Source organism: Carnobacterium pleistocenium FTR1, assembly GCF_000744285.1.
Lineage (GTDB): Bacteria > Bacillota > Bacilli > Lactobacillales > Carnobacteriaceae > Carnobacterium_B > Carnobacterium_B pleistocenium.
The window spans coordinates 2477843-2535513 of the sequence record NZ_JQLQ01000002.1 but is presented as its reverse complement, the minus strand read 5'-3'; the positions used below and the strand labels follow the sequence as shown (position 1 = coordinate 2535513).

Below are 57671 nucleotides of genomic sequence, written 5' to 3'. Positions count from 1 at the left end.
ACGATAAATTGTATCTTGAATTTGGTGGAAAACTTATTGGAGATAAGCATGCTAAGCGTGTATTGCCAGGATTTGATGAGAATGCCAAAATCAAATTATTGCAAAAACTAAAAGATCAGGCTGAAATCATTATTTGTGTGTACGCTGGAGATATCGAACGCAATAAAATTCGCGGCGATTATGGTATTACTTACGATATGGATGTTTTAAGATTGATTGATGAACTAAGAGGATATGGTCTAGAAGTAAACAGTGTAGTAATCACTCGCTATAATGGCCAGCCTTCTACAAACCTCTTTATTAATAAGCTAGAAAGAAGAGACATTAAAGTATTTACGCATGCTGCAATTGAGGGATATCCATCAGCTATCGATACGATTGTAAGTGAAGAAGGATTTGCAAAAAATGACTATATTCCAACAACGAAACCAATTGTTGTTGTCACAGCGCCAGGTCCTGGAAGTGGGAAATTGGCAACATGTTTGAATCAACTTTATCATGAGCGCCACCAAGGGAAAACAGCTGGGTATTCAAAATTTGAAACTTTTCCAGTTTGGAATGTGCCATTAAAACACCCACTTAATATTGCTTATGAAGCAGCCACGGTAGATTTAAAAGATGTGAATATGATTGATAATTTCCACTTTGAAAAATACAATCAAGTCGCAATCAATTACAATCGTGATCTTGAAACATTCCCAGTGATTAAAAAAATCATTGAAAAAATTACTGGAAAAGAATCTGTCTATCAATCTCCAACAGATATGGGAGTTAACCGTGTAGGATTTGGTATTATTGATGATGAAGTTATCAAAGAAGCCTCTAAGCAAGAAATCATCCGCAGAAGCTTTTTGACGGAGTGTGATTTTAAAAAAGGGCTGATTGATGAAGAAATTCTAAATCACATGAAATTGATCATGGAAGAAGTCGAACTAAAAAAAGAAGATAGAGTGCCAGTCGCTCCAGCTCGTAAATACGCTGAGCACATAAGAGAACATTCAGAAGTGACTGATATGCCAGCAGTTATTGCGTTTGAATTGCCTGATGGTCAACTTGTAACGGGTAGAACAACTGCTCTAATGGATTCTTGTTCTGCAGCTATTTTAAATTCAATTAAGGTTTTGGCTCATATTTCAGATGAAATTCATTTATTATCTCCAAATATTCTAGAAACGATCCAAAAACTTAAAGTGAAGGATCTTCATAGTAAAATGGCAGCGTTGAATGCAAATGAAGTTCTGATTGCCCTTGCGATAAGCGCAGTCACTAACCCAACAGCTCAATTAGCCTACAATAAATTATCGGAGTTACAAGATGTTCAAGCACACTCAACGGTGATGTTGAATAAAGATGATGAACAAACGCTTCGTAAATTAGGATTAGATATCACATGTGATCCATTTTACCCATCAGAAAATTTGTATTACATTTAAAGATAAAAAGGGTGTTGAGATGAAAATCTCAGCGCCCTTTTTTGATTTGAAATTGTCAATTAGGTCTGTTTTCTGACACCGTATAAAAAAATAAATTGAAACGTACACCTGCTTTTTCTTATCTAAGGAATCAATTGGTAGCAAATATTTTATAGTAGCTAAACGAGTGCAGTAGATGAGATAAGGAATAGTTAGAATGTAAGCGATGTTCATACTTGTTGCGATGGATGACCAAATTCTATATAATTAAATTAAGATAACAAGGAAATGAGTTTTCGATGTGTTTTTTTATTGTAAAAATAAAAAAAGAAATGAGGGTGAAAATGGAGTGGGATAAGGAACTACACGTTTTAGAACCTAAATTTGCACCTTTTATTGAAAGTGGAATCTATATTCATGATGAAACGCAAAAATTAGTTGGTAAAAATGAAGAAGAGTTATTTCCTGCTGCGAGCATCATCAAGCTCCCAATCTATCTTTATTATTACGAGCAAGCCATTCAAGGAAACGTTAATCTGATGCACAAAATGAACGTTTCAAAGACAAGCCGTGCAAATGGATCTGGAGTCTTACATATTCTGACTTCTATTGAGGAATGGAGTATTGAAGAACTTCTACAATTGATGATTGCCGTTTCTGATAATGAGGCTACAAACCAGTTGATTCAGTATGCAGGTTTAGAAAATTTACAGGCATGGATAAAAACAAAAAAATGGCATGAAAGAGTAGCCTTAAGGCGATACTTGATGGATTATGAATCGGGCTTAGTTAACGAAATCTCGCCACGAGGAGCGGTTGAGATTTTAAAAGACATCATTGAGCTGGGAAACACCTATCCAACAGTAAAAAATCAAATAGAAAAGCCTTTTTTACTGCAACAGTTTCGAACGGGACTGCCAGGTTATTTGGATGAAAGAACGATTCCTGATTTAGAAATGCTAAATAAAACTGGTGAAGATAATAGAATCCGGCACGATGTTGCATTGTTTAGATATAAAGAGCGAATTGTCTTTATTGCTACATTAAATAAAGATGTGAAGGAAGAAGCGAAGGCAATAGAATGGATGGAAGAGATGGGGAAATTAGCATTTGAATTTTTAACAGATATGGACTGATCATCATTTTTATTTCTGATTAAAGTTAAAAAATTGATGATAAAAGGAGCACAGCTAAATGAAAAATATGGTCAATACCACAACAACTTTTCTATGGTCAAAAAATGAAAACCATCCTATCCAGGAGAAACTGTTAGCACAAAATAGAAAAGAAAATTTCTATGTTTTATCAGATGAAGAAGCACTAAAACTCTACGAGGATCGTTTAGTGGATTCTGAACTGCTTTACGGTGACGTTGTTGAAGTACTTGAAATTGTAGGAGAATATGCCAGAGTAACGGTTCCGAAACAAGCTTATAAAAATGATTCTAGTGGATATCCGGGCTGGGTAATAGCTAAAGACCTTATCGCTATTCCAGCTGACTGGTCAGAAACATTAAAACAGCTTGCGGTTAGTCAACCAACGGCAAAAATTAGTTTCATAGATGAGACAAAAATTTCTCTAGTTGTTTCTATTGGTACCATCTTAGCTGTATTAGAAGATATGTCTGAACAATATAAAGTGCTCACACCAGAGGGAATTGGCTTCATAGCCAAAAGAGACGCACGTATAATTGGGGACTTACCAGAAGACGCTGTTGAGCAAATGATCGATAACGCAAAATCTTTCTTAGATTTAAGATACGTGTGGGCAGGAACAAGTGCAGCCGGATTTGATTGTTCTGGATTTGTTTATACATTGTTTCGGACATTTGGTATTTGGTTGAGCCGAGATGCTCAAGAGCAAGTATTTGAAGGGGAAGTCCACACTTATAACGAAGCAATTCCAGGAGATTTATTGTTTTTTGCTTATCAAGAAGGCAATGGAGCAGTTCACCATGTAGGATTATATTTAGGGAATGATCAAATGATCCATTCACAAACTCCTGGATCAAAAGTAATGATCACTAAACTTGAAGGAACAAACTATCAAAAAGAGTTATGTGCTGTGAGGCGTTTTTTTTAAAAGAAATAAAAATGAGAGGGTGAAAAAAATGAAAAATCAGATAAAAGGGTTGGGTATACTTAGTTTGGCGGTGTTATTAACAGCATGTGGAAGTGGGGATTCTGAAGGATCTACAACTGTAAGTTCTTCTGCTGATGGTGAAAATAATTTAGCGGATACGCAAGAATTACGCTTAACAGCTTCCTCTGAAATTCCTTCTATGGATACAGCTTTAGCAACTGATTTAACGAGTTTTACTGTTATGAATAATGTTTTTGAAGGATTGTATGTTTTAGGACCAGATTCTGAGCCCGTTCTAGGTGTGGCAGCCAAAGAACCTACAATCAGTGAAGATGGGAAAACGTATACTTTTGAGATCCGTGAAGATGCCGTTTGGTCTAATGGAGAAGCTGTTACAGCAGATGATTTTGTCTATGCCTGGCAAAAAGTTGTGGCACCTGAAACAGCAAGTGGATACGCATATATGTTTGACGGATTAATTCAAAATGCTACAGAAATTATTAATGATGAATTGGATCCAACCGAGTTAGGTATTAAAGCCGTTAATGATAACACTCTAGAAATCACATTGATGCAACCGACACCTTATTTTGATCAGTTATTGACCTTGCCGTTTTTCTTTCCTCAAAATAAAGCTTTTGCCCAAGAACAAGGTGATGAGTATGGAAGTACAAATGAGAATTTAATTTATAATGGTCCTTTTGTATTAGAAGGATGGGATCAAGCAAGTAGCGTGGGATGGACATTTGAAAAAAATGAAGAGTATTGGGATGCTGAATCAGTTATTTTAGATACGATAACGGTTGATGTAATCAAAGAAGTTACTACCGAGTTAAATTTGTATGAAAATAATGATACAGATATTGCCTTCTTATCAGGAAGTTCTGTCTCTCAATACACCGAAGATCCTAATTTTCATTCATCATTAAATGCGACAACGTTTTATATTGAAATGAATAACTTGAATAACGATGAGACAACGGAACTAAGTAACAAAAATATTCGCTTAGCTATTGCCTCTGCTATTGATAAAGAAGGCTATACGAAGAGTGTCTTACAAGATGGATCAGAGCCTATTGATGGATTTGTTCCAGCTGGGTTAGCAAGTAATCCAACAACAGATGCAGATTATCGGGAAGATGCAGGGAATGTATTGCCTTATGACTTAGAAAAAGCTGAAGAATCTTGGGAAACGGGACTATCAGAATTAGGTACAGATAGTATTGAATTAGAATTAATTACCTCAGACACAGAAGATTCAAAACGATTGGCAGAATATTTGCAGGATCAATTGCAAAATAATCTACCGGGTTTGACAGTCAAGTTGAGAAGTATGCCATTTAGTATGAAATTGGAAACCGTACGTGAAGGAACCTATGATATGGCTGTTAATTCATGGATTGCTGACTTTGCAGATCCAATCAATTATGTAGAACGTTTTGACACAGACATCAACCGAATGAATTATTCGAACCCAGATGTAGATGCTTTAGTGGATAAAGCAAAGGCAACTTATGATGATGATGAAGCACGTTGGGAAAAACTAGTAGAAATTGAAAATGTGGCTTTAGGTGAGGATGCAGCTTTGGCACCTTTATACCAATCAGCAGATTCTTATTTACTGAATCCGAATGTTAAAGATTATTATAAACGTGTTTTTGGTCCTGATAGTTACAAATGGACATGGATAGCAGAAGAATAAGTAGCGAATAAAAAATGGGAATTAGAGGATAGAAATATCTTTTAATTTTCATTTTTTTTAAAATAATAGAAGGGTATTCAAAAAAATAATACTCAAATAATTTTCTCATAGCTTCTTTTAAATAACAATAAACTGTTAAAAATAGTAGATTATTAACAAACATAAATGAGGTAATAAGTAGCTTAAAAAAACACATAAAGAAAGCGTTTGCAAATATTTCTTGATATGGATGGTAAACACTTTACAACAAGTTTTTTTAGCTGTACATTAAGGGAACAACGCTTGAAAGCGTATTATATTATGGGAGGGAACAAAATGACAAAAGAATATATTATGTCGATTGATCAAGGCACTACTAGTTCTAGAGCAATAATATTTGATAAAGCAGGAAATCCTAAATGGAGTTCTCAAAAAGAATTCACACAATATTTTCCTCAGCCAGGTTGGGTAGAACATGATGCCAACGAAATTTGGATTTCGGTTTTATCTGTTATTGCAGGAGCTTTAATCGAATCAGGATTAAAACCAACTGATATTGATAGTATTGGGATCACCAACCAACGTGAAACAACTGTTGTTTGGGATAAAGAAACGGGTAGACCAATTCATCGTGCAATTGTATGGCAATCAAAACAAACGAATGATATTTCAGATCAACTTAAACAAGATGGACATACAAAATTAATTAAAGATAAAACAGGTCTAGTTATCGATTCATATTTCTCAGCAACTAAAGTCAAATATATTTTAGATCATGTTGAAGGTTCAAGAGAACGTGCTAAAAAAGGCGAATTACTATTTGGAACAATTGATACTTGGTTAGTTTGGAAATTAACAGATGGAAAAGCGCATGTTACAGACTATTCAAATGCAAGTCGGACAATGTTGTTCAATATTTATGATCTTAAATGGGATAAAGATATTCTCGCATTATTAGATATTCCCAAAGAGATGTTGCCGGAAGTTAGATCTTCTTCTGAAATTTATGGAAAAACAAGCCCAGAGCATTTTTACGGTGGACAAATCCCAATAGCTGGTATGGCTGGGGATCAACAAGCAGCTTTATTTGGTCAAGTAGGATACGAAAAGGGTATGGTTAAAAATACTTATGGTACGGGTGCATTTATTATTATGAATACCGGAAAAGAACCAATCAAGTCAGATAATGGTTTACTTACATCCATTGCTTACGGTATCAACGGTGAAATCACGTACGCTTTGGAAGGAAGTATTTTTGTTGCTGGATCAGCACTTCAATGGCTAAGAGATGGTATGAGAATGTTTAGAAGTGCTCCTGAATCAGAAAAATATGCTAAAAGAGTAGACTCAACAGAAAATGTTTATGTAGTACCGGCATTTACAGGTTTAGGTGCGCCATATTGGGATCAAGATGCTCGTGGAGCTGTTTTTGGCATAACACGTGGGACAACTAAAGAACATTTTATCAGAGCAACGCTTGAGTCTTTAGCTTACCAAACAAAAGATGTTGTAGATACAATGAATAAAGATTCTGGAATCCCAATTAAAACATTACGTGTTGATGGAGGAGCATCGAAAAATGACTTCTTGATGCAATTTCAATCAGATATTTTGGATACTAAAATCGAACGTTCTAAGATCAGTGAAACAACAGCGTTAGGAGCTGCTTATCTTGCTGGATTAGCAACAGGATTTTGGAAAAACCAAGATGAAATCAAAAAATATTGGGAAAAAGATGCTACTTTTGAACCAAATATGGAAGAAGAAGAACGTGAAGACTTGTATGCCGGCTGGCAATCAGCTGTAGAAGCTACAAGGGTTTTCAAACATAGACCTAAAAGAAAAAACAAATAATTCGAAGTACGTTCGAACATGTAGAGAAAACAAAAGAGTCTATTCCGTTTTGATGGAGGTGCTGACCCCTAAAAGTTAGAGTTTTTAATATGCAGCTGATTGGCTGGTTTGAGTTCGGTATTCGACCGGACTTAAGCCAGCCAATTTTGCTTTTGATCGAACATGATTATACCATTCGATATATTCTTCAATTCTTGATTTCAATTCCTCATAACTGACTAATTTCTCCCCATGATACATTTCTTGTTTTAGGATGCCGAAGAAATTTTCCATTGTCGCATTATCTGCACAAGTCGCCTTGCGAGACATACTCTGAAAAACGTTGTTTTTCTTTAGTGTTTTGATCCAATGATTATGCTGATACTGCCAACCTTGATCAGAATGAAGAGTGGTACGAACCGTGGCGTGTTCTTTAAGGATGCCGACGGCTTCTTCCAAAGGTTTCATCACCAAGTCCAGGATAGGTCGTTTATTTATTCCATAAGCTATTACTTCACTATTACATAGATCTAGAATAGGACTAAGGTAGAGCTTTTCTTCGCCTGTACATTTAAACTCTGTCACGTCGGTGACGAGCTTCTGTAAAGTGATGGATGTAGAGAAGCGTCTATTTAACTTATTCTTGGCAATAGTGCCTACTTTTCCTTTATAAGAGTTATATTTCCGGGATTTCCGCATAAATTTAACACATTTCAAACCCATTTCTTTCATGAGACGATAAACTTTCTTGTGGTTGACACCACTATAACCTAGTTTCTTCAGTTCATTTGTAATGCGTTTGTACCCAAATCGCTCTTTGAACTGAAAGAAAAGTTGTTCAATCTGTTCTTTTAGTCGCTGATTACTATCTATTTTTTTTAATTGCTTTACGTAATAGTGATAGGTTGACTCTGGAATACCCACCACCAGAAGGATATCTTTTAGTTTGAATCCTTCTTCTTTAAGTTCGTCTGCCACTGCTGCTTGTGCTTTTCGAGAAAGACATCGGGATTCTTCTGAAAAGCTTTCAACTTTTTTAAATAGGCATTCTCCAATTTCAGTAGTTCAATTTCTCGTTCTAATTCTTGTCTAGAAAGATCTGCTGATGTGGCTGGTTTCAGTTGCTGTTTTTTTGATTTTTTAGTCATTGAAGGACGCCCCTTTGGGTGTGGTTTTAGGCCTTCAATTCCCTTGCCTTGGAAAGTTTGATTCCAATTTGCGATGAGGGAAGGATTATTCATGCCGAAGGTAATGGCTGTATCTGAATAAGAAGTGCCTGTCTGTTTTATAAAGTGTATTACATCCACCTTAAATTGAACAGAGTAAGTTGCTTTCGTCTGTTTCCTTTTTAAACCGTCCAAACCAAATTCTCGGTATGCCTTTACTCAATTATTAAGTGGAGTTGTAGAGGAAAGAGCATATTTCTTCGCTAGTAATTGAAAGCCCAAAGGGCCATTTAGATACTCTTGAACAACTTGTAACTTAAATTCTTCACTATATTTTGTCATAAAAATAACCCCCAAAAGTTTAGATTTTACTCTAACTTTTGGGGGTCACTACCGGAATAGACTCTTTTGTTTTGAAAGTAGAAGTTTCAATCGAAATCTATTGAAGAATGATCTTCCACAGTCAATTTACTTTCTTGGCGTAAATGTATTTTTTTCATAACGAACCTTGCAGGTGGTTGAGCAATTAAAAGTTCGCAAAATAAAGCAATAGAAAAATTTCTAGGCCAATGTGATAATGCCTCGAATGAAGCTAGGTTGAAACCTTTACCAATCATAGTGCCAATTACTGTCATAGTCAGAGACATACCAAGTACAGTAAAAAGAATATTAAATAATATTTTTGCATTAAATCCATCAGTATCATTAGAAAAAATGTGAACTAATTTTTCAGAAATCCGCCCAAAAACGAGTACTTCTAATAACATGGCAATAATCAAAATGATTGGGAAAGACTTAAGGATAATCATAAGTACTTGTGTATCAAGCTTTCCAAATTCTAGACTAATGTTTACTGTACTCATAATCAGGACAGTTATTGAACAAATAATGATACCGTATAACATTCCTTCTTTGCCGTTTTGAGGCAATCTGTTTTCTTTAACTTCTTTGATAGTAAAAACTCCTTTTCTGGTTTCTAAAATCAAGTATACATAAATCAAGTAAGATGTGTAAGAGAAATTTTTATGAGAATTACATGAAAATAATAAATAGATAATCTTCTAAGTTAGAATGAAAAAAATCACTCTCAATTATAGAGAGTGATTTCTAAATTATAATAATTTTATTTTATTTTTAATGTCTTTAATTGCTCTTCAATAGCTTCGATGGGTGCTTCTGCCTGTAATAAAGCTGCTGCAGTATAAGCACTTTCAATAAAGGCAGTATCGTATAAATGAACCGTTTTATCAGAAGTTTCAGTAGCTAGTTCCAGATTCATTTTAGCACTACCTAAATCATAAAAAGCAAGAACAGTTTCTTCTTCGAACGAAGATAAGGCTTCTTCAATTTTATCAAAACTTGTTCCAATTCCACCCTCGGGCGTACCGCCAGCACTTTTTACTGTGACATCTTTCGCTACTTCGCTGATTAATTTAGCCAAGCCGTCAGCAATTTCGGTTACGTGAGAAACAAGCAACACACCATATTTTTTATTCATCATAGACACCTGCTTCTATCATTGTTTTGAATAAATAGCTGCTAGACATAGCACCTGGATCAATGTGACCGATAGAACGTTCGCCTAAATAAGAAGCACGTCCTTTAGTTGCTTTCATGTTTTTAGTTTTTTCAAGAGACTCATCAATCAACGCAACAGTTAACTTGCGAGCTTTAACGGCATCGACAACAGGGATCCATTCATCGACCATTGTTTTTTCACCTGCTACAGCCTTGCCACGCTTTTGAATGCCTTCTAGTCCAGCTTCTAAAACTAGTGCTAAGTCATCACTGTCTTTGCTAGCCTTAGCCATGCTAATGAAAGCAGAACCGAGAAGAGGGCCAGAAGCGCCACCAACTTTACTGACCAAAGTCATTCCAGTTAGTTTTAGAAGATCGGTTAATGTTTCAGGATTTTTCTTTTGTAATTCCTCAGTTAATGCGTTAGCTCCTCTAGCAAGGTTATTCCCATGATCTCCATCACCAATTGCGGTATCTAATTCGCTAAGATAAGCTTTATTTTCTAAAAGTTGTTCAATAAAAAGTTCGAGCCATTTTTTTACTGTATCTTGAGTCAACATAATAGTCAATCATCCTTTCTTTACCAAGCAATAGTTATGACAGGTGTATTTAAGTACTCTAACCAGCTAGAGTCTTCTAGTTTAACCAAAGTAAGAGATAGGCCTTCCATATCAATCGAAGTCATGTAGTCGCCAACTTTTCTAAAGGCTAACGTTATCCCTTCATCTGCCAACAATTGCTTCACATCATTCATAAAAATAAATTGTTCCATCAACGGAGTACCGCCCATGCCGTTAACTAAAATGGCAAAAGAGTCTCCTTTTTTCCATTGGAATTCTTTTTTTAATTTAGTCACAAGTTCTTGAGCTAAGGCAGCAGACGGTTGAAGTTTTTCTCTACGGTAACCTGGTTCGCCGTGAATACCTACGCCAAACTCGATTTCGTCCGCTTCTAATTCAAAACCTGGTTTGCCAACTTCTGGTACTGTTGCAGGATTTAAAGCAACACCTAAGGATTTTACAGCTGGGATGAGTTTGTCTGCTAATGTTTTGATTTCTTTTAAAGATAAGCCTTTTTCAGCAGCAGCACCTAATATCTTGTGGACTAAAACGGTTCCTGCTATACCGCGTTTTCCAGCAGTATATGTGCTATCTTCAACGGCAATATCATCATCTACTATGACATAGTCAACTTCAATATCTTCCATTTCGGCTAATTCTTTTGCCATGTCAAAATTCATAACATCGCCAGAGTAATTTTTTATAATTAAAAATACACCTTTTCCTTCATCACTAGCTTTAATACCTTCTAGAATTTGGTCAGGAGTAGGTGATGTAAATACTTCACCACATACAGCGGCTGAAAGCATCCCTTTTCCAACAAAACCGGCATGAGCTGGTTCGTGTCCGCTTCCGCCGCCGCTGACTAAACCAACTTTTCCAGAATGCTCAACTTTACGATGAATAACAGACGTCTCGGGTAATCGTTCAACTAAATCTTCATATGCAAAGACTAAACCGTTTAACATTTCATCTAAGATATTCGATGGATCATTGATGATTTTTTTCATTTTTCCAGACCCCCTGAGTGATTTTTAATTGAGTACAATACTATTGTAACCGTTTTTTATATAAAGAACAAATACAACAGGTTATTGAGTTGAAATAAGTAAGCTAGGGAATAAAAAATTCTTTTTCTGAAAAATTGAAGGAGTGAAGCTGCTACATATTTATACTTTAGCGATTTAAAAATAAAAAAATAAAGGTCGGTTGCTTGTTGGTTTGGTATACTGTAAGTATGAAAGATAGATATGAATAAAATCAGTTTAAATGATAGTTTGAAGGCGAGAGGAGAGCGGACGATGAACAATCAAATACAGTTGTATTCACTTGTGAAAAAGCTTTATCAAGCTAACTTTTGGGAAGATTATTGGGATAATGATATCATTGGTATACAGTTACCCAATCGTGAAGATCCAATTTTTATTTCAATTTTAGGGAAAGCAGAACAAAACGTTGGAATCTTAATTTATCGTAATCTAGAAGAACTTTCTTATTTTTTTGAAACCAGTAAACGAGCCGAGTCTCGCGAATTTAGTTCAGTAATGGAGATGCTTCAAACCCAGAAATGTATTTCTTTAAAATTTGAAGACCGTCAAGAGATTCCAAAGGAAGAGTATAGGAAAATAAAAGCTAGTGGCATAACGTTTAGGGGTAAAAAAGCTTGGCCGGTATTTACAGATTATAAACCAGGCTATTATCCTTTTACGATAGCTGAGGATGAGGTGCCTTTTCTGGTAGATGTTTTTGAAAAGTTGCTAGAAACAGCAAATGATTTTCGCAACTCTTTACAATTATATGAAAAAGAGCAAGCAATTTATAAAATTTTAATGCGTACGTATAAAAAAGATGGCTTATATGAAGATGGTCTTTATGTGGTGCCCGAAACTATTTTAGAAGGCATATTAGATGATGAGACAGACTATGCCCCTATCAAACTAACAGAATTTGAGATGAAGCGAGCACGTGGTCAAAAAATGAAAAATACCGTTTGGGAATTAGACATCGATTTTGTTGAAGTACCTGTTGTTCCAGAAGGTGGGGGACGCCCTATGTTTCCTAGTCTATTAATTGTTGCAGATACTAAAGATGGAGAAATTATCTGTAGTGAATTTATTGAACCAAGAGATGTTGAAAAAATCCAACGTATTGTGATTCAGCTTATATTGGCACAAAATGGAAGACCGCCAAAGATCGTGATAGATGCTGATCGCCATTTTAAAATTGCTGCTTATTTAGAAAAAATGCTAACAACCTTAGATATAGAATTGGTCTCGATTCAAAAGCTTCCTTTGTTATCTGTTGTTAAAGAAGATATGTTAGAATATTTTAAAGATTAATTTTAACAAAGCACGCTACAAAATGGAGGTATAGATTGAAAACATTAGTGATTATATCTCATCCCGAGATAATGGAATCCGGAAGTCAGCAATATTTGTTGAGCTCTATTCCTGAAAACAAGGACATAACCGTCCATCATTTGGAATCTATCTACCCTGATTTCAATATAGACGTAAAAAAGGAACAAAATTTATTAAAGGAATATGATCGAATCGTTTTTCAGTTCCCATTTTATTGGTATAGTGCTCCTGCATTATTAAAAAAATGGCAAGACGATGTACTGGCAGATGGTTTTGCATATGGTAAAAAAGGAAAAGCACTCGTAGGAAAAGAATTTGGGTTAGTGATAAGTATAGGTGTAAGAAAAGAAGAATACCAACCTGGAGGACGTGAAGGATTCAGCATCGATGAACTGATGAAACCTTTTCAAGCGATGGCTCTTAAGACAGGCATGGAGTTTCTTAAAATGCTTCCTATTTTTCAATTTAGTTATTTAACGGAAAATCAAAAAATGAATTTATTGATACGTTACCAACAGTATTTAACTCGTGAAAAAGAGGATAGTTTAGCAGTTCGAGAAAAGTGGTTTATTGAAGAACTAAAATCGACAGATTCAAGTAAACTAAATGATGGAAATCAGTTTGTACTAAATCAAGCAATTGAATTTATTGAAGAAAATCGTGATACGATCGATGAATTGAAAATCGTTTTGGATCAGATGAATTAGGTTAGTTAAAGGTGGTAATAAAGTGGAACAAAAAGAATGGTTGCTACAAGAACTAGAACGATTAAGACAAGCTAGTCGTGATTATAAACAAAAAGCATTATTAGCTGCAGTGAAAGAGTTAATTAACGAGCAAATTGAACGAATTAGACAAATGGAAGGCGAATTGGATGGTACCTTATGGAGTCCACGCAATTGGAGTGAGTAAAAGTATTACCAAAAAAAGGCAGCTGTGTTAGGAGGGGCTCTATTGAAGTAGATTTATTTTTAAACGTCTACTCTGAAGTGAGCACTTCGTAAATAGAGCTGTCTTTCTATTTAATAGGAATTAAGGTATCGATTTTTGAGTCAAAACAGGTATAATGGGAGAAAAAAAGAGGAGTAATGAATTTGAAAAAAGAAAGTGCAGCAGACTATGACATTAAAATGGAAAATGTCCGTTATTCTGCTCCTCAACGGTATTATGGGACAAGAATTTTATTTGTCATTAAAGGATCAGCAACTATTTCATTTGGTGGACGTAATTATAAAATGGAAGAAAGTGATCTTTTAGTTGTAAATCGGACAAATAATTATTCTGTAATAGGAAGTGAAGATAATTGCATTATTTCACTTAGTATTTCTAGTCATTTTTTTGTGACCCATTATAAAGAATACTTTCAATATGATTTTGGCTGCTTTTCAGAAGAGCTTGATCCTGGCAGAGAAGGCATACTTGCTCAATTAAGACATTTAGTAGCTGAAATCATGATTGCCGATTCGAGGAAAGAAGAAGGAAATACATTAGAAATTCGAAGTAATTTGTACCAAATCATGTTAATGATGACTCGTTTTTTCAAAAAAGAAGCGCGACATTGGAAAGGTATAGACACGAGCGATGAACGAATTGAACGCATCATCCAGTTGATCGAACAACGCTATGAAGAACCGCTGACTTTGTCCGAGCTAGCAGAATATGAAAGTTTGTCTTCTTCTTATTTATCTCGTTATTTCAAGCAAATGACAGGTATGGGCTTTTTAAATTATTTAAATCGGGTCCGTATAAAGCATAGCTTAGATGATTTATTGTATACATCAGATAATCTATTTCAAATAGCGATGAAAAATGGATTTTCAACTGCTAAGAACTATACAGTTGTTTTTAAAACGGTTTATCAACAAACTCCTGCTCAGTATCGGAAAGAACATCAACATGAACAATTAGAACAACATGAAGCATTGATAAATAAAGTTGAAGCCAAAACAGTTCTTGATTCTCCTGCTATTTTAGATCGGTTAGCTAGTTATTTAGATGTAGGTGTCGATCAGAGCTACTCTATCGATGAGGAACATCTTGAAGAACGTAGGATCATTTTGAACAGCAATGAAAAAGAAGAATTAAAACGTGAAAAACATATCGTATTTATTGGTGAACTAAAAGAATTATTAAATGAGAATGTAAAAAAACAGTTGATTTTAGCTAAACAACAATTACGTGTGGACTTTGTAGGGATTCAAAAATTTTTTGAAGAAATAGTACCGGTAAAAGAGTCTGAGCTAACAGAAATATCGGTTAGTTCGCCTATATATGCCAATTCTGATATTGTTTTACAGTTTTTAAAAGAGCAAGGAATTTATTTGTTTTTAAAGTTAGAATACGAGCAAATTAGTCAGAATGAAGACTATTACATTAAAAAAATTGATCAATTTATTCAGCATGCGCTTCAAGTCTTTGGGCGTGATTTTGTAGAAAAATGGCAAATTTTATTTTATAGTAAAGAAGATGCGACTGTTACATCAACCGAATTGGAACGAATCTACCTAAAAGTTTGGCAAGTGATTAAACACAAGTCAGAAAAAATGAAAGTAGGAACCTTTTTTCCATTCGATGAAAAACACGAACAGCTTCCAGAAAATCAACAATGGCAAATTACACATGCTAATAAAATCGAATTTATAGGTTATGAAACAGATCAAAATGAAATAATCAATTTTAATGATATTAATGTGGAAGAATTCGCTAAAAGTCATCGCTATATTAGAGATAAAACAAAAAAAATCAAACTTTTTTTGCAACAGCATCAAATGGAAAGACCAATGTTTCTAATTAATTGGAATATTTTAACCGGTAATACTCGTTATATAAACGGAACTTTCTTTAGAGGAGCTTTGATTTTGAAAAAGGTTCTGGAATTAGAAGGTGAAATAGAAGGTATAGGATTTTGGATCAACAACGAAATTCATGAGCGCGTGCAAGGTTGCTCGAATAATTTAGTTGATAATTTAGAATTATTTCATTTCTTTAATGAAAAACACCCCACTTTTTATACTATGCGGTTCAAGGAACGGTTACGAGGGAATGTTACAGCCCGAGGGACCGACTACATCATGACTGAAAATGAAGATGGTTATCAGCTAATTATTTTTAATGAGCGACAATTCAGCCCACGTTACTCAATAGATGAATTATTTGTAAAAAATAGAAGTAAAGAATTGCATATCTATTTAACAGGGATAAAACCAGGTAATTATCAAATTCGCACATTAAAATTTGATCGTGATAATGGAGGATTGTATCCTAAGTGGTGGAATTTAAATAGTAAATACGGTATTGACCACGAATTGATGGATCATATCGTTCAATCGATCAGCCCGTCGCTGGATATTAAAGATGAGTATTTAAATGAAGAGTGGTCTTTTTACGCTTTATTAAATACGAATGCAATTCACCTTATCGAATTTCGCAGGGCAATCGATTAAACAAACGAGATACTTTACAAAAAGTAAACCTATAGCTATACTGTATTCTGATAGGGGGTAGACTATGAAAAAAGTATTAATTACTGGTATCAAAGGCTATCAAAAAGCCATTTCACCTTTATTTCAGCCAAGTTGCCGCTATTACCCAACTTGCTCACATTATGGCATTGAAGCTATTGAGAAACATGGTGCGATTAAAGGGACCATTATGGGCACAGCTCGTATTTTAAGGTGTCATCCTTTTATTAAGGGAGGATTTGACCCTGTTCCAAGTACGTTTACGCTAAGAAGGAATAGAGAAATTAAAACAGTAAAAAATGATGAAATAAGCTGAACCCTCTTTTGAGGTGTCAGCTTATTTGTTTTATCGTTTTAAGGTGATGAAAAAGATAAAGCGATTTCTTTTTTTGAGATTTCATAAAAAAGGATAAACATCTTTGACAAACCGGTTAATATAGTGTAAATTGTCTTAGGGACGAAATATCAATAAATGAACAAGTAATATTGTTCGTGTTATTGATCGTTGCTAAAAAAACAAGCAACAGCCTAAAAATTAGAGCTATGAAAGAAAGAGGTTAAGGAAAAGATGAAAGTTTTTGATTATGAAGATATCCAACTTATCCCCAACAAAAGTATAGTAAAAAGTAGAACTGAATGTGATACAACGATCGAATTTGGCGGCAGAAGATTTAATTTACCGGTAGTACCGGCTAATATGCAAACAGTTATAGACGAAACATTAGCTATATGGTTAGCAGAAAACAATTTTTTCTATGTTATGCACCGTTTTGATGAAGAAGATAGAATGCCTTTTGTTCAACGGATGCAAGAAAAAGAGCTATTTTCTTCTATTAGTGTAGGTGTGAAAGATTCAGAATATACATTTATTGAAACACTAGCGAAAGAAAAATTAGTACCAGAATACATCACAATCGATATTGCTCACGGGCACTCAGATTTAGTGATCAATATGATTCACCACATCAAGAAATTTTTACCTGGAACATTTTTGATTGCAGGTAACGTTGGGACTCCTGAAGCTGTTCGTGAGTTAGAAAACGCTGGGGCAGATGCAACTAAAGTGGGTATTGGACCAGGAAAAGTATGTATCACAAAATTAAAAACAGGTTTTGGTACTGGGGGATGGCAATTAGCGGCTCTGCGTATATGTGCTAAAGCTGCAAGAAAACCATTGATTGCAGATGGTGGAGTACGTGATCATGGCGATATTGCTAAATCGATTCGTTTTGGAGCATCTATGGTTATGATGGGTTCTCTATTCTCAGGACATGATCAATCTCCAGGAGAAACAATTGAAAAAGACGGTAAGATGTATAAAGAATATTTTGGTAGTGCATCAGAATTCCAAAAAGGTGAACATAAAAATGTAGAAGGCAAGAAAATTCTTGTGGAATACAAAGGTGATATCGCTGAAACATTATTGGAAATGAAACAAGATTTACAATCTTCAATTTCATATGCTGGTGGAAACGATGTAGAATCTCTTCGCAAAGTAGATTATGTGATTGTTAAAAATTCGATTTTTAATGGAGATCGCTAAACAGTCGCTCTACGTCAAATGGTGTAGATGCAGTTGTTTTTTCGATAATTCAGTTGGAAAAATGAGGTGTAATAAAACTTCATCAATTGACGAAGCATTAAAAAATTTTAAGACTAAGACTTTGTAACAAAACAAAAAACTTCAAGATTTCTCTATATGAGAGAGCTTGAAGTTTTTTGTTTTGTCTATTTTTATACCATTCCTGGTTTTAAGATAACTTTTATATTTTGGTCTGCTTTCTTATCAAAAATATCATAAGCTTTTGCAGCTTGCTCCAAAGGCATAGTATGCGTAATAATATCTGTCGGATCAAAAACATTTTTTTCAATCATGTCATATAATTTTGGCATAAGGTGAATAACAGGGGCTTGACCTGTTTTTAAAGTAATATCTCGATTGAAAAAGTCATTTAAAGGAAAACTAGCAGATGGCGTCATATAAACTCCAGTGATTTGAACTGTACCAAATTTTTTGACACTTTCTGAAGCCGTAACAAGCGGGCTGATTGTTCCACTTTGAACACTTAAAAGAGTCTTAGCTTTTTCACGTGCAGGCATTACACCATCCATCCCAACGCAGTCAATGACCACATCTGCTCCGCCGTTAGTTGTGTCGTAAAGAAATTTCCCAACTTCAGTAACATCTTTAAAATTGACCGTTTCAACATTATTAGTATTGCGGGCATGTTCTAAACGATGCTTCACATTATCAACTGCGATAACTCGTTTAGCACCTTTCATTTTGGCAAATTTTTGAGCAAATAGTCCAACGGGGCCAGATCCGAGGATAATAACTGTATCGCCTTCTTTAACACCGCTATTTTCTACACTCCAGTAAGCAGTAGGTACGATATCGGATAAGAAAAGAACTTTCTCATCTGGTAAATTATTTTCTGGAACAATAAAAGAGGTGAAGTCAGCAAAAGGGACACGCAGGAACTCAGCTTGACCTCCGGGATAGTTTCCATGCATTTTACCAAAGCCAAATAAACCACCATTATCAAAAGCAGGATTAGGATTAGAATTATCGCACTGACTTTCCATCTCATGTGTACAGAAATGGCATTCACCACATCCGATATTAAATGGAATAACGACACGATCGCCTTTTTTGACTTTTTTAACAGCAGGACCAACTTCTTCAACAATCCCCATAGGTTCATGACCGACGACATAATCTTCTTCCATTACAGGTTTCCCATTATGATACAAGTGTAAATCAGATCCACAAATAGCTGTTGCTGTAATTCGGACAATCATATCAGTAGGTTCTTGAATCGTTGGATCTGGAACATTTCGAACTTCCATCTTTTCATTTCCTTGCCAAGTTACTGCACGCATAAAAGCACCCCTTTAATTTGTATTTTAACAATCAAAGTTTAGCATCATACTAAAAGATAGTAAAATATTACCGCTTATTAAATCCAACAAAAAAGAAAACCTTTATCCTAATAAAATAGGATAAAAGCTTTCTTTTTTTTTAAACTAATTTAATTAGAAAATATTTTTTCTTCCCTTTTCGAATAAGGATAAAGCGTTCATCAAAAGAATTTTCAGGTGTAACAATGGCTTCGACATCTGTAACTTTTTCGCCGTTCATTGATAAGGCTCCGTTTTTGATATCTTCACGAGCTTGACGTCTAGAAGGTTCTATACCAACTATATCAACTAACCATTCAACAATATTCCATTCTTCTTTTGGAGCTTCGAAAGTTGGCATATTCTTGAAGCCTTCTTCAATTTGATCAGCTGTTAACTCTTTTACATTACCGGAAAAAAGAGCTGCAGTGATTTTTTCAGCATCCATCAAAGCTTGTTCGCCATGAACAAATAGAGTCATTTCTCTGGCCAAAGTTTTTTGTGCTGCGCGTTTGTGCGGTTCAACTGCTACCATTTCAGCCAAAGCGTCAATTTCTTCTTTTGTTAAAAAAGTAAAATACTTCAAGTATTTTACAACATCACGGTCATCCTGATTCAACCAAAACTGATAAAATTCATAAGGAGTGGTCTTTTTTGAATCTAACCAAATAGCTCCACCAGCAGTTTTCCCAAATTTAGTTCCGTCCGCTTTTAACATTAAGGGAATGGTCAACCCATAAGCTTCAGCTTCAGAACCTTCTTGTTTACGGATGTATTCTAAACCAGCAGTGATATTTCCCCATTGGTCTGCACCACCAATTTGTAATTGAACATCTTCATTTTGATACAAATGTAAAAAATCGATGGATTGCAGAATTTGATAAGTGAATTCAGTAAATGAAATACCGGTTTCCAAACGACTGGCAACGATATCTTTTGCCAACATGGTATTGACGTTAAAACTCTTGCCAATATTACGTAAGAAATCCAATAAAGAGAGTTCTTTTGTCCAATCCAAATTGTTTACCATACGGATAGAGGCTTCATCTTTCCCAGCATCAAATAGCTTTTCCATTTGGTAAGTTAATTTATTGACATTATTTTGAACTTGTTCGCTAGTCTGTAAAACACGCTCTTCTGATTTTCCGCTTGGATCGCCGATTGAACCCGTCGCTCCACCAATAACGATGACTGGAAGGTGGCCAGCTAATTGGAATCTTTTCAAAATCATAAAAGGAATCAGATGACCAATATGCATGCTGTCACCAGTTGGATCAACTCCGCAGTATAACCCTACCTTTTTTTGGTTAATTAATTTTTTTAAACCGACTTCGTCTGTTTGTTGATTAATGGCATCGCGCCATTCTAATTCATCAATAATATTCATTCTTCTCGCTCCTTTATTATAGGTATTTTATGCATAAAAAAAGCCCGATAAAAAAGATTTAACTCTTTTTTATCGGGACGAAGTTTTCCGTGTTACCACCCAAATTGCAGTCTGTTTTTAATGCAAAACAAGCCTACCACTCATTCACTGTAACGTAGCAATACGCTTGAGGTTAATCAAGTTACTCCGGAGTGTAATTCACAAAATGGTTTGTACCTATTTTCATCATCCATAGGCTTTCTATTAAACAGGGACCCATTGTTACTCTGCTCTTTCAACGTAAATTGTTATGAGATTAATATTAGTATAGATGAAGTGAAGACAATTTGTCAATCTTGTTTTTTAGAATTTATTTCTTAAAAGTAGTTTTGGGCTATTGCTATTTTTCCGAAAAATGATATTATATTAGGTATAAAGCTAATTTAACTTTCTTTTCGGACTTTTTTAAGATCGAAAAGGCATTTAAATCTGAACAGGCGGTAAACCTTAGAGGTTTGTGCAGCCGGACCACCAGATAGATGTGTGGTAGCAGAGTAGTGCAAAAAGGCACACCTGTGGGACAGTAACATTGTCCTACAAGTGTGCCTTTTTTTTGTATTTTTATATAAAGGAGGCAAGATTCCAGTCAGTTGTTTAACAAATAGTATCTATGAACTGAATTGTTTTTTTAGAGAAATAACATTCGGTGAAGGTTAAAAATTGAAGAATGGAGGTCTCAGACAGTATCATATAGGTAAGATTAATTTCGTCTTACCTTAAAAGAAATTTTATGTCAGGTATTTGACTAGAGTATGTTTTAAAACTATCTTGTTAAAAGCAAGTAGCGGTAACAAGCGCTAGTTCGAGTAACTGAGACCCGATATGCATATGAGTAGCGGAAACGAGCGCTAGTTCGAGTAACTGAGACCCGATATGCATATGAGTAGCGGTAACAAGCGCTAGTTCGAGTAACTGAGACCCAATATGCATATGAGTAGCGGAAACGAGGGTTAGTTCGAGTGGCTCAAAATAGTGGATTGTTTTATTTGATTCCTTGACTCATTAAGCCGTTCTTGTTGTTCAATTCTAATTTAATCATCCCTATTTTTCTCAATTAGCTCAAAAATCAGAAGAATAATTAGCTTTAAAACGCACCCTAATTTAGCAACACTTAAAATGATAGTTATTTTCAGTAGTAGGTTAGAAAAATTACTTTTAGAAAGGAAAGATAAAGATGGTAAAATTTTTAGTCAAGACACGAGTAGGGCAATTTTTAATCATGGGTATTTTCTTTACGATTATCGGATTTATATTAGATCCTTTTGGAGGACTCTACAGCCAATTTTCATTTTACTTGGCCATTTTATTTTTAGGTTTTTTTGCCGCAAAAAAAGCCATAGTGGAAACGATCTACTCTCACTCACCCAATGTTGATTTACTGATGATTTTAGCGGCATTGGGAGCTTGCGTGATCAATTATGAGTCAGAAGGAGCGGTCTTATTATTGATTTTTGCCGGATCAGAAGCCCTAGAAGCTTATGCTACCAATAAATCAAATAGTGCTATTTCCGAATTAATGGCCCATGTCCCGTCCGTAGCCCAAGTATTAAAAGAGAATGGAGAAGTTGTTGAAGTACCGACAGAGGTCTTACAAGTTGGGGATATTGTGGTCGTTTCAAAAGGAGCTCAACTACCAATAGATGGATATGCTGACCGAAAAACACAAATCAATGAAGCTGCCCTAACCGGTGAATCTTTGCCTGCTGAAAAGGAAGAAGGAGATGAAGTTTTTTCAGGAACCTTCAATGAAGGCAACTCGTTCCATCTTAAAGTGAATAAAACGAGCGATCAAACGGTCTTTTCGAATATTATTCGGATGGTAGAAGAAGCACAAAATAGACCGTCAAAAATTTCGAAATTCATTGACCGGATTGAGTCAAGATACGTAATAGCGGTTCTAATTGCTGTACCGCTCTTCATAATGACACTATACTATTTCAACGACCTTACTTTCCAAGAAGCCTTTTATCGGGGGATGGTTTTATTAACTGTTGCTAGTCCTTGTGCTTTGGTCGCCTCTGCTACACCAGCAACACTCAGTGCTATCAGTAATGGAGCAAAAAATGGTGTACTGGTAAAAGGTGGTGCAGCCATGGAAGCTTTGAATACAATGGATATTTTGTACAGCGACAAAACAGGTACGCTAACTTTTGGTGACTTTCAAGTTCTGGATCATAAAGTGCAGGAGGATATTATTAGTGAAGTGGTTTATATGGAACAACAATCTAATCATCCAATAGCAAACGCAATTGTTAAAGCGTTTGAAGACGTAGATTTTGGGGGAGTCGACTTTTCAGAACCCGTTGAGGAAGTCGCTGGTTCAGGCGTTAGAAAAGGCGATATCAAAGTAGGAAAGCCAGGTGCTTTCGAAGGGTACCTCGATAAAAAGAATTATCTTAATAAAATAGCCGAGGGAAATACGACTATTTTTGTTGCAAAAGGCAATGAAATTGTTGGTTATTTATCGCTTTCCGATCAAATACGTCATGAAGCGGTAGCAGCTGTCTCTGGTTTCCAAAAAGAGGGTATTCAAGTCGTTTTATTAACCGGGGATAATGAAAAGGTAGCTTTGAAAGTTGCTAAAGAAGTGAAAGTCAACGATTATGTAGCAAACTGTTCACCAGAAGATAAAATCAATTATATCTTAGAAAGTCAGGGAAATGGCAAGGTGGTAGGGATGATCGGTGATGGAATAAATGATGCGCCTGCGTTGGCAAATGCTGATATTGGTATTGCTATGGGGAGTGGTTCATCAGTGGCGATGGAGTCGGCTGATGTGGTGATTGTCAAAAATGATTTAGCTAAATTATTGTACAGTTATCAATTAAGCAGCAGATTAAACCGGATCATCAAGCAAAATGTTATCTTTTCAGTAAGTGTTATTGTAATGCTGATCTTTTTAAATCTTTTGGGCTATTTGGATTTGCCAATAGGGGTTGTCTTTCATGAAGGCTCAACGATTTTGGTCATCTTAAACGGGTTACGTTTACTGCATCAAGAGAAAAAAGGAAGTTTACAAAATGACCGATAAAAGATAAATAGGATAAAAATAAACTGTTTTAAAATGATGAGAATCGGACAAATTTGATTAAACCGATTTTATTGCAACATGACTGCTAAAAAAATAAAAAAAACCAAAAGTTGGGATGAGGTGTTCAACTTTTGGTTTTTTTCTATTCTATTTATTGTTCGTTTGGATCGTTTTCTGCATCTTCATGAGTTGGATGAACGGTTCCCTCAACATGATCAGGTCCAGCATAAATGGTATACAATTTTAACGGTTTAGTTCCGGTATTTTTGATATTATGCCACATATCTGCTGGAACAAATACGGCTTCGTCATCAGAAACAGTTTGTTCGAAATTTAAATTATCTTCAGTAGGTCCCATTTGACAGAGGCCTTGTCCTTCTTCGATACGAATAAACTGATCGATTCCATGATGAACTTCCAACCCAATATCATCGTTCGGTGGAATAGACATTACTGTTGCTTGTAATTTGTTCCCCGTCCAGATTGTTGTACGATAATTATCGTTTTGAACAGTTGCATCTTCAATATTTACTATATAAGGCTTTTTACCATGATCTTTAAAATCTATTGTCATAAGCTCCACTCCTTCTATTGATAATAATTATTTATTTATATCGATTACAATTTAAGTTTATCAAATTAGTATTTATAAAGCAAGCATTTCTACTCTTGGCTGATAGTTTACTAGATCTTATAAGTCTTTAAAGCAGAGAGTAATTTGGATTAATAAGCTGACCATCCGCCGTCTGCAGTGAGTACCGTACCGTTGACGAAAGTTGATTCAGCTGATGCCAAGAAAAGAGCAACAGCAGCAATATCATCTGGTTGACCGAAAATTGGGCTTAAAGCCAGTCCAGGCTGAGTCTTTTCCATCCCGAATTGATTGATATCTCCCATCGATGCGGCAATATTTGTAGCTACCCCACCAGGAGCAATCGCGTTGCAACGAATATTTTCTTTGGCATACATGAAAGCTGTATTTTTTGTCAGTCCTATAAGGGCGTGTTTTGAAGCTGTGTAGGCAACACCAGCGCGAGCACCATAAAGACCTCCTATAGAAGCAACATTGATGATAATGCCTGAATTCTGTTCTCTAAAAATAGGAATAGCTTTACGGATAGATCGCATAACGCCAAGTACATTTATATCCATAACTTTTTGCCATTTTTCATCAGAGATATCACCAATCGGTTCAAATCCATCCATAATTCCTGCATTGTTTACAAGAATATCTAAAGAGCCAAACTTTTCAAGTGTAACTTCGATCATACGATCAGTGTCTTCTCTTTTTGAGACGTCTACGTTTAAAGCAATAGCTGAGTTCTGGCGCAATGCATTCAATTCAGCAGCAACTTTCTTAACGCCTGCTTCATTATAATCTGCTAGAAGAATATTAGCCCCTTCTTTGGCAAATGAGCGAGCGATTGCCTCACCAATTCCTCCAGCAGACCCCGTAACGATAACTGATTTGTTCTCCAGTTTCATAAGGATCCCTCCAGTCTATACTCGTATTTTAGTCTTCTCGTAAAACAAAGTAAAACATCTTGTACTGGTAGACTCCTTTAGTTCATGAAGTGAAAATTACGGTCCGGATAGTATGAATAATGCTATTATTAGTGATCTTCGGCAGTGATTCGGTTACTTTTAATATAAACAACTATTGTTTTGATTACAGCAAAAGCGGGAACACCAAAAATGATTCCAACAATTCCAAGCATTTTTCCTGCTACCAATAAGATGAAAATAATCGTTAATGGATGAATAGCTAACGATTTTCCAACAAATTTTGGTGTCAGTAAATTAACATCAAGTTGTTGAACTATTAGTATAATTATGGTGACCAGTAGAGCTGTTGTCGGTGAAATAGTTAAGGCGATTATAAATGCTGGTACAGCACCGATAAAAGGACCAATAAAAGGAATAAGGTTAGTAAATCCGTTAATAATCGCTAATAATAAGGTGTAAGGAAGTCCAATCAATAAAAATCCAAAATAGATTAAGACTGCAACAAAGATACTCGCTAATCCTTTTCCGCTGATGTAAGCAGTGATAATCAGATTTGTCTGATGTAGCAATTCAAAGACATGTTTTTGATATTTATCGGGAAATAAACGGGTAGTAGCCAATTGTAATTTTTCACCGTCATGGAACATATAAAATAATACAATGGGCACTGTAATCAAGACGATTGTTAAGTTCGCAACCCCTGCAATGATAGAACTAATACTGGTTGTAAAACTAGATAAAATTGTTTTGGAAAAGGCATCAATGGAAAGGTTTAACCGATTTAAAGTTCCTTCCAAATCAACATTATCAAATATGGAGAATGATGCAATATGTTTTGTTTGAATCTCAATATCTGAAAGAATAGCGGGACTATTTTCAATTAAATCAGATAGCTGACCCATCAAAATGGGGAAAGTTTTAATAATAAACAGGATTGCTCCGCTAAGAAATAGAAACATAACTAAAATAATAGCGTAGCTGCGTTTGATTTTTAATTTTTGCATTACTTTAATCAAAGGATTCAATAAGTAAAATAAAAATCCAGCACTTATAACTGGAATGAAAAGGGTTGAAAATAAAACAAGTACTGGCTGGAAAACAAAACTAATCTTAGTTGCAATATAAATAATGAGAGCCATTGCTAAGACCCACAGTGTCCATAGTAATAATTTTGATTGTTTAAGATAAGGCATGGAAATAATCTCCTTCTGAAGTTGGGTCTGCTTTTTGGGGCACGTTCTAGAATAATTATTCGGATATAGGAAAGAGACTGGGGGTTTGTCCCAGTCTCTTATTTATTGAGTCTCACTAAAAGAAGAGGGCGTATAAATCACCCTATCTGAGACTGCTTTTTTCTGATATACGTGGGCAAATTAGTTGGTTTCATTTTTACCTAATTGATAAATACCATAATAACAAATAACCAATAGTACTACCCCCACTAAAGCAAAAGGTAATGCTTGAGCGGTTTGTAAATCATTCAGTGCATTTGTATTCAATAAAATGGCGAATGGAGAAGCGATGACTAAACCTAAGATTCCGCTATAAGTTACTGAACTATAATGTTCAAATAAAAATTCTATCACTTTACTGATTAAAAAGATGCCGATCAAAACACCTAAACCAAAGACAAACAGAAGAATAAAGTTAGGCAATAACGAAGCCATATTACCTGTGCGTAGAGCAGTTATGAATAGTGTTATAGTATTGATGATCAAATAATAATAGCCTAAGACCATTAAAATTAACGACCCGCTTACTCCAGGAATTATCATCGTTGCAGAAGCGATAATCCCTATAATGAATAACTTGATCAAACTTAAAGGATCTAGTTGAATGGCTGTTAAAGTAGTTCCGGCTCCTTGTAGTAGAGGGAGTATCACGACAACCAATACAAACATAAGAATAAAAGCACTAATGTGGCTAATGGAAATGGCTTGTTTTTGTTTTGCTAGACCTTTTTGAAAAGATTCCCATAAACCTGGAATACCACCCAAAATTAGACCGATAAAAGCCAAGGCTGTTGGCAAAGTATATGAGCTCAATAAGAATTCAATTGTATAGGTAAATGCCACAACTCCAACGACTGCCCCTACTAAGATAGGAGCTAATGTTTTTAGACTGGCTTTCCAATTTTTAAATAAATGACTGATCGAAGAAATCATTCGATCGTAAATATCCAAGGAGACTGCCATCGTTCCTCCACTTACTCCGGGAATAATATTGGCTATTCCTATAACAATACCCTTTAAAAAATCGATTAAATAGTTCATTTTCATACTCCTTTTTTGTTTGTATAAATACAGCTTTACTAACTTTACCAAATATATTCCCTTTCGTATATGTTTATTCTAACATGGGATATTCAGTTTTCTTTTTTACGACTTAAACTTGTTTGTTAAAAGTATAGTTTATCAAGCACTATTAAGTGTTCCAGTCATAATATTTTAATTTAGTAGTACACGTTTAACGCTACTAAATTAGATAGCTGTTATACTAAAAGTGATTAACAAAAAAAATTAGGAGAGTGTATAAATGATTACAGGAGTTGAAATAGATTTTGTTGTAAAAGACAGTAAAGTTGCTTTGGAACAATATAGTTCTATTTTTGAGGTTCTAATAGTTGAGGCGACCGATTTTAAAGTAGGAAACAACGAAGTAGTTTTCAAAATTTATGATACTCGTTTCCATATGCTCGATGAAAATCGTGAATATCAATTGTTTGCACCGAAAGAAGATAGTAATCAATCATTTTGGTTTAATGTAATGGTACCCAATATTCAAGTAACTTTTGATAAAGCAGTTGCTGCAGGAGTAACGGTAATTCAGCCGATTACAAAGATAGAAGAAATGGGTATTTCAAATGCGATGTTTTTAGACAGCTTTGGTTATGTTTGGATGCTGCACGAAATTCATCAAGAAGTATCTTTTGAAGATCGTGTAGAAATTCTGAGCGAAAATTTTGATTAATTAGCTTGAAAAAACACTCTAGATAGTTTGATTTTATCAAACTATCTAGAGTGTTTTTTAATTAAATCAACTAAATTATCAAATAGCCAAAATAAAGAAAAAACGTTATTTAACTATTTAATGATCTATTTACTAATTGGATTCCTTACTATGTGTGATAACTTGCTCTAAAATAGTGAAAACATGATTGTCATCTAAACTATAAAAAATGGTTTTCCCGTCTCTTCTAGTTTTAACTAAGTGAGCACTCTTTAGCGCATTTAATTTATGAGAAACAGCGGATTGTTCCATATTTATTAGATTAGTAATTTCTCCTACACTTAATTCTTGATCTTTTAATAAATAGATAATAGAAAGTCTAGCCTCATTTTGTAAAAGTTTGAATATTTTACTAACAGATGTAAGGGTTTCTGGGTCTAAAATAGACGGTTTTTTATTTGACATGGTTAACCTCCCTATATACATGAATTAAGCCTCGTGCTTTTAAGAATAGCACGCTTTTTCTTAAAAGCAAGTAGTGTAATTTTAACACTAACGCAGCATGATGTTGTTGACTTTATTTTCATGCGTGGTATACTTTTTTGGAACATATGAAGAAAAATTCATATATAAAGCAGAGTTATTACGATTTAGGAATAAGTACAGGAGGAATTTTTGTGTCTGAAGAAAAGCAAAGCCATGAATGGATACTTGAGGGGATAGATTGTGCAAATTGTGCTAATAAGATTGAAAGTGGTGTAGCTAAAATTGAGGGCGTCACAAACAGTAATGCTAATTATATGACAAGGACCCTTAGTTTTGACGTTGACAAACAAAAAGAGAATAAAATTTTACCTTTAATCAAATCAAGAATAAATAAACTAGAACCTGAAGTAACCTTGCTGTCTAAATTAACTAGATTTCCGATTGGAAAAGATGGCCTTCCATTAGATGAAAATAAAGAAATAAGTCATTTAGAAGACTCAGATCATTCACATGAGAAGGATCATGAAAAAAATAATGTAAAAACTATCCTTAGTCGTTTAATCATTGCTTTGATTTTATTATTCGTTGCAAATTTTGTTCCTATGAATGAAATGGTATCTATCGGATTATTTGTGGCCGCTTATCTTGTAGCGGGGTATGATGTTGTCTGGAGTGCCATAAAAAATATAATCAATGGACAAGTATTCGATGAGAATTTTTTGATGACTATTGCTACTTTAAGTGCTTTTTATATTCAGGAGTATCCAGAAGCAGTAGCTGTTATGCTCTTTTATCAGGTGGGAGAAGTTTTCCAAGGTATTGCCGTTAGTAGATCGCGACGCTCGATTGCTGACTTGATGGATATAAGGCCAGACTATGCGAATTTAAAACTAGCAGATGGAAGCACACGTAGTGTATCACCAGATACGATTAAAGTTGGCGATACGATTGTCATACGTCCAGGAGAGAAAGTTCCTTTAGATGGGAAAATCATTACCGGAGCGTCTTCAATGGATACTTCTGCACTAACAGGGGAGTCAGTTCCTAGAAGTGTTAAAATAACAGATAGTGTTTTAAGTGGTTTTATCAATAAAAATGGTTTGATTGAAGTGATAGTTGAAAAGCTTTTTTCTGAATCAACGGTTACAAAAATTCTTGATTTAGTTGAAAATGCTAGTAGCCGAAAAGCACCTACTGAGAACTTTATTACAAAGTTTGCGCATTACTATACGCCGATTGTTGTTATCTTTGCTTTAGTACTGGCGATTATTCCTCCTCTAGTGCTTCCTGGGGCTACATTTAATGAATGGATCTATCGAGCAAGTATTTTCCTTGTTATTTCTTGTCCATGTGCATTAGTTGTGTCTATTCCTGTTGGATTTTTTGGCGGAATTGGAGCCGCTTCACGAAAAGGAATTTTAGTGAAGGGGAGCAACTTCTTAGAAGGATTGAATGATATTAAGTATGTCATTATGGATAAGACCGGAACGTTAACGAAGGGCAAATTCGAAATCACTAGTATTCAACCTGCAAGTGGATGGAGTAAAGAGCAGTTGTTAGAGTTAGCTGCATACGCGGAAACTCATTCTTCGCATCCGATTGCTGATGCAATCAAAGAAAAATATGAGGAACGAATCGTTGAAAACCGCATTACGGAATACAATGATATTTCAGGGTATGGCATCCAAGCAAACGTTGATGAAAAAGAAATATTAGCAGGAAATGCGAAATTAATGCAAAAATACAATATTTCATTTACTGAATCAACTGAAATTGGAACCCTTATTTATGTAGCAGTAGATAAGGAGTTTGCTGGGTACATTTTGATTGCAGACGCAATCAAAGAAGATGCAGCAGAAGGAATAGCTTTAATGAAAGAAAAAGGTGTAAAACACATCATTATGCTAACGGGAGACTCAAAAGCAGTAGGAGCAGCCGTTGCTAAAAAATTAGGCATTGACGAGTTTTATGCAGAGCTTTTGCCACAAGATAAAGTAGAGAAAATGGAAGAAATCATGGCACGCAAGGGCCCGAAAGAAAAAGTTGCTTTTGTTGGTGATGGAATCAATGATACTCCTGTACTTGCCCGTTCAGATATTGGAATCGCAATGGGTGGATTAGGCTCAGATGCAGCAATTGAAGCAGCCGATGTTGTTATCATGGATGATAAGCCTTCTAAAATTGGAACCGTTATGCAAGTCGCAAAAGATACTCGAAGAATCGTATGGCAAAATATAATTTTAGCTCTTGCAGTAAAAGGATTTTTCTTAATTCTAGGAGCTTTTGGTTTTGCAACAATGTGGGAAGCCGTGTTTGCAGATGTTGGCGTAACAGTTATTGCTGTCCTAAATGCGATGCGAGTGTTGAAAAAATAATTTCTTGTGACTCATAAAGTCAGACTACATTTGGAAAGCAAATTGATAATAAGTTACACTAAGGCTCAAAAAAATAGAAATCGAATAGGTGTTTCTTTATAATGATGAAAAAGCAACAAATGATAAGTTGCTTATTGACTAGTTATTAATAGTAGCAAGAAATAACATGAAAACTAATTATATATATTGAAGGGATGGAATAACAGTGAAATTAAGTGTCTTGGATCAAGCACCGATAACAAGTGGAAATACAGCTGTTGATGCATTAGCAAAAGCTGAAGAATTAGCTGTTTTAGCAGATGAATTAGGATACACACGCATGTGGATGGCGGAACACCATGGGACAAATGGTTTTGCAAGTTCAGCACCGGAGATTGTTGCAGCCCATTTAGCGACAAAAACAAAAAATATTCGGATCGGTACGGGTGGAGTCATGATGATGCACTACTCGCCTTTGAAATTAGCGGAAATCTTTAAGACGTTAAGTGCTTTTTCTCCAGGAAGAATTGATTTTGGAGTAGGTCGTGCTCCAGGTGGCGACAATAATTCTATTTATGCTTTATCAGAAGGTCGTCAACCTATGCTGGATAATATGTATGAAAAATTTGATACAGCCTTAAAATTAATGAATGATGAAGTGCCGGAAGATCGACTGTATAATCGAACGATTGCTACTCCATCGCAAATCCAGTTGCCTGAATCTTGGTTATTAGGTTCAAGTGGAAGTAGTGCACGAAAAGCAGCTCAAATGGGAGTAGGGTATTCATTTGCCCAATTTTTCATGGGTGGAATGACAAAAGAGATATTTGATGAGTATAGAATCAATTTTCAACCATCTGCTTTCATGGAGAAACCAACCATCAATGTCGCTTATCTCGTTACGACGGCTGAAACAAGAGACGAAGCTGAATATGAGGCTAAACCGCAAGATATTGCACGTTTATTGATGGGGAGAGGGCGGATGGGTCAATTGATGACGCCTGAAGAAGCTCAGAATTATCCATTAACTGAAATTGATAAATTAACGATTCAACAAGGACGTAAATTGCATTTAGTTGGCACGCCAAAAGAAATTGCGGAAAAACTGCGGGAAGACCAAGCGCAATACGGGTTCGATGAAGCTATGATTTGCAGTATTACACATTCACAAGAAAAACGGTTAAATGTTTATCGTTTGTTAGCAAAAGAATTGCTAAACTAATAGCTAACGAAACGATACACACCCTTTTATTAGAAAAAAACCTCAAATCATTGAATTAATTATTCATTGATTTGAGGTTTTTTTATATTTTCTAATAAGAAATTAATCATTTTTTAATCACTTGAAAATGAAGCATATAAAGAATTTTGCTCCTTTTTGTTACTTATTCCTACGAAATCCATGTAATAAGACCTTACATTTGCGAGGCATATTTTAATTGATTTCTCATTAATGTGTAATTATACTATTACTTTAAGCAGATAGAAAACCTTAATCTGCTTAAAATTCAGCTAATAAGTATAAACGTTTTTGCAAAGGAGATGAGACAAAGTTGATCAAGTTACAGAATGTGAATAAGTATTTCGGCGACCACCATGTATTGAAAAATATTAATTTAGAGGTGGCCGAGGGTGAGAAAGTTGTAATTATAGGACCTTCTGGTTCTGGAAAAAGTACAACAGTCAGATGCATGAATTTTCTTGAAGAGCCTACGTCGGGAGAAGTTTATATAGAGGGAAACTTACTAACAGAGAAAAATAAATTAGAAGTGGTGCGAAATTCTTCTGCAATGGTCTTTCAACAGTTTAATCTCTATCCGCATATGACAGTGTTAGGAAATCTGACAATCGGACCGATGAAATTACAAAATAAATCAAAAAAAGAAGCAGAAGAAATAGCTTACCGGTATTTAGATATTGTAGGATTACGAGAAAAAGCAATGGCTTACCCTTCAACACTCTCAGGAGGCCAACAACAAAGAGTTGCTATTGCAAGATCTCTTTGTTCTGAAAAAAAAATAATCTTGTTTGACGAACCCACTTCTGCTTTAGATCCTGAGACAGTTCAAGAAGTACTAGACGTTATGATCAAGTTATCTAGTATGAATATTACGATGGTCGTTGTGACTCATGAAATGGGTTTTGCTAAACAAGTAGCAGATCGAGTGATTTTTATGGATGATGGGACTATTCTTGAAGTAGGACCACCCGAACATTTCTTTGAAAATCCCACTCATGAAAGAACAAAAGAGTTTTTAAGTAAAATTTTAAGATAAAAAATAAGAATTACTTAGGAGGAAAATGAATGAAAAAGAGAAATTTATTAGCGACAGTAGCTTTGTCTAGTGTATTATTTTTAGGAGCTTGTTCGTCAGACGCTAGTTCAACCACAGATGTAGAAAGTACAACAGAATCAGATCAAGTGACATTTGAATCGATTAAAGAAGCAGGAGTTTTAAAAGTAGGGGTCAAAGAAGACGTTCCAAATTTTGGTTTAATGAACACTGATACTGGGGAAATAGAAGGATTTGAAATTGATATTGCTAAAAAGATAGCTGAAGAAATTTTAGGCGATCCAGAAGCTATTGAATTGACACCTGTTACGGCTAAAACGCGTGGTCCATTATTGGACAATGGTGAAGTAGATATGGTCATTGCGACTTTTACAGTAACAGAAGAACGCAAAGAAACGTATAATTTCACAGATGCGTATTATGAAGATGCCGTTGGTCTTTTGGTGAAAACAGAAAAAAATTATGAAGGATTAGAAGATATGGATGGAGCCAATATTGGTGTAGCACAAAGTTCTACTACAGCTGACGCTATTGCTGCAGAAGCTGAACAATATGATATCACAGTAGATTTTTCAGAATATGCAACTTATCCAGAAATTAAAGCCGCTTTAGATTCTGGTCGCATAGATGCATTCAGCGTGGACAGATCTATTTTGGCTGGGTATTTAGATGAGTCAACTGAAATCTTGCCAGACCGTTTCGCAACTCAAGATTACGGAATTGCAACTATGAAAGTAAATACAGAGTTAGCAGATGGTGTAAATGATTTAATCACTACATGGGGAGAAGATGATACTCTTGATGGATTGGTTTCAGAGTGGGGACTGGGTGAATAATGAGAAGTACAAATCCATTTGCTCTTTGGAGATGGGAGGATCTTTTTCAAAATTTTGATAATTTTAGTTCTGGATTTTTGCGAACACTCCAAATAGCCATCTTAGCATTAGCACTATCTTTGGTGATTGGTGTGATTATTGGAATTTTATCCACTGCACAAAATGGGATTCTGCGTTCGATTGCAAGAGTATATGTCGAAGTTTTCCAAAATATTCCGCTTGTGATCCAGATTTTCTTTATGTATAACGGATTAGCAATGGCTGGTTTAGTTTTAAGCGTGTTTATGATTGGGGTAGTAGGTATTGGACTGTACCATGGAGCTTATATTGGAGAAGTGGTACGTGCTGGAATTTTATCCATTCCTAAAGGCCAACAAGAAGCCGCCTATTCACAAGGATTTAATTACACACAAACCATGTACTACATCATATTACCGCAGATGGTAAAAAGTATTTTACCACCATTGACGAACCAAGCGGTCAATTTAATCAAAAATACATCAGTACTTGCGATCATTGCTGGAGCAGATTTAATGTATGCAGCTGACTCATATGCATCATCCAGCTTAAATTACGGACCATCCTATGTAATGGCAGGGTTACTTTACTTCTTGTTGTGCTTCCCATTGGCTACTTTCTCAAGGAAGTATGAAGAAAAGTTAAAGAAGAATGATTCCATGGTAGTGGATATTCCGGAGGTGATGGAATGATAGAATCCATTCAAACCGTTTTTACTCAGCCGAACCTTTTGTTTTTATTAGATGGATTAATGACTAGTTTAATGATTTCTTTAGGTGTAGTTATTCTCTCTATACTAATTGGAACTTTGTTAGGATTAGTTAGAAATTATGAAAAGAAATTTTTTGGTAAACTAGCCAGTTTTTATATTGAATTGTTTCGGAATACACCACTGCTTTTATGGATGCTAGGTTGTGCTTTTCTGATTCCAGGAAGTACGATTTTGTTAAAAGGCTCGCTAGCTTTACTTTTATATACAGCGGCGGTAGTAGCGGAAATTGTACGTGGAGGTTTAAATTCGATACCCAAAGGACAATTTGAAGCAGCGCATTCGCAAGGTTTTTCATTTTACCAAACTTTACAATATGTTATTCTGCCTCAAACATTCAAGAAAATTATTCCATCTTTATTGTCACAAGTTATTACAACGATTAAAGATACATCTTTTCTTGCTGGTTTAGGAATAATGGAATTTACTCGAAGTGGCCAAATTATTTTAGGGAAAGTAACAAAAACTTCCGAAGTCTTTTTAATTTATGGTTTCTTAGCGCTAGTTTATTTTATTATTTGCTTTACATTGTCTGTTGTGGTCAGAAACTGGCATGAAAAGAATTCGGAAAATGTGTAGAATATTCATATAATATAGGAAAAATAGAGCTTACTCGTTAAGAGCAGGCTCTATTTTTTGTCATTTGTGATAAGCATTTTTAAAAATCTTCTCCAAATAAATTTAATTCTGTTTGTTGTGGAGCAAGGTTTTCAAAAGTAAGCTGTAATTTCTTTTGCAATTGTTTTGCATTTTTTGCAGCATGTCCGCCTGAATTATTGTTAAATATAACAGCCACTTCTTTTGAGTCTTTTTCTAATTGGTGAATAATTGCCGCAAATTCATCTAATTCAGCAGAAGTATAATCGTAGAGGGTTCTTTTTTTACGCCAATTTGGCCCACTCGCATCTAACCAACCTTCGTAGTTTCGCCCATGTAACCGAAACAGTGTTAATTCTGCATGTGTTCCTTGACCAACTAAAGGAACACTGTTTCCAGGAGTTTGAGGTTGATCTACAACAGTGTGAATGAAATTTTCTTCCGTTAAAAAGACCAGTGTGTTTTCTTTATTGGTAGCGCTGAACCAACTGGAATGACGGAACTCAATAGCCACAGGTAGTTCACCCATTAACAGGCGTACTTTTCTTAAATATTGAACGTGTTCAGTCGTACAATCAAAATAAGGTGGAAATTGAAATAAAAAAGTTTTGATTCGATCTGCTGTGATCATAGGTTCGAAGATAGCAATAAAATGATCGAACATTTGTTGCTCAGTCGGAAAAAATTTCAACCAGTCTTTGTGTAAAGTCATAGCTTGAAAAGCTTTTGGGATAAATTGGAAAGCAGCAGGTGTTTTTTCCATCCAGGATAAAATATTTTTAGTAGGTGGGATGGCATAAAAACTAGTGTCCAATTCTACAAATGGAAAATGAGAACTATAATCTTCCAAGCGTTTAGATGTACGGATGGTCAACAAGTCATGGTCAGACCAACCCGTTAAGCCAATAGAAATCATTAGAGATCCTTCTTTCTGGAATAGTGAATAACTAGCCTTATTGTACCGCAACCGTTATTATGAAAGAAAGTGAAAAGTTTTTATAAGAACCTCGCTAGTTGAAATAGTAAAAAAACAAACGGAATGTTTCACGGGAAACATTCCGTTTCACAATTAACATTATTAGGAAAAACAAAAAGATTAAAGGAGCCATTAAGATGTATAAACTTGTATTTTTTGATATTGATGGAACACTATTAACAGAAAAGAAAAAAATACCAGCTTCTGCTAAAAAAGCCATTCAAAACTTGAAATTAAAAGGTCTTATACCGGTTATCGCAACTGGAAGAGCCCCGTTTAGAATTGATGAAATTTTAGCATCGCTAGATATTCAAACGCACATTACTTTAAATGGGCAATACGTGGTGCATGAAGGTGAAGTTATCCATCAAAATCCGTTATCGATAAATTCAGTTAAACGATTAGCTCTAGCTGCGGAGACCAATAAACAACAGATCGCATTTTGCGGGAGTGATGAGATTCTTGGGAATTCGATAGTGACGTTTGGACAAAAAGGGTTATTGAAAAAAATGATCCAGCTAGCTCCTATAGCCCCTCCTAAAAAGGTGATGCAATTGGCTGAGCACTATGTTGGTTCATCCAAAAGGGTGAGGCCAATCTTGCCGCATTACTATGAAAATCGGATCATTTATCAATGTATTATTCATACGACAGAAAAATACGATGACTATTATCAAGAGGCTTTTCCAGATTGTCATTTCACAAGATGGAATCCTTATTCAGTAGACGTGATTTCTAAAGGGGTGTCTAAAGCGGTAGGGATTCAAAAGTTGATTGAGCATTTAGGAATCAAGATGAGTGAAACAGTAGCATTTGGAGATGGATTGAATGATATTGAAATGCTGAAAGCAGTAGGTATGGGAATTGCCATGGGAAATGGGCGTGTAGAATTAAAAGAAATTGCAGATGCTATTACAGCCTCTCCAGAAAATGATGGGATTTTAAAAGGTTTACAAAAATTGAAGTTATTGCCTTGAAAAACCTTGGAGCCTAACGAAAAAAACTTTATTTGAGAAGTGGAAAATCATTTGGAATTTCCCATTTTCAGTCATTTTCTATGGTATACTATTTCAGAAAGCTTTTGAGGAAAATCAATTTAAATAAAAAAGCACTCTACTCATTTGTGTCTAAATGTACCTTCTTTTCTAAAAGATTGTCTGATAGATGGTTAGAATGAAGTAGTCAAATCTACTAAGGAGGCACTTAAAGTGACTGAGAAAAAGACCTTTTATATTACAACACCCATTTATTATCCAAGCGGGAAATTGCATATTGGAAATGCCTATTCAACGATTGCGTGTGACGTTATGGCACGATACAAGAGAATGCAAGACTTTGACGTTTTCTATTTGACAGGCAGCGATGAGCACGGCCAAAAAATTGAAAAAAAGGCACAAGAATTAGCTATTACACCACAAAAATATGTGGACCAAATGGCTGAAGATATGCAAAAATTATGGAAATTATTGGAAATCAGCAATGATAAGTTTATCCGAACAACTGATCCAGTACATGAAAAAGTTGTGGCCGATATTTTCGAACGTTTTTTAGCGCAAGGCGATATTTATTTAGATGAATATGAAGGCTGGTATTCTGTTCCAGATGAAACCTTCTATACTGAAACACAACTAGTAGACATTGAACGTGATGACCAAGGAACGATTATTGGTGGGAAATCACCAGACAGTGGACATCCAGTAGAATTGATCAAAGAAGAGTCTTATTTCTTTAGGATGAGTAAATACGCTGATCGTTTATTGGCTTACTACAATGAACACCCCGATTTTATTCAACCAGAATCACGTAAAAATGAAATGATCAACAACTTCATCAAACCGGGTTTGGAAGATTTAGCCGTCTCTCGTACCACCTTTACTTGGGGAGTTAAAGTGCCAAGTAATCCTAAGCACGTTATCTATGTGTGGATCGATGCACTAGCAAACTATATTACAGCGCTTGGTTATGGTACAGATGATACGTCTTTATTTGATAAGTTTTGGCCAGCTGATGTGCATATGGTTGGAAAGGAAATTGTTCGTTTCCATACGATTTACTGGCCAATCATGTTAATGGCCTTAGAATTGCCATTGCCTAAAAAAATATTCGGGCACGGCTGGTTATTGATGAAAGAGGGTAAAATGTCTAAATCAAAAGGAAATGTTGTTTACCCAGAAATGTTAGTAGAACAATATGGGTTAGATGCGTTACGTTATTACTTGATGCGTGAAGTAACCTTTGGAAGTGATGGCGTATTCACACCAGAAGATTTTGTTTCTCGTGTGAATTATGATTTAGCGAATGATTTAGGAAATCTATTGAACCGTACGATTGCAATGATTAATAAGTATTTTGACGGAAACGTTCCAGATTATACTGGAAATGTTACGGAATTTGATGCGATTCTAAAAGAAACAGCTGGAAAAGTTTGTGTGGATTACCAAGTAGAAATGGAAAATATGCAATTTAGCAGCGCATTAAGCCATGTTTGGGTATTGATCTCACGTGCCAACAAGTATATTGATGAAACAGCGCCATGGATGTTAGCAAAAGAAGAAGATAAGAAGACTGAATTAGCTAGTGTCATGGTCCATCTAGCAGAAACGCTTCGTATTTCGGCTATTTTGTTACAACCATTCTTAACTCATGCGCCTAAAGAGATTTTTGCTCAATTAGGGGTTGAGGGAGAATTTGCTGGAGAGTGGTCAACAGTCCAATTTGGCTCATTCCCTACAAGTACGACAGTAATCAAAAAGGGTACGCCAATTTTCCCACGCTTGGATGTAGACGTTGAAGTTGCTTATATCAAAGAGCAAATGGCAAGTGTATCTGGTGATCCAAAGGAAGATGTTGAAGAAGAACAAAACGAATGGGATCCTTCGGAAACAGTCTTAGTTTCAACAAAAGAAAAACAAATCAAGTATGACGATTTTGATAAAGTAGAGTTAACGGTTGCCGAAGTGATCGACTGTCAAAAAGTCGAAGGAGCCGATAAACTGTTGAAATTTCGTTTAGATGCAGGAGATGAAGGGCATCGCCAAATTCTCTCCGGTATTGCAGAGTGGTATCCAAATCCAGAAGCTTTGATCGGCAAAAAAGTTGTGATCGTTGCGAACCTGAAACCACGTAAGATGCGTGGAGAAATCAGTCAAGGAATGATTTTATCTTCTGAAAAAGATGGGAAATTACAAATTATTGAAGCGTCAAGTGAAGCTCCAAATGGATCTGAAGTCGCTTAAAACCTTATAAAACGAATACCCTGCTGGAAACTAATTTAGCAGGGTGTTTCTGTTAATGAAGAGAAAGAGAGGATGTCACGATGTTATTTGATACACACACACATGTTAATGTAGAGGAATTTGATAACGAAGTTCCAGAAACCGTGCAGCGAGCAATAGAAAATGGCGTTACTAGAATGGCTGTTGTTGGATTTGACACTGAAACGATTGAAAAATCTTTAGCTTTAAGTAAAGAATATCAAGAAATATACAGCATCATTGGTTGGCACCCTACTGAAAGTTATTTGTATACGGAAGCAATCGAAGAAAAGTTGTACCGTCAATTGCAATTGCCAAAAGTTGTGGCGATGGGAGAAATGGGTCTGGATTACCATTGGGACACCTCCCCAAAAGATATTCAAAAGGATGTTTTTCATAGACAAATCCAACTTGCAAAAGAGTTGAAAATGCCCATTAGTATCCATATGAGAGATTCAATTGAAGATACCTATGCACTGATGAAAAAAGAACATGTTGAAGATATTGGTGGTATCCTGCACAGTTTTAGCGGAGATACGTTATGGATGGAACGTTTCTTGGATCTTGGCATGCACATTTCTGTCAGTGGCGTCATCACCTTTAAAAATGCGCCTGAAGTAAGAGAAGTAGCAAAAGCAGCTCCGTTTGATAAATTATTGATCGAAACAGATGCTCCTTACTTGGCTCCGATGCCATTCAGAGGGAAACGAAATGAACCTGCTTATGTCAAATATGTAGCAGAAGAAGTAGCTAAACAAAGAGGCATTAGTTATGAAGAAGTGGCGCAACAAACGATGCAAAATGCTAATCGTTTATTTAGGTTAATTTAATGGAAAAAATAAAAGAAATTATTGTTGTTGAAGGCCGCGATGATACAAGACGTATCTTAGAATCGGTTGAAGCAGATACTCTTGAAACAAATGGTTCAGCAATTGACGAAGAAACTTTGGATTTGATTCGCAAAGCCCATGAAACAAGAGGTGTGATCGTATTTACGGATCCTGATTTTCCAGGTGAAAAAATCCGTAAAATTATTTCACAAGCTGTTCCAGGAGTTAAACATGCTTTTTTAACTAGAGCTGAGGCTAAATCAAAAGGCAAAGGTAGTTTAGGTATTGAACATGCTTCACCTGAAGCAGTACGTGCCGCGTTATCAAAATGTTATACTGAAACCATATCTAAAGAGTCATTAATCTCGCAAGAGCTATTGATGGATGCCGGATTGATCATGGGACCATTTGCTCGAAAAAGACGAACAAAACTGGGTGAAAGACTCAATATAGGATACACTAACGGAAAACAACTTCAAAAGAGATTGCAAATGTTTCAAATATCTCCGGAAGAAGTTATAACAGTGATGCAGCAAATTTTGGAGGATGAACATGAAAAATCATAAAGATATAGCAACCCCATCAAGAACGAAAGAAATAATGGAGAAATACGGTTTTTCAGTAAAGAAGAGTTTAGGGCAGAATTTTATTGTAGATCCTAATATTTTAAGCAATATTGTAGCGGCTTCAGATATAGATAAAAACACCAATGTCATTGAAGTTGGACCTGGTATCGGAGCTTTGACTGAACATCTTGCAAGAGCGAGTAAAGAAGTTATTGCTTTTGAAATAGATGATCGTTTATTGCCTGTACTAGCAGATACATTGAGTCCTTATGATAATGTTTCTGTTGTTCATAGCGATGTATTAAAAGTCAATTTACAACAAGCTTTACCCGAAATGATTGATCTAGATGAACCGCTAGTCGTTGTGGCCAATTTACCATACTATATTACAACTCCGATCATCATGCATTTTTTGGAAACGCCGGTTCGAATAGATGGTTTAACAATCATGATGCAAAAAGAAGTGGCTGAACGGATAACAGCTGCTCCAGGAAGTAAGGCATATGGTTCTTTATCTATCGCTATTCAATACCACATGAAAGCAGAAGTTGCTTTTATTGTTCCTAAAACAGTCTTTATACCGCAACCAAATGTTGACTCTGCCATTATTAAATTAACGAGAAGAGCTACGCCAAGTGTAGTAGTTAAGAATGAAAAATCTTTTTTTGCGCTTGTTCGTTCGGCTTTTGTACAAAGACGTAAAACACTTTGGAATAATTTGTTGATTCGATATGGCAAAGAGGAGAGTACTAGGGAAAAACTTACCCAGGCTTTAGCTGTTACAAATATTGATCCGACACGTCGTGGAGAAACATTGAGTCTAGAAGAATTTGCTCGTTTATCAGATGCAATTGATGAAATTGTATTAGAAAAAGATTAATTTTTTTCGAATATAAGGTTATTTATCACTGATACCAAGAGGTTTAAAAATTTTTATATGAGAGAATTATTATTTGCGGCTAAGGTATTCATATGGTATACTTGTAAAATTTTGTATAGTATGTTATAATGACGTCAGATGAGTGAGGTGAATCTGATGCCAAGTACATTAGCAGACATTAAAGAAAGCCTAGATGATCATTTAGGTAAAAAGATTATGTTGACCGCGCAAGCTGGTCGAAAGAAAAAAACCGAACGTAAAGGTATTTTAGCCGACACGTATCATTCAGTATTTGTGGTCGAGCTAGACCAAGATGAGAACGCATTTGAACGTGTTTCATACAGTTATACAGATGTTTTAACTCAATCTGTAGAAATTGAATACATTGGTGAAGAAAATCGTCAATTAGCGTAAAACTAACATTAAATAAAATTATCTTTAACGAGCTATCGTAAGCTCGTTTTTTTGTATAAATAATGAAATGAATTTTTAAAGGTTCTACGTCAAATAAAAATCGAATTAATAGCTTCTCATATATAAAGGAGCAAAGGTCGGAGACATTTCTGTCTTGGGCCTTTTTCTATTAAAAAAGGCTATATCATTTTTTAATTTGGATAAATAAATGAATGAAATGACACACCCAAAATTTATGGCGGAATAGGGTTGCTTGTAGCCGTGCATTGGATTCAATGAGAATTACAAAGCGTTGGCGCTTTAGCGCGATTACAGCTTGTTTGAAGCTTGAAAATTTGTAAGACCTCAGGCTTACAGACGGTACCTCGGCTTTACAAGTAAAACCGTACATTCCAGAATGAATTTTATTTTGAGATGTCCACACTATATGATGAAAATGCTATTTAAAAGCCGTTAATTTCTCTTTTTTCTAATATTTAAGTTAAATTATGCCTTTCTTGCTTTTCAAATCTTTTTTTTTAGGCTAGTATGTTTTACAGACAATAAAAAATATGTAGGAAAGGAGAAAAGGAGAAATGGAGATCATAGAAAAAGCTCCGGCTAAAATTAATTTATGTTTGGATGTGTTGCATAAAAGGGAAGATGGTTATCATGAAATGGAGATGGTAATGACTTCAGTTGATTTGGCTGATCGCATAGCGCTAAAAACACTTGAAGAAGACCTAATCGTTATTCATTCAACTAATGGTTTTTTACCATTAGATCAACGAAATCATGCATACAAGGCTGCTAAACTTTTAAAAGACACTTATCATATCAAAAAAGGCGTCGATATTAGTATTGAAAAAAAGATCCCAATCGCTGCTGGTTTAGCAGGGGGCAGCAGTGATGCGGCTGCTACGCTAAGAGGCCTTAATCGGTTATGGCATCTGAACTTGAGTAATGAGGAACTAGTTCTTCTAGGAGAGCAGATCGGTTCAGATGTACCATACTGTATTTATGGTGGAACGGCATATGCAACAGGACGAGGAGAAAAAATTCAACAAATTGATGCTCCACCACAATGTTGGGTAGTATTAGTCAAGCCTAAAAAAGGAATCTCAACTTGGACTGTTTTTGAAAATCTTTCATTTGAACAGTTGGTTCATCCGGAAACAGAAAAAATGTTACTAGCTATTCAAGAGAAAGATTTTCTTCAAATGGTTTGCAATACGGGGAATGCCTTAGAAACGGCTTCTGCTATAAAACAGCCGGATATTAAACGAATCAAAAAAAAGATGATTCAATTTGGAGCCGATGCTGCTTTAATGAGTGGAAGTGGCCCCACAGTTTATGCTTTATGTAAGACATACTCAAAAGCTCAGCGTGTGTATAATGGTTTAAAAGGATTTTGTAATGAAGTCTACTTAGTGCGGACGCTAAAATAAGCTGGAAAAATTACCACCAAAGATATTAAAACCTCTCTTTTTTGTTATAAGAGTGGTTTATGTCTTTTTTTCTTGACGCACAAAGTAGATAATGATAAGCTACATAAGAAATTCTAAATAGTAACGATTACGATTTGTGTAAAATTAAAAAATAAATAGAAAAAAATTAATGGAGGTATAATCTTAATGAATAGAAAAAAAAGAATTGGAATAGTTTCCTTATTTTCCATTTTACTTATAGTAGCGGTAGGGTGTGGCAATCAAGAAGATGCCCAACCAGAATCAAATAAATTAAATGTGGTTACAACTTTCTACCCAATGTATGATTTTACAAAAAATATTGTTGGAGATAAAGCAGAAGTAACTTTATTGTTAGAAGCAGGTACAGATACGCATAGCTATGAACCAAGTGCAAAAGAAGTTGCTGCAATCTCAAATGCGGATGTTTTTATTTACAACAGTGAGGAAATGGAAGTTTGGGTTTCAAGCGTTTTAGAAAGTATAGACACAGAAAGTACAGTTGTAGTTAATGCTAGCGAAGGTGTCTCATTTTTGGAAGCAACCGAAGGCGCTGATGAACATGAATCAGAAGAACATCAAGATGAAGTAGATCCCCATATTTGGTTGGATCCTGTACTTGCTCAAGAAGAAGTCAGCAACATTCAAGCAGGCTTGATTGCTGCTGATCCAGAAAATGAAGAAGTATATGAAACAAATGCAAAAGTGTATAATGAAAAATTAGAAGCTCTAAATCAAGAGTTTGAAACAGCATTTAATGGAGCAACAAAACGGACTTTTGTCACTCAACATGCTGCTTTTGCCTATTTAGCAAATAGATACAATTTGGAACAAGTTTCAATTGCCGGAATTTCAACTGAAGAAGAACCAAGCCCAGCCAAATTAGCGGAGTTACAAGACTACGTAGAAGACGAAGGTATCAATTATATTTATTATGCAGAGATATCATCTAGTCAAATTGCGGAAACACTAGCTAATGAGACGGGTGTAGAGTTAGAAATTTTAAATCCAATTGAAGGTATTACGACAGAAGATCAAGAAAAAGGAATCGATTATATCAAAGCAATGGAAAATAATCTAACGGCTCTTCAAAAAAGTATAAACTGATAAAATGGAAATGGATATAAGAAGCCTTTCCCATAGATAAAAGAAAGAAGGGTATCCATGCATTACGTTGAAGTAAAAGACTTATCTTTTTATTATGATGAAGAACCAGTTTTAGAAAATATTTCCTTTACAGTTGATTCTGGTGAATTCGTTATGTTGACAGGCGAAAATGGGGCAGCAAAATCAACCTTATTGCGCAATATTTTAGGTTTGCTCCAACCAACGAAAGGAACGGCTAAGATTTCTGCTGTAAATACAAGAAATGAACCATTAGCAATTGGTTATATACCACAGCAAGTGGCCTCGTTTAATTCTGGTTTTCCTAGTACAGTACTGGAATTGGTCCGGTCTGGTCGTTACCAAAGAGGAAAATGGTTCAAACGTTTAGATGCAGAAGACCATGAACATGTTGAACGTTCGTTAAAGTCAGTAGGCATGTGGGATTTACGCTATAAAAAAATTGGAGAACTCTCTGGTGGTCAAAAGCAACGTATTTCTCTAGCTCGTATTTTTGCGACAGATCCAGATTTGTTTGTTTTAGATGAACCAACAACCGGTATGGATCTAGATTCCAGAACAGAGTTTTATGAATTGCTAAAACACAATAGTGAGTTTCATGGTAAAGGTATTTTAATGGTGACACATGACCATGAAGATATAAAAAAATATGCGGATAGACATATTCAGCTTATCCGAAAGGAGGATTCACCATGGAGATGTTTTTCTATGGATTCATGCAGCGAGCATTCCAATCTGCATTCTTGATTGCTGTTATTGCTCCAATGCTAGGGCTGTTTTTAGTTCTTAGAAGACAATCACTAATGGCAGATACGTTATCGCATATTTCATTAGCAGGAATTGCACTGGGCCTATTTCTAAATGTAAACCCGACCTTTATGACGTTGGTCGTTGTAGTGATTGCAGCGGTGCTCATAGAGTATTTAAGTACGCTGTACAAATCTTATTCCGAAATTTCTATTGCCATCTTAATGTCTGCTGGAATGTCAGTAGCGCTTGTTTTAATGAGTTTGAGTAGTGGAGGATCAACCACAACTATTCAACAATACTTATTTGGTTCAATTGTGACAATCAGTCAACAACAAATTTACTTATTAGTAGCATTATTTGTAATCGTTGTTGGATTATTTTTAGTTTTTCGTAGACCAATGTATGTATTAACATTTGATGAAGACACGGCGTTTACAGCCGGTTTGCCGGCACGGTTGATGTCTATTCTCTTTAATGTGATCACAGGAATTACTATTGCAGTAATAATGCCTATTGCTGGAGCTTTGCTAGTATCGGCCATTATGATTTTGCCAGCGGCCATTGCTATGCGTATAAGCAAAAGTTTTTATTGGGTTATTCTGGTGGGTATTGTTGTAGGTATAGTAGGAATGTTTTCAGGATTAACCGTTTCATATCAATGGGGTACTCCTCCAGGTGCGACGATTACTTTAGTGTTTATCGCTATCTTTATCCTTACCACAGGAACAATGAAAATTGTACAACAAATGAAATACAAAAAAAGTCGTTCTTAATAATAAGCAAAAAATATAAGTATCAAACACAAAAAGGATTGAGTTTTCTCAATTCTTTTTGTGTTTGTAAATCAAAAATAAAAATGAATACGAAGGTTCGTGTTTTTTTTAATGAGAAAGTGCTAATAAAAACGAACGATTTTATAATATTATTTAAAAAGCTACTATTTTACGTGCAAAACGCGTATAATGATGTTTGACAGAAATAATGACCTGGCAAAACTAAAAAAAACTACAGAAAAGGTGAAAATAATGAAGATAAAAAGAAGTGAACGCTTGATCGATATCACGCGTTATATGCTGGAACGACCACATACGTTAGTGCCACTTACTTATTTTGCTAACCGTTATGACTCTGCTAAATCTTCTATCAGTGAAGATCTAAGCATCGTAAAAAAAACATTTAGAGAACGAGGTACGGGAACATTGGAAACAGTTCCGGGAGCAGCAGGAGGAGTGCGTTATATTCCTGAAATTGCAAAGGATGAAGCTGAAGAGTTTGCAAAAGAAATGTGCGAACGTTTGTCAGAATCTGATCGTTTACTACCAGGTGGATATGTCTATTTGTCTGACTTATTAGGACAACCAAGTGTGTTGCGTCAAGTAGGAAAAATTATTGCAACTAAATATTTAGAGCAACCGATTGATGCCGTTATGACAGTAGCGACAAAAGGGGTGCCTATTGCTCAAGCAGTATCAACGTATTTAAATGTACCCTTTGTTATTGTCCGCAGAGATTCTAAAATAACTGAAGGATCTACGGTTAGTGTCAATTATGTTTCTGGATCCTCAGATCGTGTTGAAAAAATGGAATTATCTAAAAGAAGCTTGCGTCGTGGATCTCGTGTGTTGATCGTGGATGATTTCATGAAAGGCGGAGGTACCGTTAACGGTATGAAGAGCTTGATTGAAGAATTTGAAGCGGAGCTAGTTGGAATTACTGTCTTTGCAGAATCCACTTTTAGCGGCAATAGAATGGTTGATGAGTATACTTCTCTTTTATGTGTTGATGAAGTGAATATTCGTGAGAAGACAATACATGTACAGCCAGGAAATTATTTCACTAAAAAATAATTTGTTGAATTATGCTAGAGAAGACATCTTTATCTATAATTTAATTTACTTCTATTAATTTCTGAGAACGTCTTAGATAGCTAGCAATTCTAGTAACTTGGTATTGGGTTGAGAAAAAGCTGCTATTACTGCTTATATAAGAGTGAACCATTATTTTATTGTGAATGGAGTGATTCTATGAGTAAGTATGAAACACCAAATTATGATGTGCTGGTGAAAGAAAAGGAATTTGAGATAAGAAAATATGCTGATTTTTTTATTGTCGAATATGAAAATAAAAATGATCCGGAAATTAAAAATGGATTTGGCTCTTTATTTAAATATATCTCTAATGACAATAAAGAGAATGAAAAAATCTCAATGACAATACCAGTTATTCAAGAAGAAACTGAAGAAAAAAAGAAAATGGCATTCGTTGTTCCAGAAAAATTTAGTAACCAAATACCAGAGCCGAACAACCCAAATCTGAAGGTTAAAAATTTTGATGAAGGCTTATTCGGATCAATACAGTATTCAGGTTTTTCTAATAAATCAAAAGAATTAAAAATGAAGAAAAGATTAGATGAGTGGCTATTGGAAAAAGGCTACCAAAAGCAATCAAATTATATGTTAGCTTTTTACAACGCACCATTCGTGCCACCTATGCTTAGAAGAAATGAAATTTTGGTTAGGATTAGTAAGGTTTAATCTTGGTAGTAAAGTATACGAAATATGAACAGAATAAGATGAATATGAGGGATAAAATGAGAAATATTAAAATGACGATTGAATACGATGGCGGCAGATATTTAGGCTGGCAAAGGCTTAGTGATTCAGATAAAACGATTCAAGGAAAAATAGAAAATGTTTTATCAGCAATGACAGGGGACAAAATTGAAATAATCGGTTCTGGACGTACGGATGCTGGAGCTCATGCTAAGGGACAGGTAGCCAATTTTAAAACAACATCTACCATGGAATTTCCAGCGATGTTGGATCACCTAAACCGTTATCTTCCACGTGATATTGTCGTGAAGAAACTTGAGGAAGTACCAGAAAGATTCCATGCTAGGTATAATGCTAATGGAAAAACATATAGCTACTATGTCTGGAATAACCCTGTACCTTCTGTATTTGAGCGCAATTTCAGTTATGATTACCCTGGAGAACTTGATATTGCTAAAATGAACGAGGCTTGCAACAAACTTGTCGGGAAACATGACTTTATTGGTTTCTCTTCTCTAAAAAAATCAAAAAAATCAACAGTTAGAACTATCGATGAAATCAAGGTCCAAAAAGAAGGCGATTTATTACACTTTACGTTTACAGGAGAAGGTTTCTTATACAAAATGATTAGAATCATTATGGGAACAATCGTAGAAATTGGGTTGGGTATAACGGAACCGGAAGCTATTGACGCTATATTTAAGAGTGGAATCAGAAGTGATGCAGGTACTACCGTACCTTCTCAAGGACTATTTTTAGATGAAGTTTATTATAATTGAAAATTTTGAATCGTATCTTTAAATCAGTTTCAGGTGGAAAGACATTTGAATATATCATGAATGACTTTTTAACTGTTTAACTTAATTTAATGATATGCGAAAAAAATAGTAAGGACACTGGTGGGTTATTTGCTGTTGTCTTTACTATTTTTTTATTATTATTAAAGAATAAGATAGGCAATCTAGATTGTATCTTGAAAACTAGTAGTGTATAAGCTATTATAAAATAGGACGTTTATAAGTAAAAACCTTCAATTAATTTAAAAAATCAAGTAATTAAAAACTAGGAAGTAATTAAATTTAGATAGGAGTTTATATAATGCCGCAACGTTATGCAGTGATATTAGCAGCAGGACAAGGTTCAAGAATGAAATCTAAGTTATATAAAGTATTGCATCCAGTTGCAGGGAAACCTATGGTTGGTCATGTAGTTAGTCAAGTAGAAGCTGTTGGAGCAGACAAAATTGTAACGATTGTTGGAGTTGGCGCTGAAAAAGTAAAAGATTATCTTGGGACGCGTTCTGAATATGCAGTTCAGTTTGAACAGTTAGGAACAGGACATGCTGTTATTCAAGCTGAAGAACTTTTAAAAGATAAAGAAGGAACGACTTTAGTTATTTGTGGGGACACACCACTTTTAACAGCTGAAACATTAAGCCGTTTATTCGATAATCATCAAGAACAAGGTGCAAAAGCAACTATTTTAACAGCACATGCTGAAAATCCTACTGGTTATGGCCGAGTAATTCGGAATGAATTAGGAAATGTTGAAAAAATAGTTGAACAAAAAGATGCAAGCCCAGAAGAATTACAAGTTCAAGAAATCAATACGGGAACGTATTGCTTTGACAATCGTTTATTATTTGAAGCACTTAAACAAGTTGGAAATGATAACGTTCAAGGTGAATACTATTTGCCAGATGTAATTGAAATATTAAAAAAACAAGAATACGTCGTTTCAGCTTATAAAATGGACTATGAAGAAGAAGCTCTGGGTGTTAATGACCGGATTGCTTTAGCTGAAGCAGCTAAATTAATGAGAAGTCGTATCAATAAAAAGCATATGCAAAATGGTGTTACTTTTATTGATCCAGCCACAACTTACATTGACAGTGAAGTTGAAATTGGTTCAGACACAATTATTGAAGCTGGGGTTATCCTTAAAGGGGAAACAGTTATTGGAGAGAACTGCTTTATTGGTTCAAATTCCGAAATTTCAAATAGTGAAATTGGCAATCAAGTTCAAGTGAAAAGTTCTACCATTGTAGATTCTAAAATGGCGGATTATAGCAATATTGGTCCATACAGTCACTTGCGTCCCAACAGTACGATTGGACAGTCTGTCCACATCGGAAATTTTGTGGAGATCAAAAATGCAATAATCGATAAAGATACCAAAGTTGGGCATTTAACATACATCGGAGATGCTGATTTAGGAAAAAATATTAATGTCGGATGTGGGACTGTTTTTGTTAATTATGATGGAAAACATAAACATCGCACAACTATTGGAGATAATGTATTTATAGGATGTAACGCTAACTTAGTTGCTCCAGTTAAGATTGAAAAAAATGTTTACATTGCTGCAGGTTCGACTATTACGAAAGATGTATCTGCTGAGTCGCTTGCTATTGCAAGAGCTCGTCAAGAGAATAAAGCGAATTATTTTGACAAGTTACCACATTAAAAATTAACTATAAATCACTAAATCACTTGATTTCTAGTGAAAAATTAACTATTATTGATGTGGTATGAAGTAAGTAAGTTGTAAATAAAAAAGTGGAGGTAACTATGTCAGAACAGTATTTTGATTCTAAGTTAAAGATTTTTGCGTTAAACTCAAATAAACCATTAGCAGAAAAAATTGCTAAGTCGGTAGGAGTCGAATTAGGGAAACTATCTGTGGATCAATTCAGCGATGGCGAAATTAGAATCAATATTGAAGAAAGCATTCGTGGATCGCATGTCTATATTATTCAGTCAACATCAAGTCCCGTAAATGATAATATAATGGAATTATTGATTATGATAGATGCTTTAAAACGTGCAAGTGCATTAACAATTAATATTGTTATGCCTTATTATGGCTATGCAAGACAAGACCGTAAAGCTCGTTCTAGAGAGCCTATTACTGCGAAACTCGTTGCTAATATGATTACTGCTGCTGGAGCAGACCGTATGCTGACATTAGACTTACATGCTGCTCAGATTCAAGGGTTTTTCGATATGCCTGTTGACCACTTGGTAGGTGCACCTCTTTTAGCAAATTATTTCTTAACTCAAGGAATTGTTACTGAAGGAGATGACGTAGTTGTCGTTTCACCCGATCACGGAGGCGTGACCCGGGCGCGTAAATTATCTGAATTCTTAAAATCATCAATTGCTATTATTGACAAACGTCGTCCTAAAGCAAATGTAGCTGAAGTTATGAACATTATTGGAAACGTAAAAGGAAAAAAATGTATTTTGATTGACGATATGATCGATACTGCAGGAACAATTACATTAGCCGCTCAAGCTCTCTCTGAAGCAGGAGCTACCGAGGTTTATGCATGTTGTACACATCCTGTTCTGTCAGGTCCGGCGATTGATAGAATTCAAAATTCAGTTATTAAGCAATTGATTGTTACAGATTCAATTTATCTTCCTGAAGATAAAAAAATCGATAAAATTGTTGAAGTAAGTATTGGTAATTTAATGGGTAACGCAATTACGCGTATCCATGAAAATAGATCAGTTAGTCCATTATTTGAAAAAAAATATACAGATGTAATCAAATAATTTAACTTGTTTTATAGTTAACTGAATTGAAAAAATGCAATAAGAAAACTTTCTTATTGCATTTTTTTGTTGTAATAAATAAATGACGGTGGTAATCGTCTTGCTGTCTAAAATAAAAATTGTTATACTTAATGCATCAGCTTCCTAGTAGGAAATGGGAGAAATGGAGTCAACTGATAATGAAAAAATTTAAAAATCAATTAGAATTAGTCCGCCCTTTTGATGGTATTATTATTGTTTTATTATTGTTAGGTTCATTTATACCGCTAGTTATTTTTTATCAGACTACTGCAGATATAGATGAAAGCAGTACGATTTATGCTGAGGTGATAATCGATGGTGAAACTGTTAAAGAAATTGAACTATCTGAGAATACGCCTAATGAAACCTTTACTTTTTATCCAGCAGAGGGGCAATACAATATTGTTGAAGTTAATGGAACAATGATTCGTAACAAAGAAGACAACAGCCCAGATCAAATAGCTGTAAGAACGGGTTGGATCAATAAGCCTGGTGAAACAGCTATCTGTTTACCGCATAAATTAATTATTGAAGTTAAAGCAACAGATTCTTCAAATGAACCAGAGAATGATGTGATTCTTCCGCTTTAAAATCAAAAATAGTTCAACTGAATGGATGAAATTCAGTTGAACTGTTTTTTTGGTTCTAGATCAAAAGGTACGTATGCTTCAAGATGAAATTTCTTCCGGAATGTACGAGTTTGCTTGTGGAACGCCAAGGGAACGCCTGAAAGTATCATTCTAAAACGTGTTTCAAAAAGCAGACCCAACGTCCACTTTGTCATGCCTGTAGTTGCTTCAGCTACGTACAGGCATGATACACTTAGGCGTAGCCTACAGTGCTTTCGCAAGGTGGTCGGTGACCATCCTGCGCTTATTCGTTCCAGTTGCCCTAGCTCTTGTAGCTTTAGTTTAGCCACATTAGAGATAAGGTATGCGTTGGAAGATTTCGGGTCTGAACGCTTTTAGTCACACTCCCATTCAAACAATCCTTAATTGCGCTAGAGCGCCAAAGTTTTGTAATTTTCATTAAATCTAATGCATGGCTACAAGCAACCCTATCCCTACAGAGATTTTGGGTGTGTCATTTAATTAATTTAATTGTCCACACCGAAATTATATAAGCTGTTTTTTTAGCCTGACTATCTATCTAAAATGTGTAATCAATCTTTGAAATTTCTTTTTAATAGATAAATTTGCCTTTTATGTCTTGCAGAAGTATACTATCCATCATAATAAAAAATAGCTATAACGATATAATTTAAAATGAAAAGGGGTTTATCTATGAGTTCTATGATTACCGAAATACATAAAAAGGAAAGTCTGTTAGATTTAAAAAAATTGATTGCTATACCCTCTGTGAATACAGCAGATAGTACGATAAATACTCCTTTTGGTCAAGAAATCGCAAACAGTTTAGAAGAGGTATTAGCCATCAGTAAGAGTTTAGGAATGGCTACATATATTGATCCGGAAGGCTTCTATGGCTATGCTGACTATGGTGACGGAAAAGATCTAGTTGGGATCGTTTGCCACTTAGATGTGGTACCTGAAGGCAATCGTTCTTTGTGGGAGACGAATCCTTTTGAAGGTGTAGTAAAAGATGGTGTTATTTATGGTCGTGGGAGTCAAGATGACAAAGGGCCCACTATTGCTACTTTGTACGCGTTTAAAGCGGTCCTTGATGCAGGTCATACCTTTAATAAGCGGCTTCGATTTATATTTGGTACAGATGAAGAAACGCTATGGCGGTGTATGGATCGGTATAACCTAAATGAAGAAGCCCCAACAATGGGTTTTGTTCCAGATGGTGTTTTTCCATTAACATATGCAGAAAAAGGATTGTTACAGGCTAAATTAATAGGACCTGGAAGCAAGGAACTCGCCCTGAATTGTGGTGAAGCATCTAATGTTGTTCCTGGAAAAGCGAGTTATACTGGTCGAGATGCAGAAGAAATTGCGATGACACTTAAAAAAATGAAAGTAGATATTATGCTGTTAGATGACACCGTTACAGTAAATGGAAAAGCTGTTCATTCAAGCACGGCAAAGCTTGGAATCAATGCTATCAATCAGTTAGCTGAAGGGTTAGTCGTTCATTATTCGCACCCGACATTGAAATTTTTAGCAGAAAAAGTTGCAAAAGAAACAAATGGCTTTAGTATTTTTGGAGAAGTCAAAGACGAGATGACTGGAGAACTAACCTTTAATGTGGGAAGCATTGTGATAGCTGAAGCCTTCTCTGAAATTGTTCTGGACCTGCGAATACCTGTTAAGTACACAATAGAAGAAGTAGCTTTAGCGTTGGAAAAAGCAGCAAGTGAATATGGGTTGATTTATCAAGAGTATGATGCTGTTCCAGCAATGTATGTCCCAAAAGAAAGTCCACTCATCCAAACATTAATGGCTATTTATCGTGATAAAACAGGTGATTTAACAGAACCAATTACTAGTGGTGGAGCAACTTATGCTCGAAAAATGACCAATATGGTTGCTTTTGGTGCTCATTTTCCATATACAAAAAGTTTGGCTCATCAGGAAAACGAAGGGATGAACTTAGAAGAACTGTATTTAGCGATGGACATTTATGCCGAAACGATTGTTCAATTGTGTTGTAATAAGTAATATCCTCAATGTAGTAGGATAAACGATCTATTAATAAACTCATTCCCATTTTTGATGGTTCATTCCGTTAGAAGTGAGAATGAGTTTATTTGAATTGATTAATTAATTTTTTATTCTAGCCCTTGTACAGTAGAATACTATTACGTTCAAAAGCAACCATTACAAAAGTAAAACACAAAAAAATCTCACTCTTCCGCAGAAAAATGAGATTGAAAATTAGCAATTATCTTTAATTTTTTACTATCCGAATGATTATTGTTTAGTTAATAATTAGATTTCTTTTTCTAGAGCTGCAAATGCGTCGGCTGTAACTTTTTTCAATGTAGCTGCAGATAAATTCATTTTATCCATCTCAGAATCGTTTAAAGGAATCTCGATGACATTTTGAATACCTTGACGATTGACGATTGCTGGAGAGCCAATAAATACATCAGTTTGTCCGTATTGACCATCCAAGTAAACTGAAAGAGGCAATACAGCATTTTCGTCATTGAAAATAGCTTTTGTAATACGAGCAAGAGATACCGCGATACCGTAGAAAGTAGCTCCCTTTTTTTGAATAATGTTGTAAGCAGAATCTCTTACGCTAAAGAAAACATCTACAAGGGCTTGTTCATCAGTATCTGGATTATCTTTGATCCATTCATTGATAGATAAACCGGCAATATTTGCATGAGACCATACTGGGAATTCTGTGTCGCCATGTTCACCTAAGATGTAACTATGAACGTTACGAGTATCAACGCCAGTTAATTCAGCAATAGCTTGACGGAAGCGAGCAGTATCTAAAGTAGTACCAGATCCGATAACGCGGTTCTTAGGAAGTCCAGAAAATTTCCAAGTTGCGTAAGTTAGAATATCTACAGGATTAGATGCTACTAAGAAAATACCATCAAATCCACTTTCCATAACTTGACCAATAAGACTTTTGAAAATTCTTAAGTTCTTTTGTACTAAGTCTAAACGAGTTTCACCAGGTTTTTGAGCAGCACCAGCAGTGATTACGACGATACCTGCGTCATGGCAATCAGCATATGTTGCTGAATAGATTTTTTTAGGTGAGGTAAAAGCTAAAGCATCAGATAGATCGATAGCATCTCCTTCAGTTTTATTTACATCAATATCAATGATTCCTAATTCTTGAGCAATATTTTGTGTCACTAGCGCAAAAGCGTAACTAGATCCGACAGCTCCATCTCCGATTAAAATTACTTTTTGGTGGTCTTTTACTTCATGTTTAGTCATATTACAACAAACTCCCTTTATAAAATAAGATTCTTAACAAAGATAGTGTAGCACTTAACAAACTTTTTGTAAAATGAAAATTTCTAAAATTCAAAAGGTTTTTAAAACCTTTGAAATGGCAATTTCAACCATAGACAAACTATGTGAATTGAAATTCTAATTTTTTAACAAGATTTCGCTAATTTTTCTATTTGTAATAAGGAGGATACTTACGGTTGAATCAAAAAAACTAAAGTGAGATATTTAACTTAACATACATATCATACGACTAAACTAAATTATTTCAAAGTAAAAAGATTAGATTTCTGAATAGATAAAATACACAAAGCTTTAGAGTCTCTCTGGAAAGCACTTCAAAATTAAAACCAGATGGACGTAACATGAGGGAAAGTTTAGGAATCTTATCTTTTGAGTAGGTTGAAAGCCTATTGGATAAGAGCTAATGATACTGGAATAGAGTCAATTTTAAAGAAAAGACAACTACACTGTGTTATACTGTAAGTAATTGTTACTGGACGAAAAAAATTCGTGCGGCAATTTTTTGCGTGAAAATAGGTAAGTTAGTTAACAAATAGAGGCAAAACAATTAATTGGAGTGTACTGAATAATGAAAATGATCGTTGGCTTAGGAAATCCGGGCTCAAAATATAAAGATACAAAACACAATATTGGTTTTATTGCTGTAGATGAATTTGCTGCTCAGCATAAAATTGAGTTCAGCAAGGTCAAATTTGAAGCAATATATGCAGAAGCATTTATCGGAAGTGAAAAAGTTCTTTTAGTAAAACCACAAACGTTTATGAATGATTCAGGAAGAGCTGTAAGGCCGCTAATGGATTATTTTAATGTAGAAATTGAAGATTTAATAGTGATTTATGATGACTTAGACTTACCTGTTGGGAAACTACGCTTTCGTCAAAAAGGCAGTGCGGGCGGACACAATGGTATTAAAAGTATGATCCACCACTTAGCTACAGCAGATTTTAATCGCATTCGAATTGGAATTGATCGTCCTTTAGGAAGACAAACCGTCGTGCAACATGTATTAAGTGGTTTCCCTAAAAATCAGCACGAGGAATTATTAATAGCGGTAAAAGACAGCGTTGCAGCTTTAGATTATTGGGTAGAAGGACATTCGTTTTCAGAGGTCATGAATCAATTTAATAAAAAAAAGAATGTGTAAGATGATTATTAAATAAAATAGAAATTAAAAATTAAAAAAGCAGTGAAGCCCAGAGAATTCTGAGCTTCTTTTGTTCATTATAATAATCTGTTTGCAAACAAAAAATGGATTGAAAAAGGAGTTCTTATGGTGGGAGATATAAAAAAGATACTAGCAAATGCGCCTGATGTTGGGGCGTTATTAAACCAATTAGAGCAACATCAATCGCAATTAATAACAGGCTTGTCAGGTTCTGCAAGAACATTAGTTTTAAGTACACTAGCAGCAGAAAAGAAAAAACCATTTATTATTGTGACGCATAATTTGTTCCACGCAAATCAATTGATGGAAGATCTTGCTAATTGGGTACCTGAAGATCGACTGCATCTTTTTCCTGTAGATGAGATGATCTATGCAGAGATGTCAGTAGCTTCACCCGAAGCAAGAGCAGAACGAGTAGCAACATTGAATTTTTTACTATCTGAAAAATATGGGGTCGTCATCATACCTCTTGCTGGAGTACGGAAATTATTGCCACCAAAAGAACTGTGGAAATCAGCGCAATTTACCATTAAACAGGGAGGCGAACTAGATTTAAGCAATTTAGCTCAAAGATTAGTAGATATGGGATATACTCGCCAACAATTGGTCGACGGTCCGGGAGAATTTAGTATTCGAGGCGGAATCATTGATATCTATTCTTTAACAGAAGAGTTTCCGATCCGGATCGATTTATTTGATACTGAAGTGGATTCATTGCGTTATTTTGACGCCGCTACGCAACGGTCGATTAAGACGATTGAAAAAGTAACTATATTACCTGCGACTGATACGTTTTATACAAAAGAACAGTTAATAGCAGCAGCCCCAAAATTTAATAAAGCGGTCAAAAGAAATCTAGGATTGATCCAAGATGCTTCAGAAAAACAAACGTTTACGAAGCAAGTGACACCTGTTTCAGATGCATTCCAACGAGGCGAACCAATTGATGAATTAACGATGTTTACAGATTTTATTTATCCTGAAA

At 35.3% G+C, this 57671-nt stretch carries 54 protein-coding genes, 1 riboswitch and 1 other annotated feature (2 of these 56 running past the window's edge); of the genes, 38 read left to right on the top strand and 16 right to left on the bottom strand.

The genetic code is table 11. The features are described 5' to 3' along the window. From BP17_RS12370 to glpK, 5 genes are all read left to right on the top strand, one after another. Nucleotides 1–1433: the 3' portion of a DUF1846 domain-containing protein gene (locus BP17_RS12370; RefSeq protein ID WP_035054806.1), read on the top strand. 76 nt of this gene lie to the left of the window's left edge; 1433 of the gene's 1509 nt are visible here — the last part of the coding sequence; its start codon lies beyond the left edge, outside the window; the stop codon is at nt 1431–1433. 323 nt (nt 1434–1756) lie between these two features. Further along, the gene (locus tag BP17_RS12365; RefSeq protein ID WP_051910538.1) at nt 1757–2548 is read left to right on the top strand and encodes a serine hydrolase; all 792 of its coding nucleotides are present in this window, start codon (nt 1757–1759) and stop codon (nt 2546–2548) included. 58 nt (nt 2549–2606) lie between these two features. Next, nucleotides 2607–3494, top strand: a complete 888-nt coding sequence (locus BP17_RS12360; protein ID WP_035054804.1) for a C40 family peptidase — start codon at nt 2607–2609, stop codon at nt 3492–3494. A gap of 28 nt (nt 3495–3522) precedes the next feature. Further along, on the top strand, nt 3523–5196 hold the full coding sequence (locus BP17_RS12355) for a peptide ABC transporter substrate-binding protein (RefSeq protein ID WP_035054802.1): 1674 nt from the start codon (nt 3523–3525) through the stop codon (nt 5194–5196). Nucleotides 5197–5511: 315 nt separating this feature from the next. Beyond that, nucleotides 5512–7029, top strand: coding sequence for a glycerol kinase GlpK (glpK, locus tag BP17_RS12350; RefSeq protein ID WP_035054800.1), 1518 nt, complete (start codon nt 5512–5514; stop codon nt 7027–7029). 84 nt (nt 7030–7113) lie between these two features. Here glpK and BP17_RS12345 read toward each other — a convergent pair whose 3' ends face one another. The 7 genes from BP17_RS12345 to dhaK form a co-directional block, all read right to left on the bottom strand. Continuing rightward, nucleotides 7114–7986 carry an IS3 family transposase gene (locus BP17_RS12345; RefSeq protein ID WP_084676398.1) on the bottom strand — a complete coding sequence of 291 codons (873 nt, stop codon included), beginning with the start codon at nt 7984–7986 and terminating at the stop codon, nt 7114–7116. Next, nucleotides 7950–8369 (bottom strand): helix-turn-helix domain-containing protein, encoded by a 420-nt coding sequence (locus BP17_RS12340; protein ID WP_156956041.1) that lies wholly within the window; start codon nt 8367–8369, stop codon nt 7950–7952. Before BP17_RS12340 ends, BP17_RS12345 begins: the two co-directional genes overlap by 37 nt. Before the next feature lie 24 nt (nt 8370–8393). After that, nucleotides 8394–8516: a transposase gene (locus tag BP17_RS13565; RefSeq protein WP_198022535.1), complete on the bottom strand. Its 123-nt coding sequence runs from the start codon at nt 8514–8516 to the stop codon at nt 8394–8396. 86 nt (nt 8517–8602) lie between these two features. Further along, nucleotides 8603–9160: a DUF2798 domain-containing protein gene (locus BP17_RS12335; protein WP_232219624.1), complete on the bottom strand. Its 558-nt coding sequence runs from the start codon at nt 9158–9160 to the stop codon at nt 8603–8605. A gap of 137 nt (nt 9161–9297) precedes the next feature. Beyond that, nucleotides 9298–9675: a dihydroxyacetone kinase phosphoryl donor subunit DhaM gene (gene dhaM / locus BP17_RS12330; protein ID WP_156956040.1), complete on the bottom strand. Its 378-nt coding sequence runs from the start codon at nt 9673–9675 to the stop codon at nt 9298–9300. Further along, a complete protein-coding gene (dhaL, locus tag BP17_RS12325; protein WP_035054796.1) occupies nt 9665–10252 on the bottom strand; it encodes a dihydroxyacetone kinase subunit DhaL in 588 nt (195 codons plus the stop codon). Before dhaL ends, dhaM begins: the two co-directional genes overlap by 11 nt. Nucleotides 10253–10272: 20 nt before the next feature. Further along, on the bottom strand, nt 10273–11262 hold the full coding sequence (gene dhaK / locus BP17_RS12320) for a dihydroxyacetone kinase subunit DhaK (RefSeq protein WP_035054794.1): 990 nt from the start codon (nt 11260–11262) through the stop codon (nt 10273–10275). A 291-nt stretch (nt 11263–11553) separates the two neighbouring features. Here dhaK and BP17_RS12315 point away from each other — a divergent pair, with 291 nt between their 5' ends. The 6 genes from BP17_RS12315 (at nt 11554) to guaC (ending at nt 17616) form a co-directional block, all read left to right on the top strand. Beyond that, nucleotides 11554–12591: a DUF7309 domain-containing protein gene (locus BP17_RS12315; RefSeq protein WP_035054792.1), complete on the top strand. Its 1038-nt coding sequence runs from the start codon at nt 11554–11556 to the stop codon at nt 12589–12591. Between the two features lie 35 nt (nt 12592–12626). Beyond that, nucleotides 12627–13319, top strand: a complete 693-nt coding sequence (locus tag BP17_RS12310) for an NAD(P)H-dependent oxidoreductase (RefSeq protein ID WP_035054790.1) — start codon at nt 12627–12629, stop codon at nt 13317–13319. Between the two features lie 22 nt (nt 13320–13341). Continuing rightward, on the top strand, nt 13342–13524 hold the full coding sequence (locus BP17_RS12305) for a hypothetical protein (RefSeq protein WP_035054788.1): 183 nt from the start codon (nt 13342–13344) through the stop codon (nt 13522–13524). Between the two features lie 182 nt (nt 13525–13706). Next, complete coding sequence (locus BP17_RS12300; protein ID WP_051910537.1) at nt 13707–16055, top strand: helix-turn-helix domain-containing protein; 2349 nt, start codon at nt 13707–13709, stop codon at nt 16053–16055. Nucleotides 16056–16119: 64 nt separating this feature from the next. Then, the gene (gene yidD / locus BP17_RS12295; RefSeq protein WP_035054784.1) at nt 16120–16389 is read left to right on the top strand and encodes a membrane protein insertion efficiency factor YidD; all 270 of its coding nucleotides are present in this window, start codon (nt 16120–16122) and stop codon (nt 16387–16389) included. Nucleotides 16390–16641: 252 nt separating this feature from the next. Beyond that, entirely contained in the window at nt 16642–17616 is a 975-nt protein-coding gene (gene guaC / locus BP17_RS12290; protein ID WP_035054782.1) for a GMP reductase, read from the top strand. A gap of 191 nt (nt 17617–17807) precedes the next feature. Here the strand turns inward: guaC and BP17_RS12285 are convergent, their stop codons facing one another. After that, complete coding sequence (locus BP17_RS12285; RefSeq protein ID WP_035054780.1) at nt 17808–18956, bottom strand: zinc-dependent alcohol dehydrogenase; 1149 nt, start codon at nt 18954–18956, stop codon at nt 17808–17810. A gap of 139 nt (nt 18957–19095) precedes the next feature. After that, nucleotides 19096–20361, bottom strand: coding sequence for a tyrosine--tRNA ligase (tyrS, locus tag BP17_RS12280; protein WP_035054778.1), 1266 nt, complete (start codon nt 20359–20361; stop codon nt 19096–19098). Between the two features lie 70 nt (nt 20362–20431). Further along, nucleotides 20432–20648, bottom strand: a binding site (T-box leader). 171 nt (nt 20649–20819) lie between these two features. Continuing rightward, nucleotides 20820–20926: riboswitch (NiCo riboswitch) on the top strand. A 648-nt stretch (nt 20927–21574) separates the two neighbouring features. On the opposite strand from tyrS, the gene BP17_RS12275 reads away from it, so the two are divergent. Beyond that, entirely contained in the window at nt 21575–23431 is a 1857-nt protein-coding gene (locus tag BP17_RS12275; RefSeq protein WP_035054776.1) for a heavy metal translocating P-type ATPase, read from the top strand. 151 nt (nt 23432–23582) lie between these two features. On the opposite strand, the gene BP17_RS12270 is transcribed toward BP17_RS12275, so the two are convergent. The 4 genes from BP17_RS12270 to BP17_RS12255 form a co-directional block, all read right to left on the bottom strand. Continuing rightward, nucleotides 23583–24005, bottom strand: coding sequence for a cupin domain-containing protein (locus BP17_RS12270; RefSeq protein WP_035054774.1), 423 nt, complete (start codon nt 24003–24005; stop codon nt 23583–23585). A gap of 149 nt (nt 24006–24154) precedes the next feature. Beyond that, nucleotides 24155–24916, bottom strand: a complete 762-nt coding sequence (locus BP17_RS12265; protein WP_035054772.1) for a glucose 1-dehydrogenase — start codon at nt 24914–24916, stop codon at nt 24155–24157. 128 nt (nt 24917–25044) lie between these two features. Continuing rightward, nucleotides 25045–26130 (bottom strand): AI-2E family transporter, encoded by a 1086-nt coding sequence (locus BP17_RS12260; protein WP_035054770.1) that lies wholly within the window; start codon nt 26128–26130, stop codon nt 25045–25047. 180 nt (nt 26131–26310) lie between these two features. Continuing rightward, entirely contained in the window at nt 26311–27210 is a 900-nt protein-coding gene (locus BP17_RS12255) for a DUF368 domain-containing protein (RefSeq protein ID WP_035054768.1), read from the bottom strand. A 262-nt stretch (nt 27211–27472) separates the two neighbouring features. Between BP17_RS12255 and BP17_RS12250 the strand changes: the two genes are divergently transcribed. Further along, nucleotides 27473–27907: a VOC family protein gene (locus tag BP17_RS12250; protein WP_084676395.1), complete on the top strand. Its 435-nt coding sequence runs from the start codon at nt 27473–27475 to the stop codon at nt 27905–27907. Nucleotides 27908–28039: 132 nt separating this feature from the next. Here BP17_RS12250 and BP17_RS12245 read toward each other — a convergent pair whose 3' ends face one another. Further along, nucleotides 28040–28351, bottom strand: coding sequence for an ArsR/SmtB family transcription factor (locus BP17_RS12245; RefSeq protein WP_035054766.1), 312 nt, complete (start codon nt 28349–28351; stop codon nt 28040–28042). Nucleotides 28352–28563: 212 nt separating this feature from the next. Here BP17_RS12245 and BP17_RS12240 point away from each other — a divergent pair, with 212 nt between their 5' ends. From BP17_RS12240 to BP17_RS12215, 6 genes are all read left to right on the top strand, one after another. Further along, entirely contained in the window at nt 28564–30747 is a 2184-nt protein-coding gene (locus BP17_RS12240) for a heavy metal translocating P-type ATPase (RefSeq protein ID WP_035054764.1), read from the top strand. Nucleotides 30748–30952: 205 nt separating this feature from the next. Beyond that, nucleotides 30953–31948: an MsnO8 family LLM class oxidoreductase gene (locus BP17_RS12235; RefSeq protein ID WP_035054762.1), complete on the top strand. Its 996-nt coding sequence runs from the start codon at nt 30953–30955 to the stop codon at nt 31946–31948. Between the two features lie 331 nt (nt 31949–32279). Further along, nucleotides 32280–33002 (top strand): amino acid ABC transporter ATP-binding protein, encoded by a 723-nt coding sequence (locus BP17_RS12230; protein ID WP_035054760.1) that lies wholly within the window; start codon nt 32280–32282, stop codon nt 33000–33002. Between the two features lie 29 nt (nt 33003–33031). Further along, nucleotides 33032–33856: a transporter substrate-binding domain-containing protein gene (locus tag BP17_RS12225; protein WP_035054758.1), complete on the top strand. Its 825-nt coding sequence runs from the start codon at nt 33032–33034 to the stop codon at nt 33854–33856. Beyond that, nucleotides 33856–34566, top strand: coding sequence for an amino acid ABC transporter permease (locus BP17_RS12220; protein WP_035054756.1), 711 nt, complete (start codon nt 33856–33858; stop codon nt 34564–34566). The genes BP17_RS12225 and BP17_RS12220 overlap by 1 nt, the downstream gene beginning before the upstream one ends. Further along, nucleotides 34563–35222 carry an amino acid ABC transporter permease gene (locus BP17_RS12215; protein WP_035054754.1) on the top strand — a complete coding sequence of 220 codons (660 nt, stop codon included), beginning with the start codon at nt 34563–34565 and terminating at the stop codon, nt 35220–35222. The genes BP17_RS12220 and BP17_RS12215 overlap by 4 nt, the downstream gene beginning before the upstream one ends. Nucleotides 35223–35301: 79 nt before the next feature. On the opposite strand, the gene BP17_RS12210 is transcribed toward BP17_RS12215, so the two are convergent. Next, the gene (locus tag BP17_RS12210; protein ID WP_035054752.1) at nt 35302–36156 is read right to left on the bottom strand and encodes a DUF72 domain-containing protein; all 855 of its coding nucleotides are present in this window, start codon (nt 36154–36156) and stop codon (nt 35302–35304) included. 197 nt (nt 36157–36353) lie between these two features. Here BP17_RS12210 and BP17_RS12205 point away from each other — a divergent pair, with 197 nt between their 5' ends. From BP17_RS12205 to BP17_RS12125, 17 genes are all read left to right on the top strand, one after another. Further along, nucleotides 36354–37193: a Cof-type HAD-IIB family hydrolase gene (locus tag BP17_RS12205; RefSeq protein ID WP_035054750.1), complete on the top strand. Its 840-nt coding sequence runs from the start codon at nt 36354–36356 to the stop codon at nt 37191–37193. A gap of 231 nt (nt 37194–37424) precedes the next feature. Then, nucleotides 37425–39452, top strand: coding sequence for a methionine--tRNA ligase (gene metG, locus BP17_RS12200; protein ID WP_035054748.1), 2028 nt, complete (start codon nt 37425–37427; stop codon nt 39450–39452). Nucleotides 39453–39532: 80 nt separating this feature from the next. Next, complete coding sequence (locus BP17_RS12195) at nt 39533–40300, top strand: TatD family hydrolase (protein WP_035054746.1); 768 nt, start codon at nt 39533–39535, stop codon at nt 40298–40300. Further along, on the top strand, nt 40300–40866 hold the full coding sequence (gene rnmV, locus BP17_RS12190; protein WP_035054744.1) for a ribonuclease M5: 567 nt from the start codon (nt 40300–40302) through the stop codon (nt 40864–40866). The genes BP17_RS12195 and rnmV overlap by 1 nt, the downstream gene beginning before the upstream one ends. Continuing rightward, entirely contained in the window at nt 40853–41746 is an 894-nt protein-coding gene (gene rsmA, locus BP17_RS12185; protein WP_035054742.1) for a 16S rRNA (adenine(1518)-N(6)/adenine(1519)-N(6))-dimethyltransferase RsmA, read from the top strand. The genes rnmV and rsmA overlap by 14 nt, the downstream gene beginning before the upstream one ends. A gap of 156 nt (nt 41747–41902) precedes the next feature. Next, on the top strand, nt 41903–42160 hold the full coding sequence (locus BP17_RS12180; protein WP_035054740.1) for a Veg family protein: 258 nt from the start codon (nt 41903–41905) through the stop codon (nt 42158–42160). A gap of 575 nt (nt 42161–42735) precedes the next feature. Continuing rightward, nucleotides 42736–43587, top strand: coding sequence for a 4-(cytidine 5'-diphospho)-2-C-methyl-D-erythritol kinase (gene ispE, locus BP17_RS12175; protein WP_035054738.1), 852 nt, complete (start codon nt 42736–42738; stop codon nt 43585–43587). 177 nt (nt 43588–43764) lie between these two features. Further along, nucleotides 43765–44712: a metal ABC transporter substrate-binding protein gene (locus tag BP17_RS12170; RefSeq protein WP_156956039.1), complete on the top strand. Its 948-nt coding sequence runs from the start codon at nt 43765–43767 to the stop codon at nt 44710–44712. Nucleotides 44713–44769: 57 nt separating this feature from the next. After that, nucleotides 44770–45477, top strand: a complete 708-nt coding sequence (locus tag BP17_RS12165; protein ID WP_035054734.1) for a metal ABC transporter ATP-binding protein — start codon at nt 44770–44772, stop codon at nt 45475–45477. Further along, nucleotides 45423–46253, top strand: a complete 831-nt coding sequence (locus BP17_RS12160; RefSeq protein WP_035054732.1) for a metal ABC transporter permease — start codon at nt 45423–45425, stop codon at nt 46251–46253. Before BP17_RS12165 ends, BP17_RS12160 begins: the two co-directional genes overlap by 55 nt. Before the next feature lie 252 nt (nt 46254–46505). Then, on the top strand, nt 46506–47327 hold the full coding sequence (gene purR / locus BP17_RS12155) for a pur operon repressor (protein ID WP_035054730.1): 822 nt from the start codon (nt 46506–46508) through the stop codon (nt 47325–47327). Between the two features lie 177 nt (nt 47328–47504). Beyond that, a complete protein-coding gene (locus tag BP17_RS12150) occupies nt 47505–48014 on the top strand; it encodes an SOUL family heme-binding protein (protein ID WP_051910536.1) in 510 nt (169 codons plus the stop codon). Nucleotides 48015–48070: 56 nt separating this feature from the next. After that, nucleotides 48071–48811: a tRNA pseudouridine(38-40) synthase TruA gene (truA, locus tag BP17_RS12145; RefSeq protein ID WP_035054728.1), complete on the top strand. Its 741-nt coding sequence runs from the start codon at nt 48071–48073 to the stop codon at nt 48809–48811. Between the two features lie 319 nt (nt 48812–49130). Next, nucleotides 49131–50498 carry a bifunctional UDP-N-acetylglucosamine diphosphorylase/glucosamine-1-phosphate N-acetyltransferase GlmU gene (gene glmU, locus BP17_RS12140; protein WP_035054726.1) on the top strand — a complete coding sequence of 456 codons (1368 nt, stop codon included), beginning with the start codon at nt 49131–49133 and terminating at the stop codon, nt 50496–50498. Between the two features lie 104 nt (nt 50499–50602). Beyond that, nucleotides 50603–51592, top strand: coding sequence for a ribose-phosphate diphosphokinase (locus BP17_RS12135; RefSeq protein WP_035054724.1), 990 nt, complete (start codon nt 50603–50605; stop codon nt 51590–51592). Nucleotides 51593–51771: 179 nt separating this feature from the next. Then, nucleotides 51772–52203, top strand: coding sequence for a NusG domain II-containing protein (locus BP17_RS12130; RefSeq protein WP_035054722.1), 432 nt, complete (start codon nt 51772–51774; stop codon nt 52201–52203). A gap of 693 nt (nt 52204–52896) precedes the next feature. Beyond that, nucleotides 52897–54237: a M20 family metallopeptidase gene (locus BP17_RS12125; protein ID WP_035054720.1), complete on the top strand. Its 1341-nt coding sequence runs from the start codon at nt 52897–52899 to the stop codon at nt 54235–54237. Between the two features lie 270 nt (nt 54238–54507). Here the strand turns inward: BP17_RS12125 and BP17_RS12120 are convergent, their stop codons facing one another. Then, nucleotides 54508–55482, bottom strand: coding sequence for an L-lactate dehydrogenase (locus tag BP17_RS12120; RefSeq protein ID WP_035054718.1), 975 nt, complete (start codon nt 55480–55482; stop codon nt 54508–54510). Nucleotides 55483–56089: 607 nt separating this feature from the next. On the opposite strand from BP17_RS12120, the gene pth reads away from it, so the two are divergent. Together pth and mfd are read left to right on the top strand one after the other, a co-directional pair. After that, nucleotides 56090–56665 (top strand): aminoacyl-tRNA hydrolase, encoded by a 576-nt coding sequence (gene pth, locus BP17_RS12115; RefSeq protein ID WP_035054716.1) that lies wholly within the window; start codon nt 56090–56092, stop codon nt 56663–56665. A gap of 129 nt (nt 56666–56794) precedes the next feature. Beyond that, nucleotides 56795–57671, top strand: partial view of a transcription-repair coupling factor gene (mfd, locus tag BP17_RS12110; protein WP_035054714.1) — the start only. The gene runs 2666 nt beyond the window's last position; the window shows 877 of its 3543 coding nt (coding positions 1–877); the start codon lies at nt 56795–56797; its stop codon lies beyond the right edge, outside the window.

Coding starts and splice junctions, on each gene's coding strand:
- glpK (WP_035054800.1), top strand. CDS start 5,512: ATGACAAAAGAATATATTATGTCGATTGATCAAGGCACTACTAGTTCT.
- BP17_RS12285 (WP_035054780.1), bottom strand. CDS start 18,956: ATGCGTGCAGTAACTTGGCAAGGAAATGAAAAGATGGAAGTTCGAAAT.
- BP17_RS12355 (WP_035054802.1), top strand. CDS start 3,523: ATGAAAAATCAGATAAAAGGGTTGGGTATACTTAGTTTGGCGGTGTTA.
- purR (WP_035054730.1), top strand. CDS start 46,506: ATGAAGATAAAAAGAAGTGAACGCTTGATCGATATCACGCGTTATATG.
- BP17_RS12125 (WP_035054720.1), top strand. CDS start 52,897: ATGAGTTCTATGATTACCGAAATACATAAAAAGGAAAGTCTGTTAGAT.
- BP17_RS12265 (WP_035054772.1), bottom strand. CDS start 24,916: ATGAAACTGGAGAACAAATCAGTTATCGTTACGGGGTCTGCTGGAGGA.
- BP17_RS12315 (WP_035054792.1), top strand. CDS start 11,554: ATGAACAATCAAATACAGTTGTATTCACTTGTGAAAAAGCTTTATCAA.
- pth (WP_035054716.1), top strand. CDS start 56,090: ATGAAAATGATCGTTGGCTTAGGAAATCCGGGCTCAAAATATAAAGAT.
- BP17_RS12275 (WP_035054776.1), top strand. CDS start 21,575: ATGGTAAAATTTTTAGTCAAGACACGAGTAGGGCAATTTTTAATCATG.
- BP17_RS12360 (WP_035054804.1), top strand. CDS start 2,607: ATGAAAAATATGGTCAATACCACAACAACTTTTCTATGGTCAAAAAAT.
- BP17_RS12220 (WP_035054756.1), top strand. CDS start 33,856: ATGAGAAGTACAAATCCATTTGCTCTTTGGAGATGGGAGGATCTTTTT.
- tyrS (WP_035054778.1), bottom strand. CDS start 20,361: ATGAATATTATTGATGAATTAGAATGGCGCGATGCCATTAATCAACAA.
- yidD (WP_035054784.1), top strand. CDS start 16,120: ATGAAAAAAGTATTAATTACTGGTATCAAAGGCTATCAAAAAGCCATT.
- dhaM (WP_156956040.1), bottom strand. CDS start 9,675: ATGATGAATAAAAAATATGGTGTGTTGCTTGTTTCTCACGTAACCGAA.
- BP17_RS12365 (WP_051910538.1), top strand. CDS start 1,757: ATGGAGTGGGATAAGGAACTACACGTTTTAGAACCTAAATTTGCACCT.
- guaC (WP_035054782.1), top strand. CDS start 16,642: ATGAAAGTTTTTGATTATGAAGATATCCAACTTATCCCCAACAAAAGT.
- BP17_RS12245 (WP_035054766.1), bottom strand. CDS start 28,351: ATGTCAAATAAAAAACCGTCTATTTTAGACCCAGAAACCCTTACATCT.
- BP17_RS12150 (WP_051910536.1), top strand. CDS start 47,505: ATGAGTAAGTATGAAACACCAAATTATGATGTGCTGGTGAAAGAAAAG.
- rsmA (WP_035054742.1), top strand. CDS start 40,853: ATGAAAAATCATAAAGATATAGCAACCCCATCAAGAACGAAAGAAATA.
- dhaL (WP_035054796.1), bottom strand. CDS start 10,252: ATGTTGACTCAAGATACAGTAAAAAAATGGCTCGAACTTTTTATTGAA.
- BP17_RS12160 (WP_035054732.1), top strand. CDS start 45,423: ATGGAGATGTTTTTCTATGGATTCATGCAGCGAGCATTCCAATCTGCA.
- ispE (WP_035054738.1), top strand. CDS start 42,736: ATGGAGATCATAGAAAAAGCTCCGGCTAAAATTAATTTATGTTTGGAT.
- BP17_RS12135 (WP_035054724.1), top strand. CDS start 50,603: ATGTCAGAACAGTATTTTGATTCTAAGTTAAAGATTTTTGCGTTAAAC.
- BP17_RS12270 (WP_035054774.1), bottom strand. CDS start 24,005: ATGACAATAGATTTTAAAGATCATGGTAAAAAGCCTTATATAGTAAAT.
- BP17_RS12130 (WP_035054722.1), top strand. CDS start 51,772: ATGAAAAAATTTAAAAATCAATTAGAATTAGTCCGCCCTTTTGATGGT.
- BP17_RS12210 (WP_035054752.1), bottom strand. CDS start 36,156: ATGATTTCTATTGGCTTAACGGGTTGGTCTGACCATGACTTGTTGACC.
- truA (WP_035054728.1), top strand. CDS start 48,071: ATGAGAAATATTAAAATGACGATTGAATACGATGGCGGCAGATATTTA.
- rnmV (WP_035054744.1), top strand. CDS start 40,300: ATGGAAAAAATAAAAGAAATTATTGTTGTTGAAGGCCGCGATGATACA.
- BP17_RS12120 (WP_035054718.1), bottom strand. CDS start 55,482: ATGACTAAACATGAAGTAAAAGACCACCAAAAAGTAATTTTAATCGGA.
- BP17_RS12180 (WP_035054740.1), top strand. CDS start 41,903: ATGCCAAGTACATTAGCAGACATTAAAGAAAGCCTAGATGATCATTTA.
- BP17_RS12205 (WP_035054750.1), top strand. CDS start 36,354: ATGTATAAACTTGTATTTTTTGATATTGATGGAACACTATTAACAGAA.
- BP17_RS12195 (WP_035054746.1), top strand. CDS start 39,533: ATGTTATTTGATACACACACACATGTTAATGTAGAGGAATTTGATAAC.
- BP17_RS12255 (WP_035054768.1), bottom strand. CDS start 27,210: ATGAACTATTTAATCGATTTTTTAAAGGGTATTGTTATAGGAATAGCC.
- BP17_RS12260 (WP_035054770.1), bottom strand. CDS start 26,130: ATGCCTTATCTTAAACAATCAAAATTATTACTATGGACACTGTGGGTC.
- BP17_RS12165 (WP_035054734.1), top strand. CDS start 44,770: ATGCATTACGTTGAAGTAAAAGACTTATCTTTTTATTATGATGAAGAA.
- BP17_RS13565 (WP_198022535.1), bottom strand. CDS start 8,516: ATGACAAAATATAGTGAAGAATTTAAGTTACAAGTTGTTCAAGAGTAT.
- glmU (WP_035054726.1), top strand. CDS start 49,131: ATGCCGCAACGTTATGCAGTGATATTAGCAGCAGGACAAGGTTCAAGA.
- BP17_RS12250 (WP_084676395.1), top strand. CDS start 27,473: ATGATTACAGGAGTTGAAATAGATTTTGTTGTAAAAGACAGTAAAGTT.
- BP17_RS12215 (WP_035054754.1), top strand. CDS start 34,563: ATGATAGAATCCATTCAAACCGTTTTTACTCAGCCGAACCTTTTGTTT.
- BP17_RS12225 (WP_035054758.1), top strand. CDS start 33,032: ATGAAAAAGAGAAATTTATTAGCGACAGTAGCTTTGTCTAGTGTATTA.
- dhaK (WP_035054794.1), bottom strand. CDS start 11,262: ATGAAAAAAATCATCAATGATCCATCGAATATCTTAGATGAAATGTTA.